Origin of the sequence: Ventosimonas gracilis (assembly GCF_001580025.1) — a bacterium.
Lineage (GTDB): Bacteria > Pseudomonadota > Gammaproteobacteria > Pseudomonadales > Pseudomonadaceae > Ventosimonas > Ventosimonas gracilis.
In genome coordinates, this window is record NZ_LSZO01000176.1 from 1 (window position 1) to 57671 (window position 57671).

The 57671-nt window shown below is 53.7% G+C and carries 46 protein-coding genes, 3 tRNA genes and 2 pseudogenes (1 of these 51 running past the window's edge); 26 read left to right on the top strand and 25 right to left on the bottom strand.

Annotated elements, in window-relative coordinates; genetic code table 11:
- Nucleotides 1-86: 86 nt before the first annotated feature.
- From AXE65_RS09545 to AXE65_RS09555, 3 genes are read right to left on the bottom strand one after another with little or no spacing between them, the layout of a single operon-like run.
- Nucleotides 87-1976, bottom strand: a complete 1890-nt coding sequence (locus AXE65_RS09545) for an MFS transporter (RefSeq protein ID WP_068391412.1) — start codon at nt 1974-1976, stop codon at nt 87-89.
- A gap of 21 nt (nt 1977-1997) precedes the next feature.
- Nucleotides 1998-3314, bottom strand: a complete 1317-nt coding sequence (locus tag AXE65_RS09550) for a bifunctional DedA family/phosphatase PAP2 family protein (RefSeq protein ID WP_068391415.1) — start codon at nt 3312-3314, stop codon at nt 1998-2000.
- Entirely contained in the window at nt 3299-3994 is a 696-nt protein-coding gene (locus AXE65_RS09555; RefSeq protein WP_239685067.1) for a DNA-3-methyladenine glycosylase, read from the bottom strand. The genes AXE65_RS09550 and AXE65_RS09555 overlap by 16 nt, the downstream gene beginning before the upstream one ends.
- A gap of 120 nt (nt 3995-4114) precedes the next feature.
- Here AXE65_RS09555 and AXE65_RS09560 point away from each other — a divergent pair, with 120 nt between their 5' ends.
- From AXE65_RS09560 to rfbB, 4 genes are read left to right on the top strand one after another with little or no spacing between them, the layout of a single operon-like run.
- Complete coding sequence (locus AXE65_RS09560) at nt 4115-4408, top strand: PA4642 family protein (RefSeq protein WP_068391421.1); 294 nt, start codon at nt 4115-4117, stop codon at nt 4406-4408.
- 21 nt (nt 4409-4429) lie between these two features.
- Nucleotides 4430-5584: an MFS transporter gene (locus AXE65_RS09565; protein WP_239685068.1), complete on the top strand. Its 1155-nt coding sequence runs from the start codon at nt 4430-4432 to the stop codon at nt 5582-5584.
- A gap of 15 nt (nt 5585-5599) precedes the next feature.
- Nucleotides 5600-7075, top strand: coding sequence for an inorganic phosphate transporter (locus AXE65_RS09570; protein ID WP_068391424.1), 1476 nt, complete (start codon nt 5600-5602; stop codon nt 7073-7075).
- 27 nt (nt 7076-7102) lie between these two features.
- Entirely contained in the window at nt 7103-8113 is a 1011-nt protein-coding gene (rfbB, locus tag AXE65_RS09575; protein ID WP_068391427.1) for a dTDP-glucose 4,6-dehydratase, read from the top strand.
- A 4-nt stretch (nt 8114-8117) separates the two neighbouring features.
- On the opposite strand, the gene AXE65_RS09580 is transcribed toward rfbB, so the two are convergent.
- The 3 genes from AXE65_RS09580 to aspS all read right to left on the bottom strand — a co-directional run bounded on the left by AXE65_RS09580 (nt 8118) and on the right by aspS (nt 11157).
- A complete protein-coding gene (locus AXE65_RS09580; protein ID WP_068391430.1) occupies nt 8118-8540 on the bottom strand; it encodes a hypothetical protein in 423 nt (140 codons plus the stop codon).
- A 62-nt stretch (nt 8541-8602) separates the two neighbouring features.
- Nucleotides 8603-9352: a YebC/PmpR family DNA-binding transcriptional regulator gene (locus tag AXE65_RS09585; RefSeq protein WP_068391433.1), complete on the bottom strand. Its 750-nt coding sequence runs from the start codon at nt 9350-9352 to the stop codon at nt 8603-8605.
- Between the two features lie 29 nt (nt 9353-9381).
- On the bottom strand, nt 9382-11157 hold the full coding sequence (gene aspS / locus AXE65_RS09590) for an aspartate--tRNA ligase (protein ID WP_068391436.1): 1776 nt from the start codon (nt 11155-11157) through the stop codon (nt 9382-9384).
- Between the two features lie 109 nt (nt 11158-11266).
- Here aspS and AXE65_RS09595 point away from each other — a divergent pair, with 109 nt between their 5' ends.
- Nucleotides 11267-11737 carry a Dps family protein gene (locus AXE65_RS09595; protein WP_068391439.1) on the top strand — a complete coding sequence of 157 codons (471 nt, stop codon included), beginning with the start codon at nt 11267-11269 and terminating at the stop codon, nt 11735-11737.
- A gap of 151 nt (nt 11738-11888) precedes the next feature.
- The gene (locus AXE65_RS14320) at nt 11889-12476 is read left to right on the top strand and encodes a cold-shock protein (protein WP_068391551.1); all 588 of its coding nucleotides are present in this window, start codon (nt 11889-11891) and stop codon (nt 12474-12476) included.
- Here the strand turns inward: AXE65_RS14320 and AXE65_RS09605 are convergent.
- Genes AXE65_RS09605 through AXE65_RS09635 form a run of 7 tightly spaced genes read right to left on the bottom strand, consistent with a single transcriptional unit; the run spans nt 12434 to nt 20098 of the window.
- Nucleotides 12434-12892 carry an HIT family protein gene (locus AXE65_RS09605; protein ID WP_068391441.1) on the bottom strand — a complete coding sequence of 153 codons (459 nt, stop codon included), beginning with the start codon at nt 12890-12892 and terminating at the stop codon, nt 12434-12436. The genes AXE65_RS14320 and AXE65_RS09605 overlap by 43 nt on opposite strands.
- Before the next feature lie 57 nt (nt 12893-12949).
- A complete protein-coding gene (gene astE, locus AXE65_RS09610; protein ID WP_068391444.1) occupies nt 12950-13987 on the bottom strand; it encodes a succinylglutamate desuccinylase in 1038 nt (345 codons plus the stop codon).
- Between the two features lie 9 nt (nt 13988-13996).
- Nucleotides 13997-15343, bottom strand: coding sequence for an N-succinylarginine dihydrolase (astB, locus tag AXE65_RS09615; protein ID WP_068391447.1), 1347 nt, complete (start codon nt 15341-15343; stop codon nt 13997-13999).
- On the bottom strand, nt 15343-16812 hold the full coding sequence (gene astD, locus AXE65_RS09620; protein ID WP_068391450.1) for a succinylglutamate-semialdehyde dehydrogenase: 1470 nt from the start codon (nt 16810-16812) through the stop codon (nt 15343-15345). The genes astB and astD overlap by 1 nt, the downstream gene beginning before the upstream one ends.
- Complete coding sequence (astA, locus tag AXE65_RS09625) at nt 16809-17849, bottom strand: arginine N-succinyltransferase (protein ID WP_068391453.1); 1041 nt, start codon at nt 17847-17849, stop codon at nt 16809-16811. Before astA ends, astD begins: the two co-directional genes overlap by 4 nt.
- A 15-nt stretch (nt 17850-17864) precedes the next feature.
- A complete protein-coding gene (locus AXE65_RS09630; RefSeq protein ID WP_068391456.1) occupies nt 17865-18878 on the bottom strand; it encodes an arginine N-succinyltransferase in 1014 nt (337 codons plus the stop codon).
- 5 nt (nt 18879-18883) lie between these two features.
- Nucleotides 18884-20098: an aspartate aminotransferase family protein gene (locus AXE65_RS09635; protein ID WP_068391460.1), complete on the bottom strand. Its 1215-nt coding sequence runs from the start codon at nt 20096-20098 to the stop codon at nt 18884-18886.
- A 201-nt stretch (nt 20099-20299) separates the two neighbouring features.
- Here AXE65_RS09635 and AXE65_RS09640 point away from each other — a divergent pair.
- Together AXE65_RS09640 and hrpA are read left to right on the top strand one after the other, a co-directional pair.
- Nucleotides 20300-20385, top strand: a tRNA-Leu gene (locus AXE65_RS09640).
- A gap of 493 nt (nt 20386-20878) precedes the next feature.
- Nucleotides 20879-24778: an ATP-dependent RNA helicase HrpA gene (gene hrpA / locus AXE65_RS09645; RefSeq protein ID WP_068391463.1), complete on the top strand. Its 3900-nt coding sequence runs from the start codon at nt 20879-20881 to the stop codon at nt 24776-24778.
- On the opposite strand, the pseudogene AXE65_RS09650 reads toward hrpA, so the two are convergent.
- Nucleotides 24689-25884, bottom strand: a pseudogene (locus AXE65_RS09650) (RNA-guided endonuclease InsQ/TnpB family protein). The gene hrpA and the pseudogene AXE65_RS09650 sit on opposite strands and share 90 nt — an antisense overlap.
- On the opposite strand from AXE65_RS09650, the gene AXE65_RS09655 reads away from it, so the two are divergent.
- From AXE65_RS09655 to cmoB, 5 genes are all read left to right on the top strand, one after another.
- Nucleotides 25879-26061 carry a type II toxin-antitoxin system RelE family toxin gene (locus AXE65_RS09655; RefSeq protein WP_239685071.1) on the top strand — a complete coding sequence of 61 codons (183 nt, stop codon included), beginning with the start codon at nt 25879-25881 and terminating at the stop codon, nt 26059-26061. The pseudogene AXE65_RS09650 and the gene AXE65_RS09655 overlap by 6 nt on opposite strands.
- A 202-nt stretch (nt 26062-26263) precedes the next feature.
- A complete protein-coding gene (locus AXE65_RS09660) occupies nt 26264-26884 on the top strand; it encodes a LemA family protein (RefSeq protein ID WP_068391468.1) in 621 nt (206 codons plus the stop codon).
- A gap of 3 nt (nt 26885-26887) precedes the next feature.
- Entirely contained in the window at nt 26888-28825 is a 1938-nt protein-coding gene (locus AXE65_RS09665; protein ID WP_068391471.1) for a M48 family metallopeptidase, read from the top strand.
- A 32-nt stretch (nt 28826-28857) separates the two neighbouring features.
- Complete coding sequence (gene cmoA / locus AXE65_RS09670) at nt 28858-29595, top strand: carboxy-S-adenosyl-L-methionine synthase CmoA (RefSeq protein ID WP_068391553.1); 738 nt, start codon at nt 28858-28860, stop codon at nt 29593-29595.
- Nucleotides 29595-30557 (top strand): tRNA 5-methoxyuridine(34)/uridine 5-oxyacetic acid(34) synthase CmoB, encoded by a 963-nt coding sequence (gene cmoB / locus AXE65_RS09675; protein WP_153015444.1) that lies wholly within the window; start codon nt 29595-29597, stop codon nt 30555-30557. Before cmoA ends, cmoB begins: the two co-directional genes overlap by 1 nt.
- 9 nt (nt 30558-30566) lie before the next feature.
- Here cmoB and AXE65_RS09680 read toward each other — a convergent pair whose 3' ends face one another.
- The 7 genes from AXE65_RS09680 to AXE65_RS09710 form a co-directional block, all read right to left on the bottom strand.
- On the bottom strand, nt 30567-32168 hold the full coding sequence (locus tag AXE65_RS09680; protein WP_068391476.1) for a peptide chain release factor 3: 1602 nt from the start codon (nt 32166-32168) through the stop codon (nt 30567-30569).
- A 168-nt stretch (nt 32169-32336) separates the two neighbouring features.
- Nucleotides 32337-33788 carry a bifunctional 2-methylcitrate dehydratase/aconitate hydratase gene (locus AXE65_RS09685; protein ID WP_068391478.1) on the bottom strand — a complete coding sequence of 484 codons (1452 nt, stop codon included), beginning with the start codon at nt 33786-33788 and terminating at the stop codon, nt 32337-32339.
- A 52-nt stretch (nt 33789-33840) separates the two neighbouring features.
- On the bottom strand, nt 33841-34743 hold the full coding sequence (locus AXE65_RS09690; protein ID WP_068391481.1) for a DNA adenine methylase: 903 nt from the start codon (nt 34741-34743) through the stop codon (nt 33841-33843).
- Entirely contained in the window at nt 34740-35591 is an 852-nt protein-coding gene (locus AXE65_RS09695) for a type II restriction endonuclease (RefSeq protein ID WP_068391484.1), read from the bottom strand. The genes AXE65_RS09690 and AXE65_RS09695 overlap by 4 nt, the downstream gene beginning before the upstream one ends.
- A gap of 192 nt (nt 35592-35783) precedes the next feature.
- Nucleotides 35784-36935 (bottom strand): bifunctional 2-methylcitrate synthase/citrate synthase, encoded by a 1152-nt coding sequence (gene prpC / locus AXE65_RS09700; protein ID WP_068391487.1) that lies wholly within the window; start codon nt 36933-36935, stop codon nt 35784-35786.
- 2 nt (nt 36936-36937) lie between these two features.
- Nucleotides 36938-37828 carry a methylisocitrate lyase gene (prpB, locus tag AXE65_RS09705; RefSeq protein ID WP_068391490.1) on the bottom strand — a complete coding sequence of 297 codons (891 nt, stop codon included), beginning with the start codon at nt 37826-37828 and terminating at the stop codon, nt 36938-36940.
- A complete protein-coding gene (locus AXE65_RS09710) occupies nt 37825-38526 on the bottom strand; it encodes a GntR family transcriptional regulator (protein ID WP_068391493.1) in 702 nt (233 codons plus the stop codon). Before AXE65_RS09710 ends, prpB begins: the two co-directional genes overlap by 4 nt.
- A 186-nt stretch (nt 38527-38712) precedes the next feature.
- Between AXE65_RS09710 and AXE65_RS09715 the strand changes: the two genes are divergently transcribed.
- From AXE65_RS09715 to cysK, 6 genes are all read left to right on the top strand, one after another.
- Entirely contained in the window at nt 38713-39234 is a 522-nt protein-coding gene (locus tag AXE65_RS09715; RefSeq protein ID WP_068391496.1) for an ATP-dependent zinc protease family protein, read from the top strand.
- A 6-nt stretch (nt 39235-39240) separates the two neighbouring features.
- Entirely contained in the window at nt 39241-40764 is a 1524-nt protein-coding gene (locus AXE65_RS09720) for a UUP1 family membrane protein (protein ID WP_068391499.1), read from the top strand.
- A 7-nt stretch (nt 40765-40771) separates the two neighbouring features.
- On the top strand, nt 40772-41764 hold the full coding sequence (locus AXE65_RS09725; protein ID WP_068391501.1) for an alpha-L-glutamate ligase-like protein: 993 nt from the start codon (nt 40772-40774) through the stop codon (nt 41762-41764).
- A gap of 65 nt (nt 41765-41829) precedes the next feature.
- The gene (gene pabB / locus AXE65_RS09730) at nt 41830-43176 is read left to right on the top strand and encodes an aminodeoxychorismate synthase component I (RefSeq protein WP_068391503.1); all 1347 of its coding nucleotides are present in this window, start codon (nt 41830-41832) and stop codon (nt 43174-43176) included.
- A 47-nt stretch (nt 43177-43223) separates the two neighbouring features.
- Nucleotides 43224-43844 (top strand): phosphoadenosine phosphosulfate reductase domain-containing protein, encoded by a 621-nt coding sequence (locus AXE65_RS09735; RefSeq protein WP_068391505.1) that lies wholly within the window; start codon nt 43224-43226, stop codon nt 43842-43844.
- A 77-nt stretch (nt 43845-43921) separates the two neighbouring features.
- Nucleotides 43922-44893 (top strand): cysteine synthase A, encoded by a 972-nt coding sequence (gene cysK / locus AXE65_RS09740; RefSeq protein WP_068391507.1) that lies wholly within the window; start codon nt 43922-43924, stop codon nt 44891-44893.
- A gap of 40 nt (nt 44894-44933) precedes the next feature.
- Here cysK and AXE65_RS09745 read toward each other — a convergent pair whose 3' ends face one another.
- The 3 genes from AXE65_RS09745 to AXE65_RS09755 form a co-directional block, all read right to left on the bottom strand.
- Nucleotides 44934-46118 carry an acetate/propionate family kinase gene (locus AXE65_RS09745; protein ID WP_068391510.1) on the bottom strand — a complete coding sequence of 395 codons (1185 nt, stop codon included), beginning with the start codon at nt 46116-46118 and terminating at the stop codon, nt 44934-44936.
- Between the two features lie 11 nt (nt 46119-46129).
- Nucleotides 46130-50260: a DEAD/DEAH box helicase gene (locus tag AXE65_RS09750; protein WP_068391513.1), complete on the bottom strand. Its 4131-nt coding sequence runs from the start codon at nt 50258-50260 to the stop codon at nt 46130-46132.
- 131 nt (nt 50261-50391) lie between these two features.
- Nucleotides 50392-50598, bottom strand: a complete 207-nt coding sequence (locus tag AXE65_RS09755; RefSeq protein WP_068391516.1) for a hypothetical protein — start codon at nt 50596-50598, stop codon at nt 50392-50394.
- Nucleotides 50599-50770: 172 nt separating this feature from the next.
- On the opposite strand from AXE65_RS09755, the gene cysD reads away from it, so the two are divergent.
- Nucleotides 50771-51688, top strand: a complete 918-nt coding sequence (gene cysD, locus AXE65_RS09760; RefSeq protein ID WP_068391518.1) for a sulfate adenylyltransferase subunit CysD — start codon at nt 50771-50773, stop codon at nt 51686-51688.
- Between the two features lie 95 nt (nt 51689-51783).
- Nucleotides 51784-53670, top strand: a complete 1887-nt coding sequence (gene cysN / locus AXE65_RS09765; protein ID WP_068391521.1) for a sulfate adenylyltransferase subunit CysN — start codon at nt 51784-51786, stop codon at nt 53668-53670.
- Between the two features lie 76 nt (nt 53671-53746).
- Here cysN and AXE65_RS09770 read toward each other — a convergent pair whose 3' ends face one another.
- Complete coding sequence (locus tag AXE65_RS09770) at nt 53747-54868, bottom strand: trypsin-like peptidase domain-containing protein (RefSeq protein ID WP_068391524.1); 1122 nt, start codon at nt 54866-54868, stop codon at nt 53747-53749.
- 73 nt (nt 54869-54941) lie between these two features.
- Here AXE65_RS09770 and AXE65_RS09775 point away from each other — a divergent pair, with 73 nt between their 5' ends.
- From AXE65_RS09775 to rep, 5 genes and pseudogenes are all read left to right on the top strand, one after another.
- Entirely contained in the window at nt 54942-55700 is a 759-nt protein-coding gene (locus tag AXE65_RS09775; protein ID WP_068391527.1) for a Nif3-like dinuclear metal center hexameric protein, read from the top strand.
- Nucleotides 55701-55893: 193 nt separating this feature from the next.
- A pseudogene (locus AXE65_RS14190) lies at nt 55894-56305 on the top strand (integrase core domain-containing protein); the annotation flags it as partial.
- A gap of 123 nt (nt 56306-56428) precedes the next feature.
- Nucleotides 56429-56504: transfer RNA gene (locus AXE65_RS09785), tRNA-His, on the top strand.
- A gap of 22 nt (nt 56505-56526) precedes the next feature.
- A tRNA-Leu gene (locus AXE65_RS09790) sits at nt 56527-56610 on the top strand.
- Nucleotides 56611-56724: 114 nt separating this feature from the next.
- A protein-coding gene (rep, locus tag AXE65_RS09795; RefSeq protein ID WP_068391534.1) for a DNA helicase Rep crosses the window boundary here: on the top strand, nt 56725-57671 show its 5' end (the start). It continues 1057 nt past the right edge of the window; only the first 947 of its 2004 coding nucleotides appear in the window; it begins with the start codon at nt 56725-56727; its stop codon lies beyond the right edge, outside the window.

The following is a 57671-nucleotide window of genomic DNA, read 5'->3' on the forward strand; positions in this document are numbered from 1 at the left end:
AGGTTGTACACATTGGCTGCATGCTGCGCCTAGTCTGGCGAAATTTTGAGCAGCAGCGCGGCTCGCGTTTGAAGCGGGAGCAGACCCTAGAGTTTATCCCCACGAAGTTCGGCAACCGCCGCGTGCAAGGCTCTTGGCGTGGCGGCTTCTGGCGCTATGGGTTTACCCACAACAATATTGATTCTTGATAATACGCGGCGGAAAAAACCGCGTTTAGGGTCGCGGCTAAAGTAACTGCCCCATAATCCTTGCAAGGCGACCGGCACAACCGGCACCGGATTTTCTTGCAAGATGCGCGTTACACCACCTTGAAACGGGTTTAATTCACCATCTGTCGTTAATTTACCTTCCGGAAAGATGCAAACCAATTCACCGTTCTTTAGATACTCGTCAATCTTTTTAAAGGCGGCTTCATAAATGGCCATATCTTCACTGCGTCCGGCAATCGGGATGCAACCGGCAACCCGTGCAATAAAGTTAAGCACCGGCAGGTTATAGAGCTTCCAATACATGACAAAACGGGTATGACGGCGCAATGCACCGCCCAGCAAGACCACATCGATAAAAGAAACATGATTGCATACCATTAAGGTACCGCCTTCTTGCGGGATATGCTCAAAGCCTTGATGACGCACGCGGTACATGCTGTGACCGATTAACCAGACGATAAAGCGCATGGTAAATTCGGGCACTATTTTAAAGATATAGGTGTTGACGGCGATATTCATCAAAGCCAACACTAAAAATAATTGCGGAATGGAAAGCCCAGCTTTGGTTAATAACAACATGGCAACCAGCGCGGCAATCACCATAAACAGTGCATTTAAAATATTGTTGGCCGCAATTACCCGCGCGCGTTCATTTTCTGGCGTGCGTGATTGGATTAAAGCGTACAGTGGCACAATATAAAGACCGCCAAACAGACCTATGCCTAAAATGGAAAATAATACCCACCAGCTATGGGAATAAGCCAAAATTTCAAGCCAGTTTTGTTGGCTGGCGGATGTGACTAAATCCGGTGAATTCCACCACAGCAGCAGGCCAAAGAAGGTCAGTCCCAGTGAACCAAAAGGTACCAGGCCGATTTCTATCTGCCTACCAGATAGCTTTTCACAGAGCATCGAACCTAAGCCAATGCCAACAGAAAATACGGTAAGAATTAACGTAGCAACGCTTTCATCACCGCCTAAAAAATCCTTGCTGTATTCTGGAATTTGCGTGAGATAAGTGACACCCACAAACCAAAACCAAGAACTACCAATCAGTGAACGTGATACGGCTGGTGTTTGCCCAAGCCCGCGCCTTAAAGTCGCCCAAGTTTCAACGGGAATATTAAGGCTTAGTTTAAGCTGCGGTAATGCGGCGGCGGCTGATGGAATAAATCGACTGCTAAAGTAACCCAGCAAAGCAACGGCTAGCACACAAAAGGCGGTGACTTGCGCCCAATAATCGGTGCCTGCCAGTATCAATCCGGCGCCAATAGTGCCGCCTAAAATAGCAAGAAAAGTACCCAGTTCCACCAAGGCATTACCACCTATCAACTCTTCATTATGCAAGGTTTGCGGCAAGATGGAGTATTTAACCGGACCAAATAATGCTGATTGCAAGCCCATACAAAACAGTACAGACAACAGCAGATAAAGATTATTAAATAAAAAACCAGCCGCGCCGCCCAGCATGATCAGCACTTCGGATAATTTAAGCGCGCGTATTAACTTGTCTTTGGCAAATTTTTCGCCGAACTGCCCGCCTAATGCAGAAAACAAGAAAAATGGCAGAATAAATAATAAAGCACAAAGATTAATCAGCAGCGTACTGCTGCCTTGCGCATCGTCGCTGATATTCAGCTTGTATAAAATCGCCAATATCAACGCTTGTTTAAAGATATTGTCATTTAATGCACCGAGTGATTGGGTCAAGAAAAACGGTAAAAATCGGCGCGATTTAAGCAAGGCAAATTGTGAAGGCTCTTTCATCTATCTTCTCCTTGATTTTATCTAATATGAATAACGCGCAATGCTTTGCGGTAATGTCCAAAAGGCATAAGTTGCCAGCCAAAAGAGCGCCAAAGGCAACAGTATCTGCCAAAAACGCGCGGGCAATGCAGGCAGTGGCGAGCGATATTGTACGAAAGCCAAAGCGCCCGCACAGAAAACGCCGCTCAGTAATACGCCCGCGATAATATCGGTTGGCCAATGCACACCCAAATACACCCGCGAACAGGCAATAAAAAGCACCGGCAGGCTGGCAAGCAGCAGCCAAACCAAGCGCCAGCGCGGCGGTTGGCCGCGTCCGGCCAAGACGGCAAGACAGCCATAAAAGGCCATCGATGAGGCGCTGTGTCCACTTGGCAGGCTAAAACTGCTTAACGGTTGCAGTAACAGATCGGGACGGGCGCGTTGTATTAACTGTTTAAGCAGTTCGCTCGCAACGGCGGTGCCAAGCAACGCTGCGGCTGAAAAGCAAAATGCCCGCCATTGCTTAAACAACAGCAAGACGGTTATCAACAATAGGCCGATAACGATTTGGCAAAGGCTATTGCCCAAACCGGTTATCAGGATGGCAGCAGTATCTAGCGTTTTGCTGCGATGGGCCTGTATCAGGTTCATCAATCCATTGTCGAGCGATTGCAGGTGTGAAAAGCCTAAAGATAAAGTGATCAATGCCAGCAGACAAAGTCCGGCGGTAATCAAGCTGCTGTGGCGCAATCCGCGCTGACTGCTGTAGAGGCTGATGGCAAGCAATAAGCCAAGTGACGCCAGCAACAGGGCGGCATCACGCCAAAAACCGTCAGGCAACGGCAGGCGCAATGCCGCACCGGTTGCCCAGCCGGGTAAAAGATAGGCAATCGACCAACCGGTGCCAGCCAGCAGGCTGATCAGTGCAAAGCGCCAAAATGGCATGCGCAGCATGCCCGCAACCATCGGCAACAGTGGGCGCAGCGGGCCGATATAGCGACCTATCAGCAGACTTACCGCACCAAAGCGCTGGAAATAGCGTTCAGTGCTGGCCAGCCACTGCGGATGCGTGCGCAGCCCGGGTAGCTGGCCGATCCGGTGTTTAAAGCGAAAGCCCAACCCATAGGAGAGCAAATCACCCAGCAGTCCACCTAAAAACCCCAGTAGCAATGTTTCGCCTAATCCAAGCGCCCCGCTGCCCGCCATCACCGCAATGGCAAATAGCAGCACAGTGCCAGGCATCAGCAACCCGACAATCGCCAGGCATTCCGCGCAGGCGACGATAAAAAGCGCAAGTCCCAGCCACTGTGGATGCGCCTCAAGCCAGACGGAAGCGGTAGTTAAAAAGTCGCCCACGAGCCTTCCTTTTCAGTCAGTAACCAATAATCGCGCCCTTCAAGCTGGCCGAGACGCAGTGGATTTTTTGTGCAGTGGCGAGCGTAGGCTGCATCAACAAAGCGATAGGGCAAATCCTCATCACGCCCTATGGGAATGCCAAGACGGCGGGTTTGGATAATTTGTTTGGGCGGCGGCGCTTGTTCCAGATGCAGCCGCTCGTTTAAGCGTTTGGCATTCCAATCCGGTACTTTTAAGCCAAGGCTTTTGCACAACAACGTTTGCCCTGCGCAAAGTTTTTCCGCTGCACGGATCCTGCCCTGCTTATCGGGATTAAGCTGCTGCATGCGCTGCAAGCTCGCCTCGCCAGAAATTTCGTCCAGCACCGGATAAGCGGATTTAATCAACACAGCATTGCCTTCACCCTGCGCGCTGAAATTAAGCGAATCACCGCCGCGAGCGTAGTACATATATATAGTGCCGGGCGGCATAAACAGGGCGCGGCGGTTATGGGTAAAGCCCAGCGAAGCATGACTGCCTTTTTCGTTTTTGTAATAGCTTTCCGTCTCAATAATCCGTGCGGCAAGCCACAATCCCTCTGTCCGATGGCGGATGATTTTGCCCAGCAAAGCACAGGCAAGCGACTGCGCGTCGCGGGCAAAAAAATCTTCGCTAAGTAAAATAACTTGAGTACTGGGCAAGGCTTTTTCTGTCTCAATGACTGGGGCGCTCTTTTAACACATGCGAGTAAATCTTGCCGCCTTTCCCCAGGCGAAGCAGGGCGTTAAACTGCCCGCTTTTGTCATTCGCGCGGAGTAGCCATGCGCAAAGATAAACATCAGGTAATAGGCGAGGCAATGACCGATGAGCAGGTTCGCTCGTTTCTTGCGCCAGAGCCTATGGACGCTACGCCCCCTGCCCTGCATAAGTTGGTTAAAGCCTATCGTGGTTTGCGGCTTGAGGATTTTGCCCGTTTTGTCGATTTTTTTGTCGAGGCCGGGTACGACCTTGCCGCCAAGGATAAAAGCGGGCGTGACTTTATCGCTCTGATAGCCGACCAGCGCGGTGCAGCGCCTTATATTGAGGTGGTGCAGGCCGCCTTGGCGCAGCACTAAAAGCACTTCGATTAAAATCTCTTGTCTACCAATCCTTCGCGCTTTGTGTTGCTGGCCGCCTTGCTGCTGGCGGCCGTTAATTTGCGTCCGGCGATTACTTCGCTGTCACCGGTGATTGAGCGAATTGCCGAAGAGCTTTCCTTAAGCCGCGGCCTTATCAGCCTAACTACGGCGCTACCGGTACTGTGCATGGGATTGCTTGCACCGCTCGCGCCACGGCTGGCGTTGCGCTTTGGATTGGTGCGCACGGTGCTTTGCTGTCTGCTTTTGATCAGTTTGGCGCTGCTGCTTCGCCTCGCTTCGCATATTCCACTGGTACTGATTGGCACGGCATTACTGGCAGGCAGTGCGATTGCTGTCGCCGGACCCTTGCTTTCCGGTTTTATCAAGCAGCATTTTGCCTGGCAAAACGGCGGCATTTTGGCGGCATTCTCGCTCGCCATGGCGATAGGCGGTGCCAGTGGTGCGGTGTTGGGTTTGCCGGTGACACATTTACTTAGCAATGATTGGACGCTGGGCTTAAGCTTTTGGGCAATACCTGCCCTGCTCGCTGCGCTGCTTTGGTTTCGTTTGCCGAACACAAGGCCAGAAACCGGCGCACAGAGCGCTTCACTGCCTTGGCACTCAGGCCGTGCCTGGCTGATTACCGGCTTTTTTGCCGTACAGGCCGGATTGTTCTATGCCTTGGCGACTTGGCTTTTGGCACGTTATTTGGAAGTGGGTTTCAGCGATTTACGCATCCATTTTTTATTTGATGCCTTTATGTTGGTATCCCTGCCGAGTGCTTGGGTTTTGCCTTGGCTGGCGCAACGGCTAAACGCACACTACCCATTGCTTTTAGTGTCTGCGCTCTGTTCATTATTGTGCCTTGTTTTCATTACTTTTTTCCCGCTGCTGTGGCCGGAGCTGTTTGCTTTGCTGCTGGGCTTTGGCTTGAGCGGCTCGTTTGCGCTGTCCTTGGTGTTGCCTTTGCATGAAGCGCACAGTCCGCTTGAAGTCAGCCGATTAAGTGCAATGATGCTCTGCGCAGGCTACAGTTTGGGCAGTCTTACGCCAATCCTGCTGGGTATCGGGCGCGACCTGTTCGGCAACTACCAAATGCCTTTTCTGCTGTTATGTCTGTTCGCCCTGCTGCTAAGCGCTCTTGCAGCGGCCTTGCAGCCAAGAAAACACTAACCCTGAGCCATTTTTATGCTTGAACTGTTAGCACAACAAAATGCCTGGCTGCTTGCCGGTCTTGCACTGGCGCTCGCCTTTGTGTTGTTTTTTGAATTTATCAACGGCTTTCACGATACCGCCAACGCCGTGGCTACGGTGATTTATACCAAGGCCATGTCCGCACATACGGCGGTTATCCTCTCCGGTATTTTTAACTTTTTGGGCGTTTTGTTGGGCGGCGTGGGTGTGGCTTATGCCATTGTGCATCTGCTGCCGGTGGAGCTGCTGATCAACGTCAATAGCGCGCAAGGGCTGATCATGGTGTTTGCCCTGCTGGCGGCGGCCATTACCTGGAATTTGGGTACTTGGTACTTTGGTATTCCGGCCTCCAGCTCGCATACCTTAATTGGCGCGATTTTGGGCGTGGGCATTGGCAATGCGTTGATTAGTGATATTTCGCTGATGGATGGGGTGAACTGGTCTAAAGCCATTGAAATCGCCATCTCGCTGGTGATTTCACCGGTGGCCGGGTTTATCGTCGCCGCCCTTTTGCTACTGGCACTTAAACGCTGGCTGCCGCTTTCCAAAATGCATATCACGCCGGAGCGGCGCAAAGAGAGCAAAGGCAAAAAGCACCCACCGTTTCGCAATCGTTTGGTACTGGTCGCCTCGGCGCTGGCAGTCAGTTTTGTGCACGGCTCCAACGATGGGCAAAAAGGTATCGGGCTTATCATGTTGGTGCTGATTGGTATTGTGCCGGGCCTGTTTGTGCTGGATTTGGGCAGCACCCGCTATCAGATAGAGCGCACTCGCGATGCAGCGGCCTATCTCAATCAGCTTTATCAAAGCAATAAAGAAGCGCTGGGCGACTATCTGGCACTCGGCAAGCAGAGCCAGGCCAACGAGCCGCTGGCGCTACTGCGCTGCGAGCCCAAACAGACCGAAGCCACTATTGCGGCACTAAGGAACGAGCTAAAAGGCGTAGGCGATTACGCCGAGCTTTCCGCCGAAAAACGCATTGAAGTGCGCCGCTATTTGCTCTGCCTTGACGATACCGCCAAAAAAGTAGGCAAACTGGGTCTATTGCCTCATCGTGAACAGTCTGACCTTAACCGTCTGCGCAAGGATCTAACCGGCACCACCGAATACGCGCCGTTTTGGGTCATCCTCGCGGTCGCACTGGCACTCGGTATCGGCACCATGGTCGGCTGGAAGCGCGTGGTATTAACGGTTGGCGAGAAAATCGGCAAGCGCGGCATGACCTACGCGCAAGGCATGGCCGCACAAATTACTGCCGCCTTTGCCATTGGCGTGGCCAACCTGTTCAGCCTGCCGGTTTCCACCACCCATGTGCTGTCCTCCGGTATTGCCGGAACCATGATTGCCAATCGCAGCGGTCTGCAAGGCGGCACTGTGCGCAATATTCTGCTGGCTTGGTTATTAACGCTGCCTATTGCTACGCTGCTGGCGGTTTTTCTTTACTGGTTTGCCACGCTTTTTGTGGGTTAATTTGTCGGTTAATGGTTGGCTAATACAGTGAAGCTATTGATTAGCGGCGGCTGCGGCTTTATTGGTTCGGCGCTTATCCGCTATTTATTGGCCAATACCGCGCATTCCGTCGTTAATCTGGATAAATTAACCTACGCTGCCAATCCAGCGGCGCTTGCTGATTTTAATCAGCATCCAAACTATTGTTTTATCAAACAGGATATTGGCTATCCACTGGGTCAGTTATTTTTTCAGCATCAGCCGGATGCGATTATTCATCTGGCGGCAGAAACCCATGTCGATAACTCTTTAAAGCAACCTGATTTATTTATTAAGACTAATATCAATGGCACAGCCAACTTGTTGCAAGGGGCACGTTATTATTGGCAAGGTCTTGATCACGAACGTAAAGCACGCTTTCGCCTGCTGCAAGTCTCTACCGACGAAGTCTTTGGCGATTGGGCCGGCCGTCAATTAAAAGCCAGCGAAACCAGCCCATACGCCCCCAGCTCGCCTTACGCCGCGAGTAAAGCCGCCGCCGACCACCTCGCCAGGGCCTGGCAGCGCAGTTTTGGCCTGCCGATTATTATCAGCCACAGCAGCAATAACTACGGCCCGTGGCAGCACGCGGAAAAACTGATTCCGCGCTGTATTAGCCAGGCTTTACAGGGCAAGCCGTTGCCGATTTACGGCAATGGCAAAGCCATCCGCGATTGGCTTTATGTTAAAGACCACGCCCGCGCCCTAGTTCAAATTATCGAAAAAGGCCGTGTAGGTGAAAGCTACAATATCGGCGCAAACTGCGAAAAAACCACCTTGGCCGTGGTAAACGCCATTTGCCAAGCACTGGAAAAATTCGCCCCTGAATATTCACCGAATAACCCGCAAGGCTTTGCCGGTTTGATCAAGTTTATCCAAGACCGCCCAGGCCATGATTTACGCTATGCATTAAATGTCGAAAAAATTCAGACCGAGCTGCATTGGCAAGCGCAAGAAAGCTTTAATAGCGGTATCGATAAAACCGTGCAATGGTATTTAAATCAATTGAATACCCAATAAAACTTCAGGCTTTCTTGAGCACCACGATAATACCTTCGGTATAGCTGAAGCCATAACTGTAGCCGGTCGAACCTTTGCCTGAAATACTGCCGGTACCTTGCACAATCATGCTCGCTTTATATTCATATTTATAATCACCCGAAGCGTCATATTTATAACTACCCGAAGTGATTGGCGTGATGGAAAACAGTTCATAGCCTTGTTCCAACCAAGGATTGATGACCTCGTGCATGTCTTGCACCAATGCAAAACCGTCTACGGCAGAGTCGGAATAGCCGGTTATTTCTTGTTGTTGCTCTTTGCGCATTACCGGTTTCTCGCCGCCAAACCAGCCCTTTTTGCTTTCTCCGGTCGGCATTTTAACGGATTTGTTTTTAATAATGGGTTTGCCACTGGTAGGAATAAAAAAGGTCTTAACGAGAGGCATGCTTTTTTCTCTTCTTGAGTTTACCTCTCGCTTATTGCGAGAGGTGGTTCATTCAATCGAATTTATTCCAGTTGCTCCATGATCTCATCGGCAATTTCCGCGTTATGGTGGACGTTTTGCACGTCGTCCAAGTCCTCCAATGCATCGAGCAGGCGCATGACTTTTTGTGCGGTTTCCAGGTCATCAATCGGCGCGGTTACATTGGCGATTTGGGTCACTTCCGCCTCATCCGCTTTAAAACCAGCGGCGCTTAGCGCTTCATTGACTTGATGAAAATCGGCAAAGCTGGTCAGCACCATGGCTCTGCCGTCTTCGGCGATTTCTACATCATCGGCTCCTGCTTCCAGTGCGGCTTCCATCAGCGCGTCTTCGTCCACTGTGTCGGCAAAGCTGATTTGCCCTTTACGTTCAAATAAATAGGCTACCGAACCGTCGGTGCCCAAATTGCCGCCGTATTTGTTAAAGGCGTGGCGCACGCTGGCGGCGGTACGGTTGCGGTTGTCGGTCATGGCCTCGACCAAAATCGCAACACCAGAGGGCGCGTAGCCTTCGTAGGTCAACTCAACCAGATTATCGGCCTCGTTGCTACCCGCGCCGCGAGCAATGGCGCGGTCGATGGTATCGCGCGACATATTGGCCGATAGCGCTTTATCCACGGCAAGGCGAAGGCGCGGGTTATCCGCAGGAACGGGGCCGCCGTGTCTGGCGGCAATGGTTAGCTCGCGGATAACGGTGGTGAATATTTTGGCTTTTTTAGCATCCTGGCGACTTTTGCGATGCTTGATATTGGCCCATTTGGAATGACCGGCCATAGTGGTTTTCTCCTTAAATGCGTTGATGATTAAGCGGCTTGCGGCTGTTCACGCAAGCGAATGTGCAGCTCGCGCAGCGCGGTGCTGTCTACCGTACCGGGAGCCTGGGTCATCAGACAGGCGGCGCTTTGCGTTTTCGGGAAGGCAATCACCTCGCGGATGGAATCCGCCCCGCTCATCAGCATCACTAATCGATCCAGCCCCAACGCCAGTCCGCCGTGCGGCGGCGCGCCGTATTTAAGTGCATCGAGCAGAAAGCCGAATTTGGCTTGTTGTTCGTCTTGATCGATACCCAGCACGCTAAACACCGCTTGTTGCATGGCGCGCTGGTGAATGCGGATGGAACCGCCGCCGAGCTCCAAGCCGTTAAGCACGATATCGTAGGCACGGGACAGCGCTGCCAATGGGTTTTCCGCCAAGGCTTCGGCGCTGCATGAGGGCGCGGTAAAAGGATGGTGCAATGCCGCTAATCTTCCGTCATCGCCCGCTTCAAACATGGGGAAATCCACCACCCAAAGCGGTGCCCAATCGGCCGTTAGCAGATTGAAATCATGGCCGATACGCACGCGCAGCGCACCCAGTGCATCGCAAACCACTTTGGCTTTATCGGCGCCAAAGAACAGAATGTCGCCGTCCTGTGCGCCGCTTCTTTGCAAAATCGCTTGCAAGCGGTCTTCTGGAATAAATTTAACGATGGGCGACTGCAAACCTTCTGCGCCTTTGGCAAGCTCGTTGACCTTGATCCAGGCCAAGCCTTTAGCACCAAAGCCGCTGACAAAGCGGGTGTAATCGTCAATCTGGCTGCGCGGCATAGCGGCGCCACCCGGCACGCGCAGCAAAGCAACCCGCCCGGCCGGGTCGTTGGCGGGACCTGCAAAGACTTTAAATTCCACGGATTGCAGCAAATCGGCAATATCAATCAGCTCCAGCGGGATACGCAAATCCGGCTTATCCGAACCAAAGCGGCGCATGGCCTCGTTATAAGTCATGCGCGGGAACTCGCCCAGCTCTACTCTCAAGACTTTTTGGAACAGGCGGCGAATCATTTGCTCGCTTAAGTCCATAATCTCGGCTTCACCTAAAAAGCTGGTTTCAATATCCACTTGGGTGAATTCCGGCTGGCGGTCGGCGCGTAAATCTTCGTCACGGAAACATTTGGCAATCTGATAATAGCGGTCGATACCTGAGACCATCAAAAGCTGCTTAAACAGTTGCGGCGACTGCGGCAGGGCAAAAAAGCTGCCCGCGTGGGTGCGACTTGGCACGAGATAATCGCGTGCGCCTTCCGGCGTGGCACGAGTCAAAATCGGCGTTTCTACGTCGAGAAAACCGGTATCGTCCAGATAGCGGCGCAGTTCTGAGGTAATCCTTGCGCGCAGTTTTAATTTTTCTGCCATTTCTGGACGGCGCAGGTCAAGAAAACGGTAGCGCAGACGGGTTTCTTCGCCGACTTCGGCATAATCATCCAAGGGGAACGGCGGCGTTTCGGCGGCGTTTAGTACCTCAATAGACAGCCCTAAAACCTCCACTTCACCGCTTTTGATATTGGGATTAACCGTGCCTTCCGGGCGAATACGCACCTTGCCGTGGATTTTGACCACGTATTCACTGCGCACTTTATCAGCCTGCTCAAACAGCACGGCATTGTCCGGTTCAAACACCACTTGCGCCAAACCCTCACGGTCACGAATATCGAGAAACAGCACGCGGCTGTGCTCGCGGCGGCGATGTACCCAGCCGCAAAGTGTAATTTTTTGTCCATCAAGGCTTTTATTCAACTGGCCGCAATAGTGGCTGCGCGTCATAATAGGGGTCTCTAACACAAAGGAGGGTGTGCGGCCAAAGCGGCAACGCATTGCAAAAAGGGCGATTATATAGGCTTAATCCCCTCCCGCAAAAACCAAGGAGTATGTCATGGAAATTAATTTAGGAATCGCTGAAGCGGATCGCGCTGCCATCGCTGAGGGACTGTCCCGTCTTTTGGCCGATACCTACACGCTGTATCTGAAAACCCACAATTTTCACTGGAACGTCACCGGCCCCATGTTCAACACACTGCATCTGATGTTTGAAGGGCAGTACAACGAACTCGCGCTCGCCGTGGATGCCATTGCCGAACGCATCCGCGCCTTGGGTTTCCCCGCTCCCGGCAGTTATAGCGCCTATGCCAAGCTCTCATCGATCAAGGAAGCCGAAGCAGTGCCTGCCGCCAGCGAGATGATTCGCCAACTGGTGCAAGGTCAAGAAGCGGTGGTGCGCACCGCGCGCAGCTTGTTTCCGCTACTGGATGCGGTCAGTGATGAACCCACCGCTGACCTGTTAACCCAGCGTATGCAAATTCACGAAAAAACCGCCTGGATGCTGCGCAGCCTGCTGGACGAATAGATCATCCAAGTCGACGGGGCTATGGATTGCCACACATAAAAAATTGATAAATTGCAGGTTTTTTGGTGAAATTGCCGATTATTTTTGCCTGTTCTTTTGAATGCCTTGCGAACATCTTGGCCTTTTTATCCCCACTTTATGGTTTTATGACATGTTAAAAATCGCTCATCTGTTGATTGGCGTGATTGCCCTGCTGTTGTTTGTTGTCTTTACCTTAAGCGGCTCACTGCCTTGGTCTGCACAAACCGATGCGCTGTATTTGGCGATGTTCGGGCTGATGAACCTTTTGATTGCGCCTTTTTTGCCGAATTGGCACCGTGGTGCTCGCGGATTGTTCCAGCGCATTGCCTGCTCGCTGCTGCTGTTTGCCGGTGCCTTGCAAGGTTTGACGGTCGTGTTGAAAGAGCCGCAACTGTTGGGTCAACCGGTGGTGCTGTTTAGCCTTTTGGCGGCTTTTTTCGGCGTGCTGCTGCACCTGATGGCAAACTTAAAGCTGCTTAAACGCAGGCGTGCCGGTAGCCGTACTTCGACTGAGCGCGAAGTCGGTACGGTGAAATGGTTTAACACCACCAAGGGCTTTGGCTTTATCTCGCGCTCCGATGGTGATGATGTATTTGTGCACTTTCGTGCCATTCGTGGCGAAGGGCACCGTGCTTTGCAGGAAGGCCAGCGCGTAGAGTTCTCGGTTACGCAACACTACAAAGGCTTGCAGGCTGAGGATGTGATCGAGGTTGGATAAAAATCCAGACGTCCTCCAGCAAGCGCAAGCCCAAGACGCGTACGAATGGCTTCAATCTGCTGTGGCGAGTAGGCTTCGGGGGTGAAACGCCCCCAAACCGGCGCAGGCCAAGCCGCGTCGCTGCGTTTTCGTGCAATCACATGCACATGCAGTTGCGCGACTTGGTTGCCGAGCGCGGCGATATTGATTTTGTCCGCGGCGAAACTGTCTTTTAGCGTTTCAGCAAGGCGGGTTGTTTCTTGCCAAAGCTGCGCTTGGTCTTCTTGTGACAATTGAAAGACTTCCGTCACCGCATTACGCCTTGGCACTAAAATAAACCAAGGGTAACGCGCCTCATTCATCAGCAGCAGTTGGCACAGGGGAAAATCGCCAAGCGGCAAGCAATCGGCTGCCAAACGCGGGTCAAGACGGAACATAACAACCTCCATACAGTGCGAAGTGGAGCCATTATGCGCCTCTCTTGCCCTAACTGCTTATATCGCTTGAGCGGCAGGCACAATAATTAAACCGGCGCGTTGGCCATTTTGTACTTTGGCATTGGGGAAGATAATGCGTGCGTTGGCTTCATCGACTTGCCAGCGCATATCGCCGTCTTCGGCAAGCAGGCTGTATTGCTTAAGTGGGCTGAAATTTTCGATGTTATCGCTAAGGTGCAGACGAAAATGATCACTTTGTTTAATAATTTCACGCGAGACGGTAAAAAGCTGCAAGCCGTCTAAAAAAGCGTCAGGCGGATGACTTTCATCGCCTTCAATTAAGCGCTCAATAACCGATTGCAGTTTTTGTAAATTGATCTCTTGGTTTTGCCCGAAGGGGCGGGCTTTGCCCAATTCCAAGGTGATGGCTTCAACGCCCAACTGTGCATAGCTATAGGCGGTAAAGGTGGTTGCCGGACGGTTTTGTAGCAATACCGCACTGATACCGGCGGATTGTAGTCGTTTAAGTTCGGCCCTGCTGTGCAAGCGATTTTCGGCAAAAGGATAAAGCGCAAATTGCTCGATTTTTGAACCGCGAATAGCCGTGTGCAAATCATAATGCAGGGATTTTTTAAGGTTTGCGCCACGAAAAAAATCAGCGGCAAATCGCTCCAAACTAGCCGCTCGTTTGGCTTCAAAACCCTGGCTGTCTTTATGGCGCCCATTAAACAGACGGTTTAAATCCTGCTCGATATAACGCACGCCTTGGCGCATGGCTTGCGGGTTGCCAAAAACTACCAGCAAACGGCAACGCAGCCTAAGCTCGCCCATTAAGATGCGTTTAAGCAGTTGATCGAGCAATTCAACGGGCGCGGTTTCATTACCGTGGATACCGGCGGACAGCAGCAAACTAAGGCCTCGATCATCGCCTGGTGCGGGAGAAAGTTGCAATACACCTTCGCCCAGCCAGTGCAGGCGGATAGCGTTAATAGCCGTCTGCATAGCCTTTAAATCATCGGCGGGTTCTGCCTCATTGCCATAAACTGGCGCGATACCTTGCAGCGTTAACTGCAATAAATCTGCGAGCTTGCTCATGCTCTACCCTTAATCCAATTGAAACGGATAAACCGAAGCCAACTGCAATAGTTGGCTGAGTTCATCCAGAGCCGTGCGGCATTCAATCAGCAATTGCGGATCGGCTAAATCGGCAAAAGTTAAACGGTCGCGGTAATGTTTATTGACCCAAGCGCTAAGTTTTTGATAAAGCGCTTCATTTAAAAGCACCGCCGGATTAACAGCGATAAGTTGGTTTTGCGTTAAAGCCACGCGAAGACGCAAGCAAGCAGGGCCACCACCATTTTGCATGCTTTGTTTAAGGTCAAAGAATTTAACTTCAGCAATCGCGCCATTAGTTTCCAGTAAAGCCGATAGATACTGTGCGACACGAGGGTTTTGTTGACATTCTTCGGGCACAACCAACAACGTACGGCCATCTAGACGGGTTAATAGTTGGCTATTGAATAAATAAGAAGAAACGGCATCGGCCACACTCACCGCCTCTGTGGGTACGCAAAGCGGTTGCAATTTCCCGCCGCTTTGGCTGAGTTTTTCGGCAAGTTCAGCCAGCACTTTTTCGGTGTCTAAAAAAGCCTCTTGGTGATAAAACAAAACTTCACCATTAGCCACGGCGATGACATCGTTATGAAAGACGCCCTGGTCAATCACTGCCGGGTTTTGCTGCGCGTAGACGACCCGGTTTTCTGCTAAACCATGCAGGCGAACAATCGCCTCGCAGGCTTCCAGCGTTTGCCGCGCCGGATAACGGCAAGGCTGTGGGCAGCTTGCGTCAAAGGCGCGGCGTCCGTAGACAAAGAGTTCCACGCCCGGCAGGCCGTAGTCTTTGCACAGGCGGTTGTGATTGGCCGCACCTTCATCAGCAAAGTGCAAAACGGACGGCAGCGCCCGGTGGTGGGCAAACTGCGTTTCGTTTTGAAAAATCGCTTTAAGCAGGCGGCTGGTGGTTTCGTGCTCCAGTGCGCGGTGAAAATGGCTATTTAAGTTGGCGGCGGTGAAGTGCACGCGGCCATCAATAGTGTCTGGCCCGGGACTTACGGTCGCGGCATTGGCCGTCCACATGCTGGCGGCAGAACTGACCGCTGCCAGCACTTTGGGCGCTTGTTTGGCGGCTTGCTCAATCACCCTACGGTCACTGCCGCTAAAACCCAAACGGCGCAAAGTGGCGACCGATGGACGCTCTTGTGGAGCCAATACGCCTTGCACAAAGCCTAAATCGTGCAGCGCCTTCATTTTGGCCAGCCCTTGCAGCGCGCTAACGCGAGGATTGGCGATTTGTTCTTTATTGCTTTGCGAGGCGACATTGCCAAAAGCAAGGCCGCTGTAGTTGTGGGTAGGGCCTACCAAACCATCCAGATTAAGTTCTACCGACGGCATCACAGAGAAACCCCTGGGCTTAGGGCTTTGGGCAGGGAAAGTTGCTCGCTTTCCAAGGAAGCGACCGGAAAGGCGCAGTAATCGGCGGCGTACCAAGCGCTGGCGCGGTGGTTACCGGAGGCACCAATGCCGCCGAAGGGCGAAGCGCTGGCGGCACCTGTTAATGGACGGTTCCAGTTAACGATACCGGCGCGGCTTTGCCGCCAAAACGCTTCAAATTGCTCGCGCGTGCCGCCCAAAAGCCCGGCGGCAAGACCATAACGGGTGGCGTTGGCCTGTGCTACGGCGTGCTCAAAATCGCGGTAACGCGCCACTTGCAGCAATGGGCCGAACCATTCTTCATCGACCCGCTGGTCTTGAGCTATCGGGCTGATGTCGATAATACCCGGCGAAAGCTGCGCTTGACGTGACCCTTGCACCTGCATCGGTAAAATGGCTTCAGCGCCTTGTTCCAGCAATTGCTGCTGCGCCGCCAATAGACCGCTGGCCGCTTGTTCAGAAATCAGCGTCCCGATAAAGGGCTGCGGGTCGTCATCAAAAGCACCGAGTTTCAGTGCGGCGCTGGCCGTTTTCAACCTGTCAAGCAGCGCATCGCCAAACTCACCGATCGGCAGCAGCAGGCGGCGGGCGCAGGTGCAACGCTGTCCGGCGGTAATAAAGGCGGACTGGATAATGCAGTAAACGGCGGCGTCCATATCCTCCATCGGCAGCACAATCAACGGGTTATTACCGCCCATTTCCAGCGCGAGGATTTTTTCCGGCTGACCGGAAAACTGCCGGTGCAGCAAATGACCGGTGCGACTGGAGCCGGTAAACAGCAGTCCGTCGATGTCAGGCTCGGCGGCGAGTGCTTCGCCGGTTTCCCGCGCACCTTGCAGCAGGTTTAAAACACCTTCGGGAAGACCGGCTTCAATCCAGCAGCGCACGGTGAGTTCGGCAACTTTAGGGGTGAGTTCGCTGGGTTTAAACACGACCGTGTTACCGGCCAGCAGTGCAGGCACGATATGCCCGTTCGGTAAATGTCCGGGGAAGTTGTAAGGCCCGAAAACCGCCAGCACGCCATGCGGCTTGTGGCGCAATACGCTCTGTGCATCGGCCAGCTTGCCGTGCTTTTCACCACTGCGCTCGGCCTGGCTTTGGATGGAAATAGCGACTTTCGCCTGCATGCTGGCAACTTCCGTCTGCGCTTCCCACAAGGGTTTGCCGGTTTCTTCGCCGATACAGCGGGCGAGTTCATCCGCATGATTTTTAAGGCAATCGGCAAAGGCTTGCAGCTTTTCGATACGCGCAGGAAGCGCCAAGGCCGCCCAAGCGGGGAAGGCTTTGCGAGCAGCCGCGACCGCCTGGCTCACTTGCTCGCCACTTGCCGCTGCGCCCTGCCAGATAACCTCTGCAGAATAGGGATTAAGCGAGTCAAACGCCCTGCCCTGCCCGTCCTGCCAGTGACCGCCGATAAACTGTGTGCTCATGCTTGCTCCGCTTGTTTGTTGTTTCTTGGGATGGAAAGGCTGACCGCTCGCGCGCTATCGCCGCCTGCAAGGCCAAGTCTTGTGGCCGTCTCGTCGCTTACCCGCAGGCGGCTGCCCTCAATTTGCGCGGGGGCGGCGGTAATGCGGCAGTCCTGCAACTTTCGGTTATGGATAAGGTATTCGGCGGCGTTATCCGCCGGTTTGCCGATGACCAGTTCCAACACGCGGCTTTCACGGATGGCACGTAAATGCTGAACGTCGGCCTCAATCGCAGGTCCGCCGTCGAAAATATCCACATAACCTTGAAAGCCAAAGCCTTCGGCTTTAAGCATGGCGAGCGCGGGTTCCGTGCTGGGATGGACTTTGCCGATAACGGCGCGCGCGGCTTCCGATAAAAAGCAGGTATAGAGCGGGAACTTAGGCATCAGTTCGGCGATAAAAGATTTATTACCGATGCCGGTTAGATAATCGGCCTCGCTAAATTCCATTTTAAAAAAGTGCCGCCCCAAGCTTTCCCAAAAGGGCGACAAGCCGTTTTCATCGGATACGCCACGCATTTCGGCGATCAGCTTTTGGCTGAATAATTCGGCAAATTCGGCGATAAATAAAAATCGCGCCTTCGATAGCAGCCTGCCATTGCTGCCGCTGCGTCCATCCGGGTGCAAAAACAATGAGCAAAGTTCCGAATTGCCGGTTAAATCATTGCCCAAAAATAAAGTGGGGATTTCACGGTGAATATTCAGCGCTTGTGAGGCGCACACGGTAAGACCTACGCGAAAGTTATACCAAGGTTCGCGCAGCCCGACCGCTCCGGCAATCGCCGAGATGCCCTGCACCTCGCCACTGTTATCTTCCAGCACAAACAGGTAATCGGCATCGGCACGCTTTGCCTCGCCGTTAAAGGTTTTGCACGCCCATTCCAGGCGGTGCGAAAGCCTGCCTTCATCGGCGGGTAAAGTGGTTAAGCCCGCACCGGTGCTGGCGGCAAGTCTCATCAAGGCGGGCAAATCAGTGGCAGTAACCGGTCGAACCAGCATGGTTTACATCCTTTATTAGAGCTCTACGGCACGCAGTGGGTCGCCCTCGTTAATGGCGAGCATCTGCAGGGCTTGTGGCGGCAGCAGCAAAGCGCCCGCTTCAGGCGCGGTTTCTACGCACAGGGCGCGAAAGTCGCGCAATTTGCCATTGCAGACCAGATAGGGTTTGGCCGCTGCGGGTGCTGCGCTGTTTTTCGCTAAAAAGCGCTGACTTTGCGCCATTGAACGAATGGCCGTGGTGCGCGCAAGCAGACAGGGACCTGCGGTAAACGGGTCGATATAACGCTCGGTTTCAAAACCTTCGCGGCTCAAAATATCAAAAGAAAGCTGCGCCCCTGGATGCACTTCGCCTATGGCCGCTTGCGCTTCATCCGGCAAAAGCGGCACGTAGAGCGGATAGTGCGGCATCAGTTCGGCCAAAAAGGTGCGGTTTTGTCTAGCACACAGCCGTTCGGCTTCTGCATAACTCGTATCAAAGAAATGACGCCCAACCGCCTCCCAAAACGGCGAACGGCCTTGCTCATCACTAAACCCGACGATTTCGGCCACCAGCGTATCGGCAAAACGTTCCGGGAAACTGGCGGCAAACAGCAGGCGCACGCGGGAAATGAGTTCAGCCTGCGCCGTTTGTGCAAGCGAGGGGTCGATATAAAAACTGGCCAGCAGGCTGCTGCCGGATAAGTCGTGACAGAGCGAGAGCACATGAATGCGATTTGATATCGACAGCGCCCGTGAGGCGTGGACAAAGGTTTCGTTGCGAAAGTTGTAAAACGGCTCACCCGCACCTGCCGTTGCGACTATCGCCGAACAACCGAAAAGCCGCTGGTTTGTGCTGTCTTCAAGAACAAAAAAATAGCTCTCTTCACCGGCAAAGCCTACTTCGGCGGCAAAGGCGGCTTCGGAATCGGCAATTTTTTTGGCGAGCGGCTCGCCGTCATCCGGCAGCGAGGTCACGCCCACCAAGCTGCCCGCAGCCAGCCTCTTGACTTCGGGCAAATCAGAAAGCCGCGCCGGGCGTACGTACAACATGATGGTCAGTCCTGCCTGCTTAGGGTTTTTTCCAACCGCGCCAGTCCTTCATCAATATCCGCATCGGGGATAATCAGGCTCGGTGTAAAGCGCAGCACATCCGGGCCTGCTTGCAGCAGCATCAGCCCGTCTTCGGCAGCGGCTTTGACCAAGTCACGCGCCCTACCCTTCCAGTCTGCCGTAAGCTGCGCACCAATCAATAAGCCCATGCCGCGAATTTCGCTGAATATCCGATATTGTTCAGCCATTTGCTGCAAACGCGCCTTAAACTGCTGGTGCTTGGCTTTAATCCCGCTCAGCACTTCGGGCGTATTGATAATATCCAGCGTCTTGAGGGCAACCGCACAGGCCAGCGGATTGCCGCCGTAAGTGGTGCCATGTGTGCCGACTTTGAGATGCCCGGCAATCTCCGCTTTGGTCAACATGGCACCGATGGGAAAGCCCGCGCCCAAGCTCTTGGCGCTAGTTAAAATATCCGGCGTTACCCCGTAGTGCATGTAGGCGAACAATTCACCACAACGCCCCATACCGCTTTGCACTTCGTCAAACACCAACAACGCCTGATGCTGGTCGCACAGTTCGCGCGCCGCTTGCAAATAGTCGCGTTGCGCGGGCAGCACACCGCCTTCACCCTGCACCGGCTCTAGCACCACCGCGCAGGTTTTGGCGGAAATGGCTTCTTTGAGCGCGGCAATATCGTTAAACGGCACATGGCGGATACCTGCGATTTTCGGCCCAAAACCATCGGAATACTTGGGCTGCCCGCCGACATTAACGGTAAACAGAGTGCGCCCGTGGAAGCTCTCGCTGGCGGCGATAATCTCGTACTTATCCGCGCCAAAACGCTCCGCCGCAAAGCGCCGTGCGAGTTTAAAGGCGGCCTCGTTGGCCTCCGCGCCGGAATTGGCAAAAAACACACGCTCCGCAAAGGTGGCCTCGACCAGCTTTTTAGCCAGCCGCAACGCTGGTTCATTGGTAAACACATTGGAGACATGCCAGAGCTTGCCCGCCTGTTCAGTCAGCGCCTGCACCAATAAAGGATGCGCATGCCCCAGCGAATTGACCGCAATACCGCCAGCAAAATCAATTAGTTCACGCCCGCTCTGGTCAATCACCCGCGAGCCTTGACCGCGTACTGGAATAAAATCCACCGGCGCATAGTTCGGCACCATGTAACGGTCAAAATCGTCTCTTGAGACGGGATTTTCTGCACTCGACATCGCGCGCCACTCCTGGCAATTCTTGTTAAACGAGCGTCGATTGTAAGTCGCCGCCCGCTTGCCGCCTTGCCTTGAAGCGACAAGTTGTTACAGCGCAGCCTACTGCACGTCCCACTAAAGCGCATCATCAGTGCAATAGAAATTGGCAGGAACAGTGGATTGACCCGCTTAACGCCAATCCCTATACTTCGCGCCCATCGTGCCTCGGTGGCGGAATCGGTAGACGCGGCGGATTCAAAATCCGTTTCCGATAAGGAGTGGGAGTTCGAGTCTCCCCCGAGGCACCAAAATAGATTACAAAATAAATAACTTAAAGAATTTATTAGGCGCTTTTTGGGCTTACTCAATTTCCCCTGCACTGATTAAGCGTTACTTACCCAATCGCGCGGCTTCACAGGACAGTCTGGCTATTCGTCTTTGCTCAGCTTGTGCAAGCAAGTTGGCAAGCACGGCGGTGCGGGCGCGTTCTGCTTTGCAGTTTGCGGCAGTGGGGGGCGATGGGCGTATTGCTGGACGAGGTGGTGCAGGCGGTTATCAAAAGCAGCGTGTTCAGCACCAAGGTCTTTCCCGTTTCAAACGCGAGCCACGCTGCTGCTCAAAATTTCGCCAGACCCAGCGCAGCATGCAGCCAATCGGTACAACCTTGGCAAATGCACAGGTGACGTATGGCGAGATTTTGAGCGCAGCCCGAAGCGACGGGATAGATTTTTGAATACTGTTTCCGTTTAGCTAAAGCCTAAATCTGCCACAATCGCGCCCCGCAAAATCTGCTGTGTTCCGATGACCTATTTTGAACAACTCTCACAAACCCGTCTGCTTGACCGCCCGAAACTAACCCTTGAGCTTGAGCGTTTAAAGCGCAAGGCAGGTGGCGAGCAGTGGGCGTGCTGGCAACAGCGCTGTGCGGCTTCAATGGCGCTGGTTGAGCAAAGGCGTGCCAGTGTGCCAAAGCTTGACTATGACGAGGCGCTGCCGATTGCGGCGAAGCGCCAGGCGATAAAAGAGGCGCTGCTTAAGCATCAGGTGCTGATTATTGGCGGCGAGACGGGATCGGGAAAAACCACGCAATTGCCGAAAATCTGCCTTGAAGCGGGCCTCGGTTGCTATGGCTTGATTGGTCACACGCAGCCGCGCCGTTTGGCTGCGCGTAGCGTGGCGGCAAGGATTAGTGAAGAAATTGGCGGCAATGAGTTGGTCGGCTATCAAGTGCGTTTTGAGGATAAAACCTCGCCGAATGCGCTCATCAAGCTGATGACCGACGGCATTTTGCTTGCCGAAATCCAGCAAGACCCGGACCTTTTAAATTATGAGTGCATCATTGTCGATGAGGCGCATGAACGCTCGCTGAATATCGATTTTCTGCTGGGCTATCTGAAAACCCTGCTGGCGCGGCGCTCCAATCTCAAGCTGATTATCACTTCGGCGACTTTGGAACTGGAGCGCTTTAGCCAGCATTTTGCCGCTGCGCCGATTATTGAAGTCTCTGGCCGCAGTTATCCGGTAGACACCTGGTATCGCCCGCTGCTTGCTGAACAGGATGAAGGCGGCGAGCGTTTGTCTGACGAGCGTGATACGGCGCAGGCGATATTGGCCGCACTGGATGAACTGTCCGCCTTTGAGCGCGGTAGTGGTAAGCGTCCGGGCGATGTGCTGGTATTTTTGCCGGGCGAGCGGGAAATCCGCGAAGTGGCCGCCGTATTGCGCCGTGCCGATTTGCGTTTTTGTCACATTCTGCCGCTGTACGCCAGGTTAAGCGCGGGCGAGCAGCAGAAGATTTTTGCGCAAGCGGCGGGGCGCAAAATTGTGCTTTCGACCAATGTGGCGGAAACCTCGCTGACCGTACCCGGCATTCGCTATGTGATAGACGCAGGTAGCGCCCGTATCAGCCGCTACAGCTACCGGCGCAAGGTGCAAAGGCTGCCGATTGAGGCCATCTCGCAGGCGAGCGCCAATCAGCGCAAAGGTCGCTGCGGGCGTACTGAACCTGGCATTTGCGTGCGCCTTTACAGCGAGGCGGATTTTCTTGCCCGACCCGAATTTACCGAGCCGCAGATTTTGCGTACCCATCTGGGCGCGGTCATCCTGCAAATGCTGCATTTGCGCTTGGGTGATGTGCAGGCCTTTCCCTTTATCGACAAGCCCGATGGCAAGGCCATCCGCGATGGTTTCAAACTGCTTGAGATGCTGGGCGCGGTCAATGATGATGAGCGTTTAACGCCTTTGGGCAGGCAGCTTGCCCGTCTGCCGATTGACCCCAGAATTGGCCGCATGGTACTGCAAGGAGCCCGTTTGGGCAGCTTGGACGACGTGCTGATTGTGGCGAGTGCGCTTTCCGTGCAAGACGCAAGATTACGTCCGCCCGAAAGCACGCAAGCGGCAGACCAGGCGCAAGCTAAGTGGAAGGACAAGGATTCGGATTTTGCCAGCCTGATTAACCTCTGGCGTGACTATGAGCAGCAGCGCCAAGATTTAGGCAGTAGTGCGCTGCGCACCTGGTGCAAAAAGCACTTTTTAAGTGAACTGCGACTGCGCGAATGGCGCGATGCGCACCGCCAACTGCGCTTGCTTGCCCGCGAACTTAAGTTGGCCAATGATCCCATGTTAGGCGCGGATCACTACGCCCGTCTGCATCAGGCGATTTTAAGCGGCCTGCTCGACCAAATTGGGCAAAAATCCCCGGATAACAAGGACAAAGGCGATTATTTGGGCGCACGCGGCTTGCGCTTTTGGCTGCATCCTTCAAGCAGCCTTTCGCGTAAAAAGCCCGATTGGCTGATGAGCGCAGAACTGACCGAAACCAGCCGCCTCTACGCCCGTCTGCTGGCACGTATCGACCCCGCTTGGCTGGAAGCGCTGGCCGCGCCGTTGATCAAGCGCAGTTACAACGAGCCGCATTGGGAGAAAAAACGCGGGCAACTGGTCGCCTATGAACAACTCTCCCTGTTTGGGCTGATTATCGTGCCACGTCGCGCCGTGCATTACGGACCGATGGAACCTGCATTGGCGCGTGAACTGCTGATTCGTCAAGGCTTGGTAGAAGGCGAGATAAACAGTCGCGCGCGCTGCCTTAGCGCCAATCGGGAGCTGCTTAAGCGCTTGGATGTGCTGGAAGCCAAAGCGCGGCGGCGCGATATTTTGGTCGATGACGAGCAGCTTTTCGCCTTCTACGACGCGCGGCTGCCGCAGGACATTATCCAGGCGGCGAGTTTTGAGCGCTGGTACAAAAAGCAAAGCCAAATCGAGCCGGATCTACTGATCATGCGCGAGGCCGATTTACTGCAAGAAGCGGCCAGCATCGTCAGCGCCGCACACTATCCCGACGAATTAACCCTTGGCGCATTAAAACTGCCACTTTCTTATCAGTTTGAGCCGGGGCATCCACGCGACGGCGTGACCCTGCGCGTGCCTGCTCCGTTGCTACGCCAGTTGCCCGCCGAACGTTTGCACTGGCTGGTGCCGGGTCTTTTGCAAAACAAGTGCCTTGCGTTAGTGCGAGCCCTGCCCAAGGCGCTGCGTAAAAACTTTGTCCCCGCGCCGGATTTTGTTCGCGCCGCGCTGCAATCGATGAGCTTTGCCGAAGGTTGCTTAACCGCCGCCTTAGGTAGGGAGCTACAGCGGATGACGGGCGTTGCTGTGCCGCCAGAGACTTGGCAAACAGCAGAAGCGGTGCTTGAAAACCATCTTTTATTTAATATCGAAGTGACCGATGAAAACGGCAAAGCGCTGGGTGAAGGGCGCCATTTGGACGAACTGATCGAACGTTTTGCACAGCAGGCGCAGGCCAGTTTGCGCCCGCCGCCACAAGCGCTAAGCGAGCACAGCGCGGTACAGGCCAAAGACTTTGCGCTAAAAGCAGAACAAACGCAGTCCGTCGGCGGCTTAAATATGCCGGTCTTTCCTGCATTGATGGAGCAAGGCAGCGAGGTCATTGAGGCGGTATTTGCCACTCAAGACGAGGCGGATATTCACCACCGCCACGCCTTGCAGCGCCTGCTGTTACAGCATTTAAGTGCGCAAGCGGCTCATTTGCGCAAAAACCTGCTGCGCCGTAGTGAATTGGGGCTGCTCTACCGCGAATACGGCCGATTGGAAGCCTTGGTGGAAGATATTCTGCTCGCCAGCGTCGATCACTGCATGCTGGCCGCTACTCAGCCATTGCCACGAAGCAGCCAAGCACTACTTAATCTCGCCGAAAGCCGCCGCAGTGATTGGCAGGCATATACCGAACAACTCGCCGCGTTAACTTTGCAAATCCTTAAACAAGCGCAGGGATTGCGCCCGCGGCTATCCGGCAAAATCAACCTCGCGCATGCCATGTCGTTGGCCGATATTAAACAGCAGTTAAAGGATTTAATTTACCCGGGCTTTATTCGGCAAACACCGGGCGAATGGTTAACACAATTACCGCGTTATTTAACTGCGATAGAAAAACGCCTTGAAAAACTGCCCGGCCAATTAGTGCGTGAACGCCTGTGGACAGCCGAGCTTTGCAATCTGCGCGAGCAATACCAAGCACAAGCCAGCAAAGCATTAGCGCCGAATCCGTTATTGGCAGAATACCGCTGGTTATTGGAGGAATACCGTGTTTCGCTATTTGCGCAAACCCTGGGCACGCGCAGTACGGTTTCCGCCAAACGTTTGCAGAAACTCTGGCAGCAGTTGACATCCTCCCCTTGCTAAGCAAGTAAGATTCCTACCGCGTCCAGCGAGGCATTTGCCCGGCTGAATCACCTCGGCGGGTTCCTGCTGCTGATCCCCTACATCAGGATTCACTTCACAGGCGAACCGGGCATGTCCTGCCCTTAATACGTTGATCGCGCCGACGATGTCGGCATTGTTTTCATAGCTGCATTCGACACACGCGAAATGCGCTTGCGTCCGGCGATTGTCTTTTGAGACATGCCCGCATGCAGGACAGGTCCGACTGGTATTTTGCGGCGGCACCGCTATCAGCATCCCGCCGTTCCAATCCAGCTTGTATTGCAACTGCCGCCGGAACTCGAACCAGCCTTGGTCGAGTATGGCTTTGTTCAGCCCTGATTTGGCTTTGACGTTGCGCCCCGGCGCTTCGCTCGTGCCTGCCGCCGATTTCGACATATTGCGTACCTGCAAATCCTCAATACATACCATCGCGTGGTTTTGGCTGATGGCGGTTGTAGCTTTGTGCAGGTATCGTGGCGGGCGTGGCCGATGCGAGCATGCAGGCGCTGAACCTTGCGTTTGGCTTTCCTCCAATTACTGCTGAATTTCTCCTTTCGGCTCAATGACTGCTGAGCCTTCTTCAGCGCCGTTTCATGCCGCTTGAAACTATTTAACGGCGCAAGGTAGCTGCCGTTCGAGAACGTGGCGAAACGGGCAATGCCCATGTCGATGCCGATAGCGCTGGTGGCTTCGGGCAATGGCTGATCCACTTCCCGCTCGGTCTGTATCGACACAAACCACTTGCCCGCCCGCAGCGATACCGTAGCGTTGCGCACTTGACCCTGAATATTTCTGCTGTTGCGGTACCGTAGCCAACCCAGTTTGGGTAGAAATATCCGGCTATTCGCTTCATCGAGCTTGATTTGCTGCGGCTGCGGATAGCGGAAGCTGCCCTGCACGCCTTTCCTTTTGAACCGTGGAAATTCCGCCCGTTTGGCAAAGTAATTGGCATACGCCCGTTCCAGGTCTTTGAGCGATTGCTGCAAAGTCTGCGCAGGCGAGAACTTCAACCAGGCAAGCTCGCGCTTCCACGCAGGTAGCAGATTTGCCAGCAGCATGCTCGCCGCATCCTGACTTTCTTGCATGAGCGCGTGGCGCCGCTGGATGACCCACGCAGCATTGGCCAAGCCCTCAAGGGTTCGCGCCTTGGCATCTATTGGAAATACCGCGTCGGGGATTACCGCATCATCAGCAGCATCGAGGACGACGCCTTACGCACCCTCGTTGTTCGCATCGGCAACCGGCACGACCTGTACCGATGAAGTTTCACCGACTTGCCAGCATCTCGGCTTCATAGACCATTAGCAACCCGTGCATAAGTTAGTTTGGCATGCTGCTTTCAGGAATGGGAATCAAGGGAAACCATATTGATTTTGGAGTTTAGACGAGAAGCCTGACCTAAACACGCCTACCAATACGCCTATCTTTTGTTATCCTAGGCGATTGCCAACAGGAGGGAAACGCATGGCTTCAGCACTCAACGCCATTTTTGGCTTTCTATTGATTGTCTTGTTGCTGGTGGTAGTGCTCGCCGTTATTGGCGTGCTGCTCTACAACGCCTTGGTGCAGGGACGCAATGCCTGGAAAAACGCCTTTGCACAGATAGACGTACAACTGCAACGGCGCTTTGACCTTATCCCCAATCTGCTGGAAACCGCCAAAGCCTATATGGCGCACGAACGGCAGACGCTGGAAGCCGTCACTGCTGCGCGTAACACGGCGCAAGCGGGGTTAAATGCCGCGCGGGAAAACCCCGGCAATGCCGGAGCAATGGCACAGCTTGCTGCCAGCAGCGGCGTGCTCGATGGCGTATTGGGACGCTTGATGGTGGCGGTTGAAGCCTATCCCGACCTTAAAGCCAACCAAAACATGATGCAGCTTAGCGAGGAGCTTTCCAGCACCGAAAACCGCGTCGCTTTTGCCCGTCAGGCCTATAACGACACGGTGATGGACTACAACAACCGCTGCGAGAGCTTTCCGTCGAACTTAATTGCCGGGATGTTTAAGTTTGCGCTGGCAAGCCCCTTGGAAATTCCCGCCGAACAGCGTGAACAAGTCCGCCAAGCGCCAAAAGTGACTTTTTAACCCGTGAATTTTTTTCAACACCAAAAGCAGGCGCGGCGCAGCACCCTCCTGCTGGTGGGGTTGTTTATTGTTGCCGTACTGGTGATTTGTGCGCTGATAGGCGGTTCGGCTTGGTGGGTTTTGGACAAGACTTACAGTGCGCAGCGAGCTTCCCACACACTGAAGTGGGGGATTATCTGGGGCGCGAGTGCGCTGGTGCTGATAGTGCTGGGATCCTTGTCGCGGATTTGGCAACTGCGCCAAGGCGGGGCGCGCGTGGCGCTAGAAATGGGAGCCGTGCCCATTTTGAGTGATACCCGCGTGCCATTATTAAAGCGCCTTTACAACGTCACCGAAGAAGTGGCGATTGCCTCGCGCGTGCCCATGCCGCGTCTGTTCTGGTTGGAAAACGAAGCGGGTTTAAACGCCTTTGCCGCCGGTTACACACAAAACGATGCCGCCGTGATAGTCACTCGTGGTCTGCTGGAGCGGCTTAACCGCGACGAACTACAAGCGGTGATTGCGCACGAGTTCAGCCATATCCAAAACGGCGACATGCGCCTTAATATCCGCTTGATTGGCTTGGCACACGGTATTTTGGTGATAAGCCTGCTGGGCAAGGGCGTGCTTGAGCGGCAAAACCGCCTAAGCGCTCGCCAAAAAGAGGTAGCGGCTCTTGCCATGGTGGCGCTGCTTCTCATCATTATCGGCAGCATCGGCGTACTCTTTGCCCGCTTGATAAAAGCCGCCATCTCGCGCCAGCGCGAGTTTTTGGCCGATGCCTCGGCGGTACAGTTCACCAGGCAAAAAGACGGCCTGGCCGGGGCGCTTAAAAAAATCGGCGGCTTAGAACAAGGCTCCTTTTTGCAAAATACCGCTGTTGCTGAAGAAGTCAGCCATATGCTGTTTTCCCAAGGGTTGAAATCAACCGACTGGTTCGCCACCCATCCACCGCTTTTGGAACGCATCCGCCGCCTGGAGCCGAGTTTTCGTCCAAGCATGCTCGATAAACTACGCAAGGATTGGACAAACAACCCGCCGGACGGTTTGGCCGAAGATAAGGCTTTGGGCTTTGCCAGCCCAAGCACCACCATTAGCGAAGAAGGCGCGGGTTCCGCGCCTGTTGTGCTCAATCCGGATCCTGTAAAAACCTCAAACACAGCGCCGCTTGCCAGTGACTTACGGCGGCAAAATCGCTATCAGCCGCCCACTGAGCTGCCTGAAGCGTTACCTAACCTTGCGCATGACGAAGCGAGCGCGCCGTTTTTATTGCTGGCACTGCTGCTCGATAGCGAAGAGGGCATCAGCCGCAATCAATACGATGCCATTGAAGCGCAATGGGGTACCGAGAGCGTCTTTCGCGTGCGCGAGCTGTCACGCAAAGTGCTGCAATCACTGTCACTTAGCCAGCGTCTGCCGCTTGCCATTATGGCCTTCCCCGCACTGCACGGTTTAAGCGCCCCAAAACAGCAAGCCTTTAGCCGTTGTATGGAGGCGGTAAGCCATGCCGATGCGCATATCAGCCTGTTTTCCTACTGCTTGTCGCGCCTGCTGCAAACGCAAATCCGCAGTTTGCAAAATCCACGCGAGCGCCTGTTTGGCAAGCGCAAACTGGCTGAGGTTAAAGAACCCTTAGCCACTTTGCTTGCCGTGGTCGCCTGGGCGGGTAATTTAAATAACCTGGATGCGGCGCGGCGCGCTTGGCTTGCGAGCTGGCATCAGCTTTTCCCCACGGATAACCGTCGCTATCAAGCGCCGGATAATGTACTGGTGCTGGATAGCGTCTGGCAGCCGCTCGATAGGCTCGATGCCATCGGCAAAGAACTGCTGCTTGAGGCGGTCATTACCTGCATCCGCCACAACCGCATGCTCAATGTGGCCGAAGCCGATTTGCTGCGCACCATCTGCGGCATCCTCCATTGCCCATTGCCACAACTGCTGCAAACCGGTTATGGGGGCTAAAATAAGCGCTTTTCGCCGTGAATGCTCCCATCGTGACTGACCAACCCGACCGGCTGTTTGCCAAACCCCTTAATCCCGTACCCGATTTCGCCTTTAACCAGGATGTGGCACGGGTATTTAACGACATGATTCGCCGTTCCGTGCCGGGCTACCTGCTACTGGTCGAACAAATCGGCCTGCTGGCCGCGCGCTTTGCCAAGCCAAACAGCCTGCTTTACGACTTGGGCTGCTCGCTGGGAGCGGTCACTTTTGAACTGCGCAAAATTAAAGCCAGCGGCGCACGGGTTATCGCGGTGGATAATTCTGCCGCCATGCTGGAACGCTGTCGTGCAAATCTTGCCTTCACTGCAAAAGACCATCCGTTATTGCCGGTAGAGCTGGTTCAAGCGGATATTTTGCAACTCAAATGGCAACCGGCTTCTGTGGTGGTCATCAACTTTACCCTGCAATTTATCCCGCCGGATCAGCGCCTTTCCCTGCTACAGCGCATCAGGCAAAATCTTATGCCCGGCGGCGTGCTGATTTTGTCGGAAAAACTGCGCTTTACCGATGAAAGCACCGAGCAACTGCTGACCGAACTGCACCTTGATTTCAAACGCAAAGGCGGCTACAGCGAACTCGAAATCGCGCAAAAACGTGACGCACTGGAAAACGTGATGCAGCCAGACAGTTTGCAAACCCACCAACAACGCCTGCTGCAAGCGGGTTTTAGCCAAGTGCATCCGTGGTTTCAATGTCTTAACTTTGGCTCGATATTGTCGGTGGCCTGATGAATGCACTTGACCTGCCCGGCCTTAAAACGCATCTTGCCGGTACTTCCCTAAAGCCTTTTATTGCCGCTTTGGATACACCGCTTGCGGCAAAACTCGCCGAAGGCCACGGCGACCTAAAACGCTGGCAAGCGGCGCTGGCCGCACTGCCTGCGCTTAGTGCCGAGCAAATCGAGCTGAGCGGTTCGGTGCAAGTCCTCTGTCGCGCGCAAAGCCACCAGCAAGAGGCACTTAAAGCCGCGCTTAAAGCGCTGATGCCTTGGCGCAAAGGTCCGTTTAACCTGTTTGGCATTGCGGTGGATGCGGAATGGCGTTCGGACTGGAAATGGGCGCGGCTTATCCCGCACGTGGATTTTCGCGGCTGCCGCGTGCTGGATGTCGGCTGTGGCAACGGCTACTTTCTCTGGCGCATGCTGGGCGCAGGAGCCGATTGCGTGCTGGGCATCGACCCGGGCTGGCTCTATCTGTGCCAGTTTCTTGTACTAAAACGTTACCTGCCACAGTTACCCGCCTGGCAACTGCCGCTCGCGCTGGAAGACCTGCCACTGCCTGCCGCCTTCGACAAAGTGTTGTCAATGGGCGTGCTCTACCACCGTCGCTCGCCCATCGATCATCTGCTGGCGCTCAAAGATTGCCTGAAAAGCGGCGGCGAACTGCTGCTGGAAACCTTGGTCATTGAAGGCGACGAACAGCAAGTTCTGCTCCCCGAAGACCGCTACGCGAAAATGCGCAACGTCTGGTTTATCCCTTCCGCCTCCGCGCTTAAACACTGGCTTAAACGATTAGGCTTTATCCACATCCGCTGCCTGCACTGCGCGCCCACCAGCACCGCCGAACAACGCCGCACCGAGTGGATGCAATTTGATTCGCTGGCGAACTTCCTAAGCCCCACCGACCCGACACGCACTATCGAAGGCTATCCCGCTCCAAAACGCGCTTTATTACTGGCGCAAAAGCCTTGAGGGTTATTTTTAGTGATGTTCCCGCGTTGCGCGAAACTCGATATCCGGCCAGCGCTCTTGCATCAGCGCAAGATTAACCCGCGTGGGCGCGAGGTAGGTTAAATGATCGCCGCCGTCGAGCGCGAGGTTCTCACTGGCTTTGTCGGTAAACTCTTTGAGTTTTTTAGCATCCTTGCAGTTAATCCAACGCGCCGACCAAAGATTAACCGCTTCAAAGGCACATTCGACGCGGTATTCTTCTTTTAATCGACTGGCGACCACATCAAATTGCAGCACACCGACCGCGCCCAAAATAATGTCGTTATTGCGCTGCGGAAAAAACACTTGCGCCTGGCCTTCTTCGGCCAATTCTTGCAGCCCTTGGCGCAGTTGTTTGGATTTAAGTGGGTCTTTTAAACGCACACGGCGGAATAATTCCGGTGCAAAGTGAGGAATGCCGGTAAAACTTAAACGTTCGCCTTCGCTAAAACTGTCGCCAATTTGAATACTGCCGTGGTTGTGCAGGCCGATAATATCGCCGGGGAAGGCTTCATCCAGTTGCTCGCGCTCGCTGGAAAAAAACGTTAGCGCATCGGCAATTTTGACTTCTTTACCCAAGCGTACATGATGCAGCTTCATGCCTTTTTGGTAGCGACCCGAACAAATGCGCAAAAAAGCAATGCGGTCACGGTGGCGCGGATCCATATTGGCCTGGATTTTAAAGACAAAGCCGGAAAATGCCGTTTCATCCGGCGCAACTTCGCGCGTTTGGGTTTGTCTGGGTAGTGGCGCGGGAGCCGCATCAGCCAAGCAATCGAGCACTTGGTCTACGCCAAAGTTGCCAAGGGCGGTGCCAAAAAAGACCGGGGTGAGTCTTCCGGCTAAAAAGGCTTCTTGGTCAAAGAGATGGCAAGCGCCTTGCACCAGTTCCAGTTGTTCGGCGAAAGTCGCCCAGTCATCGCCCAGATATTCACGCGCTTCGGCGGAGTTTAGTCCGTCAATGCACTGTGCTTGGCTGCGCTCACTGCCAAGCCCGGCCTGATAGAGGTAGAGGCGGTCTTGTGCAAGGTGATACACGCCTTTGAAGTCTTTGTAGCAACCGATCGGCCAGGTAATGGGCGCGGCCTTGATGGAAAGCACCGCCTCGATTTCATCCAAAAGCTCTATCGGGTCTCGAATATCTCGGTCTAACTTATTGATAAAGCTTACAATTGGCGTGTCGCGCAGACGGCAAACCTCCATCAGCGCAATGGTGCGCGCCTCAACGCCTTTGCCGCCGTCAATGACCATCAAGGCGGAGTCCACCGCCGTTAGCGTGCGGTAGGTATCTTCGGAAAAGTCCTCATGCCCGGGGGTGTCGAGCAGGTTAATCATCCGCCCTCGATAGGGAAACTGCATGACCGAGGTGGTAATGGAAATGCCGCGCTGTTTTTCCATCGCCATCCAGTCCGATGTGGCGTGGCGGTCGGCCTTGCGCGATTTAACGGAACCTGCCACATCAATCGCTTTGCCCATCAGCAGCAGCTTTTCAGTAATGGTGGTTTTGCCCGCGTCCGGGTGGGAAATAATGGCAAAGGTGCGGCGTTGCTCGGCTTCTTTGCGGATTTCATCCGCAAGCGGGGATTGGGTCATGCAGAGTATGGAAGGCTAAGAAAACGGCGCACATAGTAGCCGATTTGAGCCAGCCCGGTAAGCCGAAGAGCCGCCCATTTAAAGGATTCTCGCAGTACATTTAATCTTGTGCGGGACTGAACGCAGCCACATTGTGGCTGCGTCGGGACAGGGGAGAGGAAAAGCGCGTTAAATCACAAACAAATCCACATACTCATGCACCAGCATGGCCTCTAACGTGGATTGCTCCAGCGATACTTTGATGATGCGCTGTTGTTGTTTTTCCGGAAAGCGCCGTGCCAGATTGGTGCGAAATTTCGCTTCCAGCAGCGGGATACCTTGTTCGCGGCGGCGGCGGTGGCCGATGGGGTATTCGACAACGACTTCATCCAAGCGGCTACCGTCGTTAAATTCCACGGTTAAGGCGTTGGCGATGCTGCGTTTTTCCGGATCGTGATAGTCACGGGTGAACTGTGCGTCTTCTACGCAGTGGATTTTCGCGCGCAATGCGTCAATACGTGGATCGGCGGCGACTTTGTCTTCATAATCGGCGGCTGTGAGATTACCAAAAATCAGCGGTACGGCGACCATATATTGAATGCAGTGGTCGCGGTCGGCGGGATTATTTAACGGGCCGTGTTTATCGATAATACGAATGCAAGCTTCGTGGGTGCGGATGGTGATTTTTTTAATATCCTCGGTGGTTTTACCCAAGGCTTTTAATTGCCTGTGTAAAGTAACGGCCGCTTCTACCGCCGTTTGGCTATGAAACTCTGCCGGAAAGCTGATTTTAAACAGTACGTTTTCTGCGACATAACTGCCATAAGGGCGCTGGAATTTAAACGACTGGCCTTTAAAAGACACATCGTAAAAGCCCCAGGTTTTTGCGCTTAATACCGATGGATAACCCATTTCGCCGGTTTTTGCCATTAACGCCAAACGCACCGCACGGCTGGTCGCATCACCGGCGGCCCAGCTTTTGCGCGAACCGGTATTGGGCGCATGGCGATAAGTACGCAAACTTTGCCCATCGACCCAAGCCAACGAAACCGCCGCTAAAGTTTCTTCGCGCGATAATCCGAGCAATCCAGAAACCACTGCGGTGGAGGCGACTTTAACCAACAAGACATGGTCAAGGCCGACTTTATTAAAAGAGTTCTCCAGCGCAATCACGCCTTGGATTTCATGCGCTTTAATAATGGCGGTTAATACATCACGCATCAGCAGCGGTGGTTTACCAGAGGCGACGGCGATACGGCTTAACCAGTCGGCAACGGCCAAAATACCGCCCAAGTTATCCGATGGATGCCCCCATTCAGCAGCCAACCAAGTGTCATTAAAGTCGAGCCAGCGAATTAACGCGCCAATACTAAAAGCCGCTTGTATCGGGTCAAGCTGAAACTGCGTGCCGGGTACTTTGGCACCATTGGGAACAACCGTTCCTGGCACCACCGGGCCGATGAGTTTGCAGGCGGCGGGATATTCCAAGGCTTCCAAACCGCAGCCTAAGGTATCCATCAAGATATTACGCGCGGTGCTGTAAGCCAGTTCCGAGTTGATTTGATAATTTTGCACATAATCGACAATGGCGATAAGTTCTTTATCCCATTCGGGACGGATATTGCTGATCTGGCTGGACATGTTTTAAAGCTCTCTTTGAGGTGAGTTCAAGGAAGATAAAAAGTGTTTTTAGTCAGGTAAAAAGGACTGGCTGCTGATTAATATCAGCAATATGTTCGGTTTTATGCGTTATTTTAGCAGCATAGTTTAGCACCATCGCTTCAGTCATCGGATTTCTATTTTTTAATTCTCCTCCCACATGGTAAAAATGGTCGCGCGTCATAATAGAATAACCATCCCACAACATATCTATGTATTTATTTTTTCTAAAATCATTATGATGCCATGTGGAAAGTATGAATTTAGCGGGCGAGGCAGACAACAGTTTAAATAAATTTATTTCATCAACTTCATTCCAGCGATTATAGTAATCGGCATGCCGGTCAATATAAGGAGGGTCACAATAAATAATATCGCCTTCTCGTGCAGACAGGATTGTTTCTTCAAATCCTTGACATTGAAAGTCAAATTCTTTTGACTTAAACAATTTTGATAAATAAATTATTTGGTTGACTATTTTTGTTATATAGGCTTGCGTAAATCTTTTGGGATTTCGACAAAATGGAATATTGAAACCACCTTTACCGTTAAACCTGATCATTCCGTTAAATCCAGCTCTATTTATAAACAAAAAATCAAGAGGAGAATGGTTTTCATTAAATCTATCTCTTATTGAATAATAATGGATTTCTCCTTTTTCATGAAGAATATCGCCTTCCTTTCTTAGATATTCTCTTGCCATTTCTGGAGTTAAAGTGTCGTTGGCAACAGATGAATAAAAATTTATAACATGGGGATTTGTATCACAAAGAAGCGCTCTTTTATGAGCTAAATTAAAAGCAACAACCCCTGTCCCCATAAAAGGTTCTATCCATCGTCCAGTAAAATTTTCTGGAATGACACTGCTTATCCAGGGAACCAGTTTTGTTTTTATCCCTTGTGACTTTATCGGTGGAATTTTTACCTTAAAGCTCATGCCCTTTTACCTTTTGTATTTTTCTTTGACACAATGAGGGCGGTATCACCTTTTCTATATTTGACAAAATCTTTCAGTTTTGAGATTTTCCGCGTTTCGCCATTTTCATCGGCAATCGTTATTTTTCTATAGTTCATCCAGTAATCATCAAACCATTTTTCACCTAATTTTGCAAACATACCATTGCCTTTTACAATATCTGCAATGTTATTGATACTGCCAATATTTGCCGTATTACCGCTACCACTTTTGTCACTGGCAATACGCCATTTTTCTACAAAGAAAATCTGAAAATTTCCTGCTACTGAAGCAATGGAAGAAAGCGCATCCATAGTAAATATTTTGGTTTCATCTATCTGGCTTTCCCCTATTCGATCATAAATTATTCCCAGGCAATAATGTCCAGAATATGATCCATAAGGAAATTGTATATTTTTTGTACTCGTTCTTTCTTCAAAATATTTTCCATGAGAACCCAATGTGAAGCCATTGCATAAGTGTGGCTTGTCGGCTCTTCTGTAAGTTGTTTTAAAATCAACAGCAAATCGTTTCGGATTTTCACCATCAGTAATGAAAGATATATCAGGATAGTAATTCTGATGTTCTGCAAGCACCATCTTGTATCCATGTTTTTTTGCAAAATCAAGCAGCTTGGGGAATATGTGTATCTCAAGAATTTTTGATATTATTTTTGTATCATGAGATATGGTGTATATATTTTTATATAAGTCAATAAATCCTTTAACTGACCATTGGCCATCTGAACTGCTAATATATTCAGCAAGACCAGAAACAAAATCAGTAAAGGCTATTTCAAACTTCGCTTTTTCGCCAGTTATATTTTTCATATCTATAATAGTACTTGCCTTTGTTTAAATATCATTAACCGATTCATGAAACGCTACGCCATCAGGGCATCGTTCAGCGAGTAATTGTTCAATCCGGCTCATGGCGAAGATTTATCCTAAAAAGCGGCGAGTGTAGAACATAAATCGGCACTTACCAATGGCGAACCGCTGGTAAGTGCCAGTTTCTACTCATCAACGTTTTTCAATCGGTACAAAGGCGAGGTTTTCCGGTCCGGTATACTGGGCGTTGGGGCGAATGATTTTGCCATCAACACGTTGTTCCAATACATGCGCCGCCCAGCCGCTGGTGCGGGAAATAACAAATAACGGGGTAAAAAGTTCAGTCGGCACGCCCAGCATGTGGTAACTGACGGCGCTAAACCAGTCCAGATTGGGGAACATTTTTTTTAAATCCCACATGACCGTTTCCAGGCGTTCGGCAATCTGGTACATGCGGCTATCGCCTTTCGCTTCGGATAATTCACGGGCGACTTGTTTAATAATCACATTGCGCGGATCAGATACCGTATAAACCGGATGACCAAACCCGATAATGACTTCTTTATTGGCCACCCGCGTGCGAATATCTGCTTCGGCTTGATCGGCATTTAAATAGCGTTTTTGAATCTCAAAGGCCGCTTCGTTAGCGCCGCCATGTTTCGGCCCGCGCAGTGCGCCGATGGCGCCGGTAATGGCACTGTATATATCGCTGCCGGTTCCAGCAATGACCCGACTGGCAAAGGTGGAGGCATTAAATTCGTGTTCGGCGTAGAGAATTAAACTGACGTGCATGGCACGTACCCAAGGTTGACCGGGTTTTTTGCCGTGCAGCAAATGCAGAATATGCCCGCCGATGGAATCATCATCGGTTTGCACTTCAATACGACGGCCATTATGGCTGTAGTGATACCAATACAGCAGCATGGAGCCAAGACTTGCCAGAAGTTTATCGGCAATATCGGCAGCGCCTGCCGGATTATGCTCGTCTTTTTCCGGCAATACACAGCCCAAAGCAGAAACGCCGCTGCGCAGTACATCCATGGGATGGGCAGCAGCAGGCAGGTTTTCCAATATTTGTTTAACTTGCAGCGGTAATCCACGCAAGGCTTTAAGTTTGTTTTTATAGGCGGTAAGTTCGCTACTATTGGGCAAATGGCCGTGTATCAATAAATAAGCGACTTCTTCAAATTGGCAATTTTTAGCTAAATCATGAATATCATAGCCACGATAATGCAGGTCATTACCGGTTTTGCCCACGGTGCAAAGCGCAGTATTACCGGCAATGGTGCCGGATAAGGCAACGGATTTTTTCGGTTTAAATACCGGGTTTTCTTGATTGCTCATTATCAATCCTCTTTCTTGGCAGAAAACAGCGCATCGAGTTTGTCCTCAAAGCGGTGATAACCAATGCACTGATAGAGTTCGGCGCGAGTTTGCATTTGTTCGATGACATCTTTTTGATGACCGTTTTGACGAATGCTTTGATAAACCGTTTCTGCCGCTTTATTGGCGGCGCGAAACGCCGATAGTGGATAAAGCTGCATAGCAATACCGACTGAGGCGAGTTCTTCGCGGGTAAATAACGGGGTTGCGCCAAATTCGGTGATATTGGCAAGTATCGGCACGGAAAGTTCAGCAGTAAAACGCTGATAAGTCGCCAAATCGTAAGCCGCTTCGGCAAAAATGCCGTCGGCACCGGCTTCGATATAACGCTGGCAGCGCTCCAAGGCGGCGTCCACGCCTTCGCTGGCAATGGCATCGGTGCGGGCAATTAAAAAGAACTCGCCGTCGGTTTTGGCATCCACGGCGGCCTTAATGCGGTCAAGCATTTCCGCAGTGGAAACAATGGCTTTGCCCGGACGATGGCCGCAGCGTTTGGCACCGGCCTGGTCTTCCAGATGCGCCGCCGCTGCACCGGCTTTAATCAGCGCTTTGACACTGCGCTCGATATTAAACGCCGACGGGCCAAAGCCGGTATCCATATCCACCAGCAGCGGCAGATCGCAGACATCGGTGATCCGGCGCAGGTCAATCAGCACGTCATCGAGCGTATTGATCGCCAAATCCGGCATGCCTAGTGAGCCTGCCGCTACGCCGCCGCCGGACAGGTAAATCGCGCGAAAACCGGCTTGCTGCGCCAGTAGCGCGTGATTGGCGTTAATCGCGCCAATGATTTGCAGCGGACTTTCGGCGGTCAAGGCCGCGCGAAAACGTTTTCCTGCGCTTTGCATGGTCATGCGAGGGGTTCTCCTGTGTTGTTGTAGTGCTGCTCGATATTGCGGCGGGAGGCTGCGATATGGCGGCGCATCAGCATTTCCGCCAGCTCGCCGTCACCTGTGGCCAGTGCGTCCAAAATCCGGTGGTGCTCGATAAAGGCTTGCCTGGGACGTTTGGGGGTGCTTGCAAATTGCAGGCGGTACATGCGCATCAGTTGATAGAGTTCATCGCCCAGCAGACGGGTCAGCGCCGCATTGCCGCTCGCCTTGATAATGCGGTAGTGAAAGTCAAAATCGCCTTCTTGCTGGTAGTAGCCGAGACCTGCCTTAAAGGCGGCGTCCTGCTCGTGCAGCTCCAACACGCGCCGCAGTTCATCAATTTCGGCAGGCGGCATGTGCTGCGCGGCCAAGCGACAGGCAAGGCCTTCCAGCGCTTCGCGCACCTGATACAGCTCAATCAACTCTTTAGCGCTCAGTGAAACCACTCGTGCGCCGATATGCGGCACGCGCACCAGCAGTTTTTGCCCTTCCAGCCGGTGCATCGCCTCGCGCAATGGGCCGCGGCTGATGCCGTAGCGTTTGGCGAGTTCCGGTTCGGAGATTTTGCTTCCCGGCGCAATCTGCCCCTCAACGATGGCGCTCTGAATTCGTTTAAATACCTGTTCAGCACGGGTTTGTTCCATGCTGCTGTGGCTGATTGGCGGGGATGACTTTTGCATGTTTTATTTGATTGTTGACAATATCGGGCGTGTTTTGCGAAATCTAGCGGAATATTGGCGCAGATGTCAAATCCTGCACAGAAGATTGTTTACAGTTTGCCGATATACCGTTTAATTTGTTGCGCTTGTCCTTGAGTGCTAAAATCCGCCGCCTTCTTAAGCCCCCTTCGCCGCCCTTGGAAACTGATGAAACTTTTGTGTCTTTTGGGCAGCCTGAGCCTGTTGATGAACCTTGCTTTTGCTGAAGACAAGCGCATCTATGGTCTGCATGAGCACGCCTTGCTGGTCGATTTTAACCGGCCACTTGAGGCCAAACTGGATACCGGTGCGAAAACCGCTTCTCTCAACGCGCAAGGCATTAAACGCTTTCGCCGTGATGGCAAATCTTGGGTGCGTTTTTATCTGGATAACGAGCAAGCGCAGCCGATTGAACGCCCGTTGCTGCGTACCAGCCGCATCAAGCGCCGTGCCGATGATTATGACGAAGAAGACGAGCGCGGCAGCAGCGCCCGTCCAGTCATTGCGCTGTCGGTTTGCTTAGGGAATCGGCTGCAGCAAATCGAGGTCAATTTGACCGATCGCAGCGCCTTTCGCTATCCCCTGCTAATTGGCTCAGAGGCGCTTAAGCAGTTTTCTGCCTTGATTGACCCGTCGCTGGAACATGTCACCGGAAGACCGTCCTGCGCCGCCTTAAGCCTTGCCGAGTAACTAAACGTGCGCTCCTCCCGCCTGCACCTTGGCATTCTTGCCAGCACTTTGATTATCCTCGGGCTGATGGTCTGCGCTTGGCAAATTGTGGTTCTTGGCATTCCGCTGCGCGAGGATGAAAGCACCGATTTATGGAATATCGACGCAAAAATCGAGTTCCAGGCCAAAGACAATCTGCCGATTAAAGTACAGATGTTTGTGCCGCTGCTCAATCAAGACTACGTCAGCTTGGGTGAGAGTTTTGTCAGCAAAAACTATGGGGTAGCGCTGGCCAATGCCGACGGCAATCGCACGGTGACTTGGTCGGCCAGACGGGCGAGCGGTAAGCAAATCCTCTACTACCGCCTGCTGCTGTCCAAACGCTACTCCGGCTCAGAAAAGGCCAAAGAAGAAGGCTCGACCTGGCGCGAAATTCCGCCGCTGGAAGGCGCTGAACAAGTCGCGGTGCTCGCGCTGCTAGAACCCATCCGCCAGCATTCGGCGGATATTGAAACCTTTATCGGCGAGACCATCCGCCGTATCAACAATGCTGCCGACGATAACGTCAAGCTGCTGCTCGCCGGTGATAGCTCTACCGCCAGCAAGGCACGGGTGATTGAACTGCTGCTGGCGACCGCGCATATCCCGCTTGAGCGCGTACACAGCATTAGTCTTATGCGCGGGGCGCAGCAGCCGGAGCTTTGGCTGCGCAGTTTTAACGGTGAAAAATGGCTGTACTTTGACCCGCAAAGCGGCAAGCAAGGGCTGCCAGCAGACCGGCTGGTTTGGTGGCACGGCGATGCGCCGTTGCTTTCGCTTGACGGCGGTCGCCGTGCACAGGTGAGCTTTCATCTAAGCGACAGTGAAATCAACGCGCTGCGCCTTGCCAACCTGACCGACCAAAACATGGGTTCGGCTTTCCTTAAATATTCGCTGTACAGCCTGCCGATACAAACCCAGCAAGTGATGCAGGTGATGCTGATGATTCCCATCGGCGTGCTGCTGATTTTGCTGCTGCGCAACTTAGGCGGGCTGCAAACGCTCGGCACCTTTACCCCGGTACTGATTGCGCTGGCTTTCCGCGAAACCGGCCTTGGCACCGGCATTAGCCTGTTTATCCTGATTACCGCGCTGGGGCTTTTGCTGCGTGCTTATCTGGAGCATTTAAAGCTGCAAATGCTGCCGCGCCTTTCCGTGGTTTTAACCTTTGTGGTGCTGCTGATTGCAAGCGTGAGTCTTGCAAGTCACGGCTTAGGATTTGAAAACGGGCTATCCGTTGCGCTATTTCCCATGGTGATTTTGACCATGAGCATCGAGCGGCTGTCGATTACTTGGGAAGAACGCGGCGCGGCTTTTGCGCTTAAAGCAGGCGCGGGCACTTTACTCGCGGCGACCGGTGCGCATCTGTTAATGACCGTTCCGGCGCTGGTTTATTTTGTCTTTACCTTTCCCGCCTGCTTGCTGGCGCTGGTTGGCCTGATGCTGCTACTTGGGCGCTACCGCGGCTACCGCTTGAGCGAACTGCTGCGTTTTAAAGCGCTTTCCGGGTGAATCACTGATGCTGGGCTTGGTCAAGCGTTGGCGGGCGCTTTCCTCCCGCGGCATTATGGGCATCAACCGGCGCAATGCCGACTATGTGCTCAAATACAACGAACGGCGTTTTTATCCTTTGGTCGATGACAAAATCATCACCAAACATAAAGCCTTGGCGGCGGGTATTAGCGTACCCGCGCTGTACGGCATTATCGAAACCGAGCAACAAATCAAGCATCTGCCGAAGATGCTGGGAGCGCGGCAGGACTTTGTGATTAAACCGGCGCAAGGCGCCGGTGGCGACGGCATTTTGGTGATCGGCGGCAAGCTGGGGCAAGATTACAAAACCACCTCCGGCAAACGGGTGAAATCCAGCGAAATCGAATATCAGCTTTCTGGCATTTTGACCGGTCTGTATTCGCTCGGCGGACACCGCGACCGCGCGTTGATTGAATACCGCGTCACTCCCGACAACATTTTTCGCAGCATCAGCTTTGACGGCGTGCCGGACATTCGCATTATCGTGCTGATGGGCTACCCGCTGATGGCGATGCTGCGCCTGCCGACGCGCCTGTCCGACGGCAAAGCCAATCTGCACCAAGGGGCGATTGGCGTAGGGGTAAACCTCGCAAGCGGCATAACCTTGCGCGGCACCTGGCTTAACGACAAAATCAGCCATCATCCGGATACCGGCAGCGCCGTCGACGGCGTGCAACTGCCTTCTTGGGAACGCTTTATGCAACTTGCCGCCTCCTGCTATGAACTGTGCCATCTGGGCTATATCGGCGTCGATATGGTGCTCGACCAGGAACAAGGGCCGATGCTGCTCGAACTCAACGCCCGCCCGGGCTTAAATATCCAAATCGCCAATGACTGCGGATTAACCCTGCGTACCCAAGCCATTGAGGCGCATATCGAACAATTGAGGGCGCAAGGGATCACAGAAACGCCTGAACAACGGGTTAAATTCTCGCAAAACCTGTTCGGCCATTTAGCAACGACCTTGCCACCGGGATAACCAACCCTGCCCACTTGTGGGAGAGGGGCAGGGAAGAACCACCCACGTTTTTTGCCATATCCGCCATGCCCACTGCGTCTTATTGCACCTTGCAACCTTTGCCCTATCAAAGCGACCCGACCCATTTATTCGCGCGGATTGCGCGTGCGCCCGGCGCGGTACTTTTGGATTCAGCGCAGCGCAGCGAACATTTGGGAAGATACGACCTGCAAAGCGCTTGGCCGCTGGCAAGCTTTGCGCCTGCTCCGCGCGAAACCGCGCAGGCTTTTTTGGCAAGACTGCGCGCAGCGCTTGCGGCAATGGGTGAAGCGCGCTTGCCGGATAACTGCGAACTGCCCTTTATCGGCGGCCTTATTGGCTGGCTGTCTTACGACTTTGGCCGTGCACTGCAAGCCCTGCCCGCCCGTTCGCCGCAGTCAAAACGGCCATTGGCGCAGCTTGGCCTGTACGCTTGGGCGCTGATCACCAACCATCAGCGCAAGCAAACCTGCCTGCTGTTTCACCCCCATTGCCCGCTCGCCGAACAACAGCGTATCAGCGCACTGTTTAGCGCCGATACGCAGCCCTGCCCGGCCGCGCCTTTTCGTCTGCTCGGCCGATTTGCCGCTGATATAAGCGGCGCGCAATATCAAAATGCCTTTGCCGCGATACAGCGCTATATCCAGGCAGGCGACTGCTATCAGGTCAACCTGACCCAAGGCTGGTCCGCGCCCTGTGAGGGCGAGCCCTGGACGGCCTATCAAGCCTTGCGCCGCGTCTGCCCTACGCCTTTTGCCGGATTTATCCGTTTAGCCGAGCAGGCCGCCATTCTCAGCCTGTCGCCGGAACGCTTTTTGCGTGTGCGCAAAAGACAAGTGGAAACCCGCCCGATTAAAGGCACAAAACCGCGCGGACAGACGCCAGCAGAAGACGCCAAACAAGCCGCGCAGCTTTTGGCAAGCGACAAAGACCGCGCGGAAAACCTGATGATTGTTGACCTGCTGCGCAACGACCTAAGCCGCACCTGCCGCAATGTGCAGGTGCCGCAACTGTTTGCGCTGGAAAGCTACCCCAACGTGCATCATCTGGTCAGCCAAATCACCGCCACACTGGCAGATGGCAAGGACGCGCTGGATTTGCTCGAAGGCAGCTTCCCCGGCGGTTCGATTACCGGCGCACCGAAACGACGCGCCATGCAAATCATCGACGAACTCGAACCCGGCCCGCGCGACATCTATTGCGGCAGCCTGCTCTATCTGGATGTACGCGGTGAACTGGACAGCTCCATTGCTATCCGCAGCTTGCTGCAAAGCGACGGGCAACTTTATTGCGCAGGTGGCGGCGGCATCACCGCAGGCTCAATAAGCGAGGCGGAATATCAGGAATCCATAGAAAAAATAAGAATATTGATAGAAACATTACAAAGATTATAATTCTAAGCGCTTTGCTACCATCGTCTCTTTTTGGGGAGACTCCCACCATGAACCTTGATCTTGCGGCGATTAACGCAGAATGGGGGCAAAACCCCGAACAACTGATTGCCTTTGCGCTAAAACAAGCGAAACCTGCGCTTTGCACCACCAACTTTCGCCCGTTTGAAGCGGTGCTTTTGCATATGCTCTGCCAGCAGCAGCCGGACATCCAAGTGCTTTGGATTGATAGCGGCTACAACACCGAAGCGACTTATCGTTTTGCCGACGAGTTGACGCAAAAACTCAAACTGAACCTCATCACCTATCTGCCCAAACGTTCGCGTGCCCACCGCGAAGCCATCGAAGGCGAGCTGCCCGCGCTTAATACCCCGGCTCATGCGGCTTTTACCGAAGAAGTCAAACTCGAACCCTTTGCCCGCGCCCTGCGCGAGATTTCTCCCAAGCTCTGGTTTACCGCCCTGCGCGCTAGCGATACCGCGCTAAGGGCGAAGATGCAGCCGCTTTCAGTCAACCCCGACGGCCTGCTGAAAGTCGCCCCGCTGCTTTATTGGTCATCCAAAGACCTGCATGAGTATTTGGTTAAACACGACCTGCCGAATAACCTTGACTACTTCGACCCGACCAAAGGCGAGGAAAACCGCGAATGTGGGCTGCATATCAATCATTGAGCGACCAAGAGCGGGTGCTTGTCGCAGCCAGATAATCTGTCTTAGGCTGCAAATCTTTAGCAATGAGAGGAATTCCCATGAGCCGTATTTATACCGACAACGCACAATCCATCGGCCATACGCCCTTGGTGCGTATCAATCGACTCGCGCCAAAAGGCGTCACGGTGCTGGCCAAGATTGAAGGGCGCAATCCCAGCCATTCGGTCAAATGCCGCATTGGCGCGGCGATGATTTGGGATGCCGAAGAGCGCGGACTGCTTAAACCGGGCGTTACCATCGTCGAGCCAACTTCCGGCAATACCGGCATTGGCCTGGCCTTTGTTGCCGCAGCAAAAGGTTATCCGCTGCTGCTGACCATGCCTGCCTCAATGAGTTTGGAGCGGCGCAAAGTGCTTAAAGCCTTGGGCGCGCAATTGGTATTAACCGAAGCGGCCAAGGGCATGAAAGGCGCTATCGATAAAGCGGCCGAAATCCACGCCAGCGCGCAGAAGAAGTATTTTTTGCCGCAGCAGTTTGATAATCCGGCTAATCCTGCCATTCACCAGCGCACCACCGGCCCTGAAATCTGGCAGGACACGGACGGACAAATTGATGCGCTGGTCGCTGGCGTAGGCACCGGGGGCACCATCAGCGGCGTGTCGCGTTATATCAAACAGACTCAAGGCAAATCGATTATTTCGGTCGCCGTTGAACCACAAAGCTCGCCGGTGATTAGCCAGACCTTGGCCAACGAGGAGGTCAAACCCAGCCCGCATAAAATCCAGGGCATTGGTGCAGGATTTGTGCCGAAAAACCTGGATTTGTCGCTGATTGACCAAGTCGAACAAGTCGCCGATGACGAAGCCAAGGCCATGGCACTGCGGCTGATGCGTGAAGAAGGCATTCTCTGCGGTATTTCCAGCGGCGCGGCGATGGTCGCCGCACTGCGCTTGGCGGCACGCGCCGATATGCAGGGCAAGACAATAGTGGTCATCATCCCCGATTCCGGCGAGCGCTATTTATCCTCCATGTTGTTTGAAGGCTTGTTTAGCGAACAGGAGCTTGCTTAGGTCTGTTCCCCTCTCCTTGCCCGCATGCGGGCAAGGAGAGTTAACGATAAAACTGCAAAGCGTGACGCGCGGCAATCCATTCTTCGTTAGTGCGCTCGACCGCGACCTTAACGCCGCTGTCTGGTGCAGAAATTAACGGCGCGTTTTGCTGATTGGCCGTCTCATCCAGAGCAATGGGCAAAAAGCCAAGCTGCGCACAGATACGGCGACGAATTTCAGCGCTGTTTTCGCCGACACCTGCGGTAAATACCAGCATATCCAGCCCACCCAGTACCGCGACCATGGCACCAATTTCGCGGACAATTCGGCGGATATAGAGCAAAAGAGCCTCACCCGCGTGCTCGTTTTCGGCTTCCTGTTCCAACAAAACACGTACCTCTGGCGAGATGCCGGATACGCCCAGCAAACCAGATTGCTGGTAAAGCAAGCGCTCGACCTGTTTAACGCTTAATTTTTCGTTTTCCAGCAGATAAAGCACCACACCGGCATCCAGCGCACCGGGGCGGGTGCCCATCATCAGTCCGTCGAGCGCGGAAAAGCCCATAGTGGTCGCCACACTTTGCAAATTTTGCAGAGCGCACAGGCTCGCGCCGCTACCCAAATGCGCGACGATAACCCGCCCGCTCGCCCGCTCGCCGTGGCGCCCTGGCAGCACGCTTGCCATATATTCGTAGGACAGCCCGTGAAAACCATAGCGGCGCACACCGCGTTCAAACCATTCATGCGGCAATGCCAGCATTTGCTCGACTTTGGGCAGATGGTGATGAAACGCCGTATCAAAACAGGCCACTTGCAGTAAATCCGCTTGTTCGCGCAAGAGGATTTGCACCGCGTCCAGCGCAAAAGGCTGATGCAGCGGGGCGAGCGGCACCAGCTCGTGCAAATCGGCTAGAACCTTGCTGTTTAAAACGGTTGGAGCAAAGTAACGATTACCGCCGTGTACCACCCGGTGCGCGACGCAAACCAGCCGTGCGCCATTTAAGCGCGCCGCCACTCGCTCAAGAATCAGCGTCAAAGCGCTGCGGTAAGGATGTTCGCTATCCAAAACAAGCAAGGCAGAAGCCGCGCCGCTTTCATCCAAAAGCGGCTTGGCGCTGCCAATGCCCTGCACTTTGCCGCTGTGCAGCGCGCGCGGCGATTGCGGCTCGTTGGCCGCAAAGACCGCAAATTTAATGCTCGATGAGCCACAGTTCAGTACCAAAATCAGGGCTTGTTCAGACGGCATAACCACTCCTTTTAAGGTTGCCTAATCAATTGCAGCAGCGCTTCGGCATCGAGCCTTGCGCTGATTTCACCACCTTCTAACAGGCTGTCGGCCAAATCGCGTTTGTGCGCGTGCAGTGCGACGATTTGCTCTTCAATGGTGCTTTCTGCGACCAGCCGGTAGACCGTGACCGGTCGTTGCTGGCCGATACGGTGGGCGCGTCCGGCGGCCTGGTCTTCCACCGCAGGGTTCCACCAGGGGTCAAGGTGAATCACGTAGTCGGCGGCGGTCAAATTAAGCCCGCTGCCGCCGGCTTTAAGGCTAATCAAAAAGACGTCGCCCTCGCCTTCCTGGAAGGCATTAACGGCTTGGCTGCGCTGTTTCGGCGGTGTTTGTCCGTCCAGATATTGATAAAGGATACCCGCTTGATCAAGGTGCCGCCGCACGATCGAAAGATGGTCCACAAACTGGCTGAAGATCAACGCACGGTGGCCGTTGTCACGCAGTTCATCAAGGATCGGCAACAGCGCTTGCAGCTTGCTGGAGTCATTCGCAGCGCCCGCCAGCACCAGCGAGGGATGACAGCAAAAACGGCGCAGCCTGGTAATTTGCGCCAGCGCTTTAAAACGTGCGTCGCCGCCGTTTAAATCACCCCGCGAGAGTTCTTCCACCGCTTGCAGACGCAGCGCTTCGTACTGATGACGCTCGTCATCGGTGAGCGGGATTTTGTGGGTGATTTCGGTAATAGGCGGCAGTTCGTCCAGCACTTCGCTTTTAAGCCTACGCAAAATAAACGGTTGAATCAGTTGTTTAAGCGCCCTTTTCGCTTGCTGTTTTTCCAGCGTGCTGCCGAGTTCAATCGGCTGCGCGAAACGCTCGGTAAAGCGCTGCTGGCTGCCCAACAGGCCGGGGTTGATAAAGCGCATTAAATTCCACAGCTCGCCCAGGTGATTTTCCAGCGGCGTGCCGCTGGCGATCACGCGAAAATCGGCACAAAGTGCCATGACCGCTTGCGAGCGTTTGGTTTGTGCGTTTTTGACCGCTTGCGCTTCATCGAGCACCACGCTCGCCCAGTTTTGCGCGGCAAAAGCCTCCTGCTCGCTTTGCAGCAGGCCGTAGCTGCACAGCACCAAGTCACCGGCTTTGAGAGCTTCCAGCGAGCGCGTTTGCCGGTAATCAATCAGCTGCAAGGACGGCGCAAAGCGCTGCGCCTCGGCCTGCCAGTTGCCAACCACTGAAGTCGGCGCGACCACCAGTTGCGGCCCTAAAGCGGCGCGGTGCAACAGCAGCGCCAGTAGCTGTACGGTTTTACCCAAACCCATGTCATCCGCCAAACAAGCGCCTACCCCCCACTGCGCCAGCCGTGCCAGCCAGACAAAGCCTTCCCGTTGATAGTCGCGAAGCTCCGCCTGCAACAGGCGCGGCACTTGCGGGGTAAATTCACGCAACGATTGCAGGCGTCTCACTTGTTCCTGCCAAGCGGCATCGGCGGAAAACTCGCCGGCTTCGGCCGATAGTGCTTCGAGCAAAGGCGCGGCCAAGGTGCTTAAGCGTGCGCCGTTTTCGTCGATTTTGTCGGCAAGATGAGCGACATCGGCAAGGCGGCGGCGTAAATCGTCGGTCAGTGCCAGCCAGTCGCCCTCGCCCAGCGGAACAAAGCGGCTGCCCTCGCTTTCACGCAGTAAATCGAGCAGCTGTTTCAGTTGCAATACGCGGCCATTATCCAGCGTCATCTCGCCTTGCAGCGCGAACCAGTCGCCTTGACGCTGTACCGACAGGCGCATGCTGCCCATCCCACCCCGTGCGCGAATGCGCATGCGCTCGCCTTCCGGCCACACGCACTGCACTTTGCCTTGCTCCAGCGCGTGCAATTCGCTTAAAAGCTGCAGCGCGTCGCTGGCGTTGTCAAAGCGCCATTCGTGCCCGTCGCCAGCGCCGCCTGCCAGCGCCGGGCAATGATCCAGCACATGGTGCAGGCGAACGCGTTCTTCAAGCAAATTGCGGCGGATTTGCACCGGTTTGCCGTCCTGCTCGCACGCCAGATTGGCCGCACCCTGGCCGGGGCGAAACCAACTGCCGCTCGCCTGCGGGCGTACCAACAGTTGCAGGCGCAACCCTTCGGCAAGCGGCAACAGGTGCGCGTAGAGGGTGGCATCGCTGTCAATGGTTTCCATGTGGGCTGCAAGTTCCGGCACATCGGCATGCACCGGCAACATCGGCGCAATGGCGCTGATGGCATCGCTCAGTTGTTCTTTCGCACTGGCCGGAACGGTTAATCCCTCGCCGATAATGGCCGCAATGCGACGGATGTCGTCGCTGCATTGGTAGAGCTTGAAACGGGTCGGCGTTTCGTTTTCCAGCAGCAAGCCATGCGGTGGCAAATGGGCAAGCTCTGCTGGCTCCAACTGAAGGCGCACCTGCTCGCCTTGTTGGGTGACATGCAGGCTAGGCTCACCTTGGATTAAATCAATGCGCACATCCGGCGCTTCGGCCAAATACAGGTGCGGATGATCGACCAGGTGTGGCAAAGCGCGGTTGGCATCAAGGTAATGGCGCTGATTGCCGAAGTAATCGAGCGGTTCACGCTCAATGCAGGCCGCTATCTGTTGGTCTTGCGGCAGTAGATAGTCAAACTCCTCTGGCGATGCTTGCTGTAGTCGCTGTAAGGCCACCACACGGCCTTTGCTCCACTGGCCTTTGCTGTTTATTTTTTGCTCGCGCGGCTCAACGCGCAGCGTCTCATCGGCGTGCAAAAACCAAGCCAGCCGCCGTTCGGTTTGCACAGCAGGCGCTGCCATCACCGCGGGTTTGTGGATATGCGCCAAGGCTTCGAGCGCGTGCTGCCAAGCTTCGCGTGGGCTGTACAGGGTATGTAGCGGTTTAAATCCGTGCCGCGCGTGCCAATCGGCGAGTGCCTTATCGCCGTCCATTCCATGCGCGATAAGCAGTGCGTCAAACTCGGCAGCCAACCAGTCAAAGCCTGCCTGCTTAAAGTAACTGCGCCAGCGCCCTGCGGCGCTGCGTAGGCTACTCGCCTCCTGCCCCAGCCAGTGCACGGCGAGCAGCGCCATCAGGCAGGCAGCCCCCCAAGGTTCGGCCATTTTCAGCAGATGGGCGATTTCCGTCTCCAGCATCGGCACCCTTTGCCCTTGCAGGCGCTGTAGCAGCATGCGCAGCAAAATGCCGCCGCTGCTTTCGCGCGCCAAGGTCTTAAGTGCTTTATCCGCCGATGCCAGATGAGCGGCATCCCCGCTACTGATTAGCGCAAACAGGCGCAACGCTTCCAAGGGTTTCGGCAAATCCGCTTTGCGCTGACCACTGTGTTTGCGCCAGGTTTTCTGCCAAGTCTGTAAAAAAAACAGCGCCTCTTGTGGATATCCGGTTAATAGCTGGCGGAAAAACTCGGCAAGCTCCAAGGTTTGTGGCAACTGGGCAAATGACTCAAGCGCCTGCCAATCACCGCGCCAGGCACACTGCAATAACAACTGCTGCGCGAGACTCGCCTGGGTTTTGGCGGACGGGCTCTGCTGATACAACTCAAGCGCCAAGCTGTACGCGCCGCTTGTATCGGCAAACAAAAACTGATTGGCCTGCTCCAGCCAATCGCACACCAACAGGGCACGCTGCGCGGCGGGAAAACTCGAAAGCAGCGCCTGTCCGTCATCATCAGCAAGCAAAAGCGGTAATGGGTGGGCATGGGGGATATTTACCGCCGGCAACCGCCTCATAAGCTCGCGCAGCTTGATTTGCACCGATTCCATCTTGTTATCAAGCAATGCAATCCAAAGCGCCTGCTCCAGATAAGCGCAGTCTTCCCCCCAGTGCGAAGAAAAACTTAAGGTAAGGCTGACCAGCCAATCAGGGCGCTTGGTCAACTCGCACAGCAATGTATTGTGCAACCCCAAAAGCAAACGAAACGGATACGCAGGCTTAATTTCAAAGCCCGCCAGCCAGCCCTTGCTGGATAAGTGCTTAAGCAGAGGCTCCAAGCGGGTGGGGCCCGCCGGTTTGCCATCCAACTTGACCCCCAGCACCCGCAGCGTCCGGCCAATCTCGGTACGGGTTAAACCACTGGGTGCCAGCGCAAGCACCAACAAAACCGCCTGCAGGGTGGCAGGCAGCGCGGAAAAATCATTTAAAGAAGGCTGTTTTATGGAAGGCATTGGACATACAAAGGCAATAACAAAAGTCTCTGCATTATTTCATAACTCTCGGTGATTTTATAGAAAATCTACCCTATATTTATAATAATGTAAAACAAATGATCAATAAAAAGCCGATAAAACACTTTCACTCAAAAATACAAAGCTTGTAGCTTATTACGCATTAACCCGCTCGAACCGATGTTATATTCAGTCAATTGATTATATGAAAACCCGGAACCATTCGCCGCGTCAATTCGTGTATTACCGGCAGAACCATCAACCGCCCGGCATTTAATAGGCATTAGTGCAAAAAGCAACTGCGCAAGCGATTTAAACCACGGGCGCTGAGTATTCATGGTGCGGTTTCCTTTGCTTGGGAAGTGTCTGTCAATACCTCTTTCAGTGGCGCGCATCAGGGTATCTTGCCATATCCATATGCCTTTTTGCTATAAATAGATAAAATAACTGTGAAAATCCTTATGTTAAAGTGCGCCTCCTGCCCGCCCTTGTCTTAGGCTGAACTCTTCCATGCTCGACAAACTGACCCATCTGAAACAGCTTGAAGCTGAAAGCATTCATATCATCCGCGAGGTTGCTGCGGAGTTTGAAAGGCCAGTGATGCTCTATTCCATCGGCAAGGATTCAGCGGTGATGCTGCATCTGGCGCGTAAGGCGTTTTTCCCGGGTCGCCTGCCGTTCCCGCTGCTGCATGTGGATACCGGCTGGAAGTTTGCGGCGATGTATCAATTTCGTGAGCAAATGGTCAGCGAGTTTGGTTTTGAGTTGATTACCCATATCAACCCCGATGGTCTCGCCGCGGGTATCAATCCCTTCACTCACGGCAGCGCTCGTTATACCGACATTATGAAAACCGAAGGGCTGAAACAGGCGCTCGATCACTACGGTTTTGACGCCGCTTTCGGTGGCGCGCGGCGTGATGAGGAAAAGTCCCGCGCCAAGGAACGCGTCTATTCATTTCGCGACAGCAAGCATCGTTGGGATCCGAAGAACCAGCGTCCGGAACTGTGGAACTTGTATAACGGCAAGGTCAAAAAAGGCGAGTCCATTCGAGTGTTTCCATTATCCAATTGGACCGAACTCGATATTTGGCAGTATATCTATCTGGAAAACATCCCGATTGTGCCCTTGTATTTTGCCGCTGAGCGCGAGGTTGTGTCGCTTAATGGCGCTTTGGTCATGATTGATGACCCGCGTATCCTTGAACATTTAACGCCGGAACAAAAGCAAAGTATCCAGAAAAAATGCGTGCGTTTTCGAACGCTAGGCTGTTATCCATTAACCGGCGCGGTTGAATCCACGGCACAAAGCTTGCCGGATATTATTAAAGAGATGCTGCTAACGCGTACTTCCGAACGTCAAGGGCGAGTCATTGACCACGACCAGGCCGGTTCAATGGAAGAGAAAAAACGCCAAGGGTATTTTTAATATGCCCGGCAAAACCGCTTCTTTAGAAAAATGAAACTGTAAAAATTATTTACACAACAAAACCTCTATGAGAGGTTTTGCAGGGAATCCGAACCATGACTGCGCAAACTGATTTAATCCGTGACGATATTCTGGCTTATCTAGCGCAACACGAGCGCAAGGAATTACTGCGACTTTTAACCTGCGGCAATGTGGATGACGGCAAAAGCACGCTGATTGGCCGCTTGCTGCACGATTCCAAAATGATTTATGAAGACCATCTGGCCGCCATTACCCGTGATTCCGATAAATTCGGCACCACCGGTGATGAAGTGGATTTGGCACTGTTGGTCGATGGCTTGCAAGCCGAACGCGAACAGGGCATTACCATTGATGTGGCTTATCGTTATTTCAGTACCGCCAAACGCAAATTTATTATTGCCGACTGCCCCGGTCACGAACAATACACGCGCAATATGGCAACCGGTGCATCCACTTGCGACCTTGCCATTATTTTGATTGACGCGCGTCACGGCGTGCAAGCACAAACTCGCCGCCACAGCACTATCGCCCATTTACTGGGCATTCGCCATATTCTGGTGGCGGTGAATAAAATGGACTTGCTTGGCTTTGACCAAGTCGTCTTTGATAACATTAAGCGTGATTACTTGGAGTTTGCCGAAAGCATTCAATTAAAGCCAACCACGCTGCACTTTGTACCCATTAGCGCATTAAAAGGCGATAACTTGGTTAATCGCTCAATGCATACCCCTTGGTATAAGGGTGCGTCGTTAATGGAAATATTGGAAACGGTGGAAATTGCCGCAGACCGTAATCTGTCGGATATGCGTTTTCCGGTGCAATACGTTAATCGCCCCAATCTTAACTTTCGCGGATTTGCCGGCACACTGGCCAGCGGTATTTTATATAAGGGCGATGAGGTGCTGGCACTGCCTTCGGGTAAAACCAGCCGCATTAAATCCATCGTTACCTTTGAAGGCGAGTTGGAACAAGCCGGTCCCGGCCAAGCGATTACCCTAACGCTGGAAGATGAAATAGACCTGTCGCGCGGCGATATGTTGGTTTATCCGAACAGCCGCCCGGCCATGCTTGAGCAATGCGAGGCGATGTTGGTATGGATGGCCGAAGACGCGCTGCTGCCGGGCAAAAAGTACGACCTAAAATGCGCATCACGCCTGCTGCCCGCCAATGTTACGCAGATTGTGCACAAGCACGACATCAATAGCGGACAAAAGCTGCCCGCAAGCCGCTTGGAACTGAACGAAATCGCCCAGGTTCGCCTGAGCCTCGATGCGCCGCTGGCACTCGACGGCTACGCGCAAAACCGCACCACTGGCGCGTTTATCCTGATTGACCGACTCACCAACGGTACGGTCGCCGCCGGCATGGTGATGGCCGCAGAAAGTCATGCACAAAGCGGCAAACACGCCCACGTGTGCACCGAAGAACGTGCCGCGCGTTTTGGTCAACAGCCGGTGACGGTACTGTTTATGGGGCTTTCCGGCGCGGGCAAGAGCACACTGGCTTACGCGGTAGAACGGCAACTGTTTGATAGGGGGCGTACCGTCTATGTGCTTGATGGGCAAAATCTGCGTCATGACCTGAATAAAGGCCTGCCGCAAACCCGCGCCGGTCGTGCAGAAAACTGGCGCCGCGCCGCCCATGTCGCGCGGCAATTTAACGAAGCTGGATTGATTGCACTGGCCGCCTTTGTCGCTCCCGATGCAGAAGGCCGCGAGCAGGCCAAGGCGCTTATCGGCAGCGAACGGCTGATTACCGTGCATGTCAAAGCCTCGCGCGAAACCTGCCAGCAGCGCGACCCGCAAGGGCTATACGCCGCAGGCGGCGATAATATCCCGGGGCAATCCTTCCCCTTCGATGAGCCAACGGATGCGGATTTGTCTATCGATACCGAACAACTCTCGGTGCAGCAAGGAGCCGCCAAAGTCATTGAACTGTTACGCTTGCGCAAAGTGATTTAAGCGGTAGAAATTTGGACTTTATCTGAGATTTATAACGATTCAGCGATTTCTTCGGCTTGGGTTTTCATGCTTTTTCTTACTGATTACCTGTGTTATCTGTTTCTGGTTGGCGCCTGCTGACTTCAACCGTCTGCATCAGCTTTTGCTTGCCGCGCAGTAGTTCAATGGTGATTTTCTCGCCCGGACGGGTGCGTGCGACCAGGCTCATGGCGTTGTGGGGAATGGCGGTAGGTTGCCCGTTAATACTAAGAATAACGTCACCGGCTTGCAGTCCGGCCTGCTGCGCCGGGCCGCCTGGGTGAACGCTTACGATAAGAATGCCGGTTGTGCCATTAAGAGCAAAAGACTGTGAAAGTTCTGCTGGCAGCGGTTGCACGTCCACCCCCAGCCAACCGCGGATAACCGCGCCGTGCTGGATAATGGCCTGCATCACTTCGCGAGCCAGCCCCAGCGGGATGGCAAAGCCGATACCACGAGCACCGCCACTGCCGCTGAGGGTCGCGGTGTTGATACCGATTAACTGGCCTTTGGCGTCAATCAGCGCGCCGCCGGAATTGCCCGGGTTAATGGCGGCATCGGTCTGGATAAAGTCCTCATAGGTATTAAGGCCAAGCTGATTGCGACCGGTCGCGCTGATAATGCCCATCGTCACCGTTTGCCCCACGCCAAACGGATTGCCAATGGCGAGCGCTATATCGCCAATTTGGCGATTGTCGTTCGGGGCGGGATGGATAACCGGCAAATCGTCCAAATCGATTTTCAGCACGGCCAAATCGGTTTCAGGGTCTTTACCGATAAGCTGAGCCGTGGTTTCACGGCCATCCTGCAAGGCGACGATAATCTGCTCAGCACCGCTGACCACGTGATTGTTGGTTAAAAGATAACCTTGTTTATTCATGATGACTGCCGAACCCAAGCTCGCCTCCATGCGTTGCTGGCGCGGCAGATTACCGGCAAAAAAGCGCTGAAACAGCGGGTCTTCCAACAAGGGATGCAGCGGACGGCTAACCAGCCTTGTGGTATAGAGATTGACCACCGCAGGTGCAGCGCTGGATACCGCCTCGGCGTAAGAGACCGGTTCGTGAGCGGCGCGAGTAGAGCGCAGCCCAAGCCAGTCGGGAGCCATTTGCAGCAGCAGCAGTGCCAGCAAAATCCCGCAGACGACAGGCCAGCCCAGAAAACCTAAAACCCTTCGCATAGTTCGTTCCGCTGTAAATGGATGAGCGAAAGAAGCATGATACTGGAAGCGGTATATTTACTTCAGGAGAAGCATTTTGATTGCATTAACCGACTTGGTGAAGCAGACAGGCGACTATTTAAATACGGCGGCGATCAACGATTACTGCCCGAACGGCTTGCAGGTGCAAGGACGCGGCGAGGTTTCGCGCGTTATCAGCGGCGTAACGGCAAGCCTTGCGCTGATCGAAGCGGCCATCCGCCAACAGGCCGATCTGCTGTTGGTGCATCACGGTTATTTTTGGAAAGGGGAAAATCCCTGCATTGTCGGCATGCGGCAAAAACGACTAAAGGCGCTACTGGCAAACGACATCAGCCTGCTTGCCTATCATCTACCGCTTGATATTCATCCTGAAGTTGGCAATAACGCAACCCTCGGGCGGGCACTGGGGATTGCTATTGAAGGCGAGTTGTCTGCGAGCAATCCGCGTGTGGTGGGGTTGCTCGGCAGTCTGCCGGTGCCGCTGGCGGCTTCCGAATTTGCCTTGCGCGTGCAGCAAACATTAGGGCGAGCGCCACAGTGGGTGGAAGGTGACAGGCCAGTACAGCGCATTGGCTGGTGCAGCGGCGGCGGGCAGGGCTTTATCGATGAGGCGATAGACGCCGGGGTGGATTTGTATCTCACTGGCGAGGCTTCTGAGCAGACTTTTCATAGCGCCCGCGAAAACGGCATCAGCTTTATCGCCGCCGGTCATCACGCCACCGAACGCTTCGGCGTGCAGGCACTGGGCGAGTGGATGGCAAAGCGTTTTGGCATCGAACACCAGTTTATTGACTGCCCCAATCCGTTTTAACGAGGTTTTATCGGGGCATTTAATGTAACAGCAGCCTTGGACTCTGTTGTATCAGCTTGTATTTCCATCCTTTTCCAACCTATCTGAAATCAGAATGCTGCATGGATATTCGCGTGCTTAAAAAGAAATCCCCCGAAAAACCCAGCGCAATCAAAAGTAGAATTTTCTCGTTGAGGAGTTCTACCGCATGAATCGTACCTGGGGTTTCGGGCGATGCTTTTTGTACCTGCGCAACGTCAAGGGCGATTTCAACCGCGAGGCGCTGGGCATCGAGGTGGACTTCTCGCTTGCCGCCGAGCGCGTTGTCCGTACCCTTGAGCAGATCGTGGATTGGAGCGGCAAACCGGCCAGCATCCGGTGTGATAACGAGCCGGAATATCTGAGAGTGGACCAACACCAAGCAGATCAAATTAGCCTATATCCAGCCCGGACAGCCGCAACAAAATGCGTATATCGGACGGTTCAACAGGAAATGGCTCGCGCAGTTCGCGCGTGGGACGATCTGAATCGCAGCCACGCAATGGATGTGGCTTTACAATCACCAACGCCCACATAGGGCACTGGGCGGATTTACCCCCAAACAGCGGCTCGCCATGACCGCATAGTCGCTACTTTTGAATGGCGCTAAAATAGCGGATTACCGATAAGGCAAATTAAAAGTAAAGCCGTTGCCTTTCTTTGGCCTTATCTATAAAATGCGCCGCTTTCCGGCAAAGCCGCAGTCAATGGTGGGCGTAGCTCAGTTGGTAGAGCGCAGGATTGTGATTCCTGTGGTCGTGGGTTCGATCCCCATCGTCCACCCCATTTTCTCCCCTTAAAATTCCCTGCGGACGTGGTGGAATGGCAGACACACCAGATTTAGGTTCTGGCACCGCAAGGTATGAGAGTTCAAGTCTCTCCGTCCGCACCATAAAAATTTAGACATCATCGCTTTAAAAACGCCGTTAAATAATCCCACTATAAAAAGCAGGATTTTCGGGTCGCTGCGGGTAAAATCGCCCGCCCATTGTCTTGAATGCTATCGATGTCCTCCCTTAATCCCCGCCAGCAGGAAGCCGTGTTTCATACCGAAGGACCGCTGTTGGTGCTGGCGGGTGCGGGTTCCGGCAAGACCAGCGTCATTACCCGCAAGATTGCCCATTTGGTGCAACACTGCGGTCTGCCCGCGCGTTATATCGTTGCTGTCACCTTTACCAACAAGGCGGCGCGCGAGATGAAAGAACGTGCCGCCCGTCTGCTTAAAGGCCGTCTGGCGCATGGGCTGACGGTTTCGACCTTTCATAATCTGGGTTTAAACATCATCCGCAAAGAATGCGCGGCGCTCGGTTACAAGCCGGGCTTTTCGATTTTTGACGAAGGCGACAGCAAGGCACTGCTGGCCGAAATTATGCTCAAAGAATACGCAGGCGATGATGGCGTGGAGGAAATCCGCCGTTTTATCGGCACCTGGAAGGATGAGCTGGTTAGTCCCGAAGAGGCACTTAAACAAGCGCGTGGCGTACAACAAAGTCACGCAGCGGCGCTTTACGGCGAGTATCAACGCACGCTAAAAGCCTATAACGCGTTCGATTTTGACGATTTGATCGGGCTGCCAGTCAAGCTATTCCAAGAACAGCCGCAAATCCTCGCCAAATGGCAACGACGCATCCGTTATCTGTTGATTGATGAATACCAGGATACCAATGCCAGTCAATATCGGCTGCTGAGTCTTTTAACCGGTGAAGCTGGACAATTTACGGCGGTCGGTGACGACGACCAGTCGATTTACGCTTGGCGTGGGGCGAGACCGGAAAACCTGCTGCAACTGCAAACCGACTGGCCGACGCTAAAAGTGGTGATGTTGGAGCAAAACTACCGTTCCAGCAGGCGAATTTTGCGTTGCGCTAATCGGTTGATTGGTCGCAATCCGCATATTTTTACTAAGCAACTGTGGAGTGAGTTGGACGAGGGCGAACCCATCCGTGTGCTCGC

Coding starts and splice junctions, on each gene's coding strand:
- AXE65_RS09545 (WP_068391412.1), bottom strand. CDS start 1,976: ATGAAAGAGCCTTCACAATTTGCCTTGCTTAAATCGCGCCGATTTTTA.
- AXE65_RS09560 (WP_068391421.1), top strand. CDS start 4,115: ATGCGCAAAGATAAACATCAGGTAATAGGCGAGGCAATGACCGATGAG.
- AXE65_RS09570 (WP_068391424.1), top strand. CDS start 5,600: ATGCTTGAACTGTTAGCACAACAAAATGCCTGGCTGCTTGCCGGTCTT.
- AXE65_RS09580 (WP_068391430.1), bottom strand. CDS start 8,540: ATGCCTCTCGTTAAGACCTTTTTTATTCCTACCAGTGGCAAACCCATT.
- AXE65_RS09585 (WP_068391433.1), bottom strand. CDS start 9,352: ATGGCCGGTCATTCCAAATGGGCCAATATCAAGCATCGCAAAAGTCGC.
- aspS (WP_068391436.1), bottom strand. CDS start 11,157: ATGACGCGCAGCCACTATTGCGGCCAGTTGAATAAAAGCCTTGATGGA.
- AXE65_RS09595 (WP_068391439.1), top strand. CDS start 11,267: ATGGAAATTAATTTAGGAATCGCTGAAGCGGATCGCGCTGCCATCGCT.
- AXE65_RS14320 (WP_068391551.1), top strand. CDS start 11,889: ATGTTAAAAATCGCTCATCTGTTGATTGGCGTGATTGCCCTGCTGTTG.
- AXE65_RS09605 (WP_068391441.1), bottom strand. CDS start 12,892: ATGTTCCGTCTTGACCCGCGTTTGGCAGCCGATTGCTTGCCGCTTGGC.
- astE (WP_068391444.1), bottom strand. CDS start 13,987: ATGAGCAAGCTCGCAGATTTATTGCAGTTAACGCTGCAAGGTATCGCG.
- astB (WP_068391447.1), bottom strand. CDS start 15,343: ATGCCGTCGGTAGAACTTAATCTGGATGGTTTGGTAGGCCCTACCCAC.
- astD (WP_068391450.1), bottom strand. CDS start 16,812: ATGAGCACACAGTTTATCGGCGGTCACTGGCAGGACGGGCAGGGCAGG.
- astA (WP_068391453.1), bottom strand. CDS start 17,849: ATGCTGGTTCGACCGGTTACTGCCACTGATTTGCCCGCCTTGATGAGA.
- AXE65_RS09630 (WP_068391456.1), bottom strand. CDS start 18,878: ATGTTGTACGTACGCCCGGCGCGGCTTTCTGATTTGCCCGAAGTCAAG.
- AXE65_RS09635 (WP_068391460.1), bottom strand. CDS start 20,098: ATGTCGAGTGCAGAAAATCCCGTCTCAAGAGACGATTTTGACCGTTAC.
- hrpA (WP_068391463.1), top strand. CDS start 20,879: ATGACCTATTTTGAACAACTCTCACAAACCCGTCTGCTTGACCGCCCG.
- AXE65_RS09660 (WP_068391468.1), top strand. CDS start 26,264: ATGGCTTCAGCACTCAACGCCATTTTTGGCTTTCTATTGATTGTCTTG.
- cmoB (WP_153015444.1), top strand. CDS start 29,595: ATGAATGCACTTGACCTGCCCGGCCTTAAAACGCATCTTGCCGGTACT.
- AXE65_RS09680 (WP_068391476.1), bottom strand. CDS start 32,168: ATGACCCAATCCCCGCTTGCGGATGAAATCCGCAAAGAAGCCGAGCAA.
- AXE65_RS09685 (WP_068391478.1), bottom strand. CDS start 33,788: ATGTCCAGCCAGATCAGCAATATCCGTCCCGAATGGGATAAAGAACTT.
- AXE65_RS09690 (WP_068391481.1), bottom strand. CDS start 34,743: ATGAGCTTTAAGGTAAAAATTCCACCGATAAAGTCACAAGGGATAAAA.
- AXE65_RS09695 (WP_068391484.1), bottom strand. CDS start 35,591: ATGAAAAATATAACTGGCGAAAAAGCGAAGTTTGAAATAGCCTTTACT.
- prpC (WP_068391487.1), bottom strand. CDS start 36,935: ATGAGCAATCAAGAAAACCCGGTATTTAAACCGAAAAAATCCGTTGCC.
- prpB (WP_068391490.1), bottom strand. CDS start 37,828: ATGACCATGCAAAGCGCAGGAAAACGTTTTCGCGCGGCCTTGACCGCC.
- AXE65_RS09710 (WP_068391493.1), bottom strand. CDS start 38,526: ATGCAAAAGTCATCCCCGCCAATCAGCCACAGCAGCATGGAACAAACC.
- AXE65_RS09715 (WP_068391496.1), top strand. CDS start 38,713: ATGAAACTTTTGTGTCTTTTGGGCAGCCTGAGCCTGTTGATGAACCTT.
- AXE65_RS09725 (WP_068391501.1), top strand. CDS start 40,772: ATGCTGGGCTTGGTCAAGCGTTGGCGGGCGCTTTCCTCCCGCGGCATT.
- pabB (WP_068391503.1), top strand. CDS start 41,830: ATGCCCACTGCGTCTTATTGCACCTTGCAACCTTTGCCCTATCAAAGC.
- AXE65_RS09735 (WP_068391505.1), top strand. CDS start 43,224: ATGAACCTTGATCTTGCGGCGATTAACGCAGAATGGGGGCAAAACCCC.
- cysK (WP_068391507.1), top strand. CDS start 43,922: ATGAGCCGTATTTATACCGACAACGCACAATCCATCGGCCATACGCCC.
- AXE65_RS09745 (WP_068391510.1), bottom strand. CDS start 46,118: ATGCCGTCTGAACAAGCCCTGATTTTGGTACTGAACTGTGGCTCATCG.
- AXE65_RS09750 (WP_068391513.1), bottom strand. CDS start 50,260: ATGCCTTCCATAAAACAGCCTTCTTTAAATGATTTTTCCGCGCTGCCT.
- AXE65_RS09755 (WP_068391516.1), bottom strand. CDS start 50,598: ATGAATACTCAGCGCCCGTGGTTTAAATCGCTTGCGCAGTTGCTTTTT.
- cysD (WP_068391518.1), top strand. CDS start 50,771: ATGCTCGACAAACTGACCCATCTGAAACAGCTTGAAGCTGAAAGCATT.
- cysN (WP_068391521.1), top strand. CDS start 51,784: ATGACTGCGCAAACTGATTTAATCCGTGACGATATTCTGGCTTATCTA.
- AXE65_RS09770 (WP_068391524.1), bottom strand. CDS start 54,868: ATGCGAAGGGTTTTAGGTTTTCTGGGCTGGCCTGTCGTCTGCGGGATT.